This is a genomic window from Curvibacter sp. EU05-FHT14A10 (assembly GCF_058791075.1).
On the sequence record NZ_JBYTDE010000008.1, the window covers coordinates 225094 to 280199 of the forward strand.

General features: G+C 63.7%; 56 protein-coding genes and 1 tRNA gene (2 of these 57 only partly in view). 34 read left to right on the forward strand and 23 right to left on the reverse strand.

From position 1 onward, the window contains the following. Both hpaI and mgtA read right to left on the reverse strand, forming a co-directional pair. Positions 1–652, reverse strand: partial view of a 4-hydroxy-2-oxoheptanedioate aldolase gene (hpaI, locus tag AC3WUT_RS17315; RefSeq protein WP_492348317.1) — the 5' portion only. Its footprint begins 161 nt before the window's first position; only the first 652 of its 813 coding nucleotides appear in the window; it begins with the start codon at positions 650–652; its stop codon lies off the left edge, out of view. Positions 653–748: 96 nt separating this feature from the next. Beyond that, positions 749–3508, reverse strand: coding sequence for a magnesium-translocating P-type ATPase (mgtA, locus tag AC3WUT_RS17320; RefSeq protein ID WP_492348318.1), 2760 nt, complete (start codon positions 3506–3508; stop codon positions 749–751). Between the two features lie 114 nt (positions 3509–3622). On the opposite strand from mgtA, the gene AC3WUT_RS17325 reads away from it, so the two are divergent. Both AC3WUT_RS17325 and AC3WUT_RS17330 read left to right on the forward strand, forming a co-directional pair. After that, positions 3623–5158: a C13 family peptidase gene (locus AC3WUT_RS17325; protein ID WP_492348319.1), complete on the forward strand. Its 1536-nt coding sequence runs from the start codon at positions 3623–3625 to the stop codon at positions 5156–5158. A gap of 125 nt (positions 5159–5283) precedes the next feature. Next, positions 5284–7803, forward strand: a complete 2520-nt coding sequence (locus tag AC3WUT_RS17330; RefSeq protein ID WP_492348320.1) for an ABC transporter permease — start codon at positions 5284–5286, stop codon at positions 7801–7803. A 203-nt stretch (positions 7804–8006) separates the two neighbouring features. On the opposite strand, the gene AC3WUT_RS17335 is transcribed toward AC3WUT_RS17330, so the two are convergent. Genes AC3WUT_RS17335 through AC3WUT_RS17345 form a run of 3 tightly spaced genes read right to left on the reverse strand, consistent with a single transcriptional unit; the run spans position 8007 to position 9267 of the window. Beyond that, positions 8007–8579 (reverse strand): GNAT family N-acetyltransferase, encoded by a 573-nt coding sequence (locus tag AC3WUT_RS17335; RefSeq protein ID WP_492348321.1) that lies wholly within the window; start codon positions 8577–8579, stop codon positions 8007–8009. Further along, positions 8576–9034 (reverse strand): hypothetical protein, encoded by a 459-nt coding sequence (locus AC3WUT_RS17340; RefSeq protein WP_492348322.1) that lies wholly within the window; start codon positions 9032–9034, stop codon positions 8576–8578. Before AC3WUT_RS17340 ends, AC3WUT_RS17335 begins: the two co-directional genes overlap by 4 nt. Then, a complete protein-coding gene (locus tag AC3WUT_RS17345) occupies positions 9031–9267 on the reverse strand; it encodes a TA system antitoxin ParD family protein (RefSeq protein ID WP_492348323.1) in 237 nt (78 codons plus the stop codon). The genes AC3WUT_RS17340 and AC3WUT_RS17345 overlap by 4 nt, the downstream gene beginning before the upstream one ends. 116 nt (positions 9268–9383) lie before the next feature. On the opposite strand from AC3WUT_RS17345, the gene AC3WUT_RS17350 reads away from it, so the two are divergent. Further along, the gene (locus tag AC3WUT_RS17350) at positions 9384–9800 is read left to right on the forward strand and encodes a group II truncated hemoglobin (RefSeq protein ID WP_492348324.1); all 417 of its coding nucleotides are present in this window, start codon (positions 9384–9386) and stop codon (positions 9798–9800) included. Between the two features lie 34 nt (positions 9801–9834). Continuing rightward, positions 9835–10335 carry a GNAT family N-acetyltransferase gene (locus AC3WUT_RS17355; RefSeq protein WP_492348325.1) on the forward strand — a complete coding sequence of 167 codons (501 nt, stop codon included), beginning with the start codon at positions 9835–9837 and terminating at the stop codon, positions 10333–10335. 1 nt (position 10336) lies between these two features. Here the strand turns inward: AC3WUT_RS17355 and AC3WUT_RS17360 are convergent, their stop codons facing one another. From AC3WUT_RS17360 to radC, 4 genes are all read right to left on the reverse strand, one after another. After that, positions 10337–11707 (reverse strand): amidase family protein, encoded by a 1371-nt coding sequence (locus AC3WUT_RS17360; RefSeq protein WP_492348326.1) that lies wholly within the window; start codon positions 11705–11707, stop codon positions 10337–10339. A gap of 9 nt (positions 11708–11716) precedes the next feature. Further along, complete coding sequence (locus tag AC3WUT_RS17365) at positions 11717–12658, reverse strand: AraC family transcriptional regulator (protein WP_492348327.1); 942 nt, start codon at positions 12656–12658, stop codon at positions 11717–11719. 63 nt (positions 12659–12721) lie between these two features. Further along, on the reverse strand, positions 12722–13402 hold the full coding sequence (locus tag AC3WUT_RS17370) for a Smr/MutS family protein (RefSeq protein ID WP_492348328.1): 681 nt from the start codon (positions 13400–13402) through the stop codon (positions 12722–12724). Continuing rightward, positions 13399–14076, reverse strand: a complete 678-nt coding sequence (radC, locus tag AC3WUT_RS17375; RefSeq protein WP_492348329.1) for a RadC family protein — start codon at positions 14074–14076, stop codon at positions 13399–13401. The genes AC3WUT_RS17370 and radC overlap by 4 nt, the downstream gene beginning before the upstream one ends. A 162-nt stretch (positions 14077–14238) precedes the next feature. Here radC and AC3WUT_RS17380 point away from each other — a divergent pair, with 162 nt between their 5' ends. Both AC3WUT_RS17380 and ispH read left to right on the forward strand, forming a co-directional pair. After that, positions 14239–14700, forward strand: coding sequence for an FKBP-type peptidyl-prolyl cis-trans isomerase (locus tag AC3WUT_RS17380; protein WP_019573972.1), 462 nt, complete (start codon positions 14239–14241; stop codon positions 14698–14700). Between the two features lie 158 nt (positions 14701–14858). Beyond that, positions 14859–15815: a 4-hydroxy-3-methylbut-2-enyl diphosphate reductase gene (gene ispH, locus AC3WUT_RS17385; RefSeq protein WP_492348330.1), complete on the forward strand. Its 957-nt coding sequence runs from the start codon at positions 14859–14861 to the stop codon at positions 15813–15815. Between the two features lie 10 nt (positions 15816–15825). On the opposite strand, the gene AC3WUT_RS17390 is transcribed toward ispH, so the two are convergent. Beyond that, the gene (locus AC3WUT_RS17390) at positions 15826–16503 is read right to left on the reverse strand and encodes a CBS domain-containing protein (RefSeq protein ID WP_492348331.1); all 678 of its coding nucleotides are present in this window, start codon (positions 16501–16503) and stop codon (positions 15826–15828) included. Positions 16504–16604: 101 nt separating this feature from the next. Between AC3WUT_RS17390 and AC3WUT_RS17395 the strand changes: the two genes are divergently transcribed. The 4 genes from AC3WUT_RS17395 to AC3WUT_RS17410 are packed head-to-tail and all read left to right on the forward strand — an operon-like array spanning position 16605 to position 21018. After that, positions 16605–17549 (forward strand): threonine/serine dehydratase, encoded by a 945-nt coding sequence (locus AC3WUT_RS17395; protein WP_492348332.1) that lies wholly within the window; start codon positions 16605–16607, stop codon positions 17547–17549. Between the two features lie 46 nt (positions 17550–17595). Next, positions 17596–18906 carry a serine--tRNA ligase gene (serS, locus tag AC3WUT_RS17400; protein WP_492348333.1) on the forward strand — a complete coding sequence of 437 codons (1311 nt, stop codon included), beginning with the start codon at positions 17596–17598 and terminating at the stop codon, positions 18904–18906. A 34-nt stretch (positions 18907–18940) separates the two neighbouring features. Continuing rightward, entirely contained in the window at positions 18941–20395 is a 1455-nt protein-coding gene (locus AC3WUT_RS17405) for a cache domain-containing protein (RefSeq protein WP_492348334.1), read from the forward strand. After that, on the forward strand, positions 20392–21018 hold the full coding sequence (locus AC3WUT_RS17410) for a response regulator transcription factor (RefSeq protein ID WP_492348335.1): 627 nt from the start codon (positions 20392–20394) through the stop codon (positions 21016–21018). The genes AC3WUT_RS17405 and AC3WUT_RS17410 overlap by 4 nt, the downstream gene beginning before the upstream one ends. Positions 21019–21072: 54 nt before the next feature. On the opposite strand, the gene AC3WUT_RS17415 is transcribed toward AC3WUT_RS17410, so the two are convergent. After that, a complete protein-coding gene (locus tag AC3WUT_RS17415; protein WP_492348336.1) occupies positions 21073–22638 on the reverse strand; it encodes an IclR family transcriptional regulator in 1566 nt (521 codons plus the stop codon). A gap of 149 nt (positions 22639–22787) precedes the next feature. On the opposite strand from AC3WUT_RS17415, the gene AC3WUT_RS17420 reads away from it, so the two are divergent. The 18 genes from AC3WUT_RS17420 (at position 22788) to AC3WUT_RS17505 (ending at position 38420) form a co-directional block, all read left to right on the forward strand. Further along, positions 22788–23765, forward strand: a complete 978-nt coding sequence (locus tag AC3WUT_RS17420; RefSeq protein WP_492348337.1) for a Bug family tripartite tricarboxylate transporter substrate binding protein — start codon at positions 22788–22790, stop codon at positions 23763–23765. 16 nt (positions 23766–23781) lie between these two features. Further along, on the forward strand, positions 23782–24981 hold the full coding sequence (locus tag AC3WUT_RS17425) for a CaiB/BaiF CoA transferase family protein (RefSeq protein ID WP_492348435.1): 1200 nt from the start codon (positions 23782–23784) through the stop codon (positions 24979–24981). A 58-nt stretch (positions 24982–25039) separates the two neighbouring features. Next, complete coding sequence (locus tag AC3WUT_RS17430; protein ID WP_492348338.1) at positions 25040–26209, forward strand: acyl-CoA dehydrogenase family protein; 1170 nt, start codon at positions 25040–25042, stop codon at positions 26207–26209. 159 nt (positions 26210–26368) lie between these two features. Further along, a complete protein-coding gene (locus AC3WUT_RS17435; protein ID WP_492348339.1) occupies positions 26369–28435 on the forward strand; it encodes a carbon starvation CstA family protein in 2067 nt (688 codons plus the stop codon). Further along, positions 28432–28671: a YbdD/YjiX family protein gene (locus tag AC3WUT_RS17440; RefSeq protein ID WP_492348340.1), complete on the forward strand. Its 240-nt coding sequence runs from the start codon at positions 28432–28434 to the stop codon at positions 28669–28671. The genes AC3WUT_RS17435 and AC3WUT_RS17440 overlap by 4 nt, the downstream gene beginning before the upstream one ends. A 146-nt stretch (positions 28672–28817) precedes the next feature. Beyond that, a tRNA-Ser gene (locus AC3WUT_RS17445) sits at positions 28818–28908 on the forward strand. 179 nt (positions 28909–29087) lie between these two features. Next, the gene (locus tag AC3WUT_RS17450; RefSeq protein ID WP_492348341.1) at positions 29088–30311 is read left to right on the forward strand and encodes a tyrosine-type recombinase/integrase; all 1224 of its coding nucleotides are present in this window, start codon (positions 29088–29090) and stop codon (positions 30309–30311) included. 327 nt (positions 30312–30638) lie between these two features. Then, positions 30639–30884 carry a hypothetical protein gene (locus AC3WUT_RS17455; RefSeq protein ID WP_492348342.1) on the forward strand — a complete coding sequence of 82 codons (246 nt, stop codon included), beginning with the start codon at positions 30639–30641 and terminating at the stop codon, positions 30882–30884. 3 nt (positions 30885–30887) lie between these two features. Next, positions 30888–31118: a hypothetical protein gene (locus AC3WUT_RS17460; protein WP_492348343.1), complete on the forward strand. Its 231-nt coding sequence runs from the start codon at positions 30888–30890 to the stop codon at positions 31116–31118. Positions 31119–31121: 3 nt separating this feature from the next. Continuing rightward, positions 31122–31484, forward strand: a complete 363-nt coding sequence (locus AC3WUT_RS17465) for a hypothetical protein (protein WP_492348344.1) — start codon at positions 31122–31124, stop codon at positions 31482–31484. Between the two features lie 386 nt (positions 31485–31870). Further along, on the forward strand, positions 31871–32050 hold the full coding sequence (locus AC3WUT_RS17470) for a helix-turn-helix transcriptional regulator (RefSeq protein WP_492348436.1): 180 nt from the start codon (positions 31871–31873) through the stop codon (positions 32048–32050). Further along, positions 32047–32328: a hypothetical protein gene (locus tag AC3WUT_RS17475; RefSeq protein WP_492348345.1), complete on the forward strand. Its 282-nt coding sequence runs from the start codon at positions 32047–32049 to the stop codon at positions 32326–32328. Before AC3WUT_RS17470 ends, AC3WUT_RS17475 begins: the two co-directional genes overlap by 4 nt. 9 nt (positions 32329–32337) lie before the next feature. Then, positions 32338–33279 (forward strand): toprim domain-containing protein, encoded by a 942-nt coding sequence (locus tag AC3WUT_RS17480; protein ID WP_492348346.1) that lies wholly within the window; start codon positions 32338–32340, stop codon positions 33277–33279. Then, the gene (locus AC3WUT_RS17485) at positions 33272–34879 is read left to right on the forward strand and encodes a YfjI family protein (RefSeq protein WP_492348347.1); all 1608 of its coding nucleotides are present in this window, start codon (positions 33272–33274) and stop codon (positions 34877–34879) included. Before AC3WUT_RS17480 ends, AC3WUT_RS17485 begins: the two co-directional genes overlap by 8 nt. A 452-nt stretch (positions 34880–35331) precedes the next feature. Then, the gene (locus AC3WUT_RS17490; protein ID WP_492348348.1) at positions 35332–35874 is read left to right on the forward strand and encodes a hypothetical protein; all 543 of its coding nucleotides are present in this window, start codon (positions 35332–35334) and stop codon (positions 35872–35874) included. Then, complete coding sequence (locus tag AC3WUT_RS17495; protein ID WP_492348349.1) at positions 35871–36380, forward strand: hypothetical protein; 510 nt, start codon at positions 35871–35873, stop codon at positions 36378–36380. The genes AC3WUT_RS17490 and AC3WUT_RS17495 overlap by 4 nt, the downstream gene beginning before the upstream one ends. Positions 36381–36450: 70 nt before the next feature. Then, positions 36451–36714 carry a hypothetical protein gene (locus AC3WUT_RS17500; protein WP_492348350.1) on the forward strand — a complete coding sequence of 88 codons (264 nt, stop codon included), beginning with the start codon at positions 36451–36453 and terminating at the stop codon, positions 36712–36714. Beyond that, on the forward strand, positions 36711–38420 hold the full coding sequence (locus tag AC3WUT_RS17505) for a phage major capsid protein (protein ID WP_492348351.1): 1710 nt from the start codon (positions 36711–36713) through the stop codon (positions 38418–38420). The genes AC3WUT_RS17500 and AC3WUT_RS17505 overlap by 4 nt, the downstream gene beginning before the upstream one ends. A gap of 199 nt (positions 38421–38619) precedes the next feature. On the opposite strand, the gene AC3WUT_RS17510 is transcribed toward AC3WUT_RS17505, so the two are convergent. From AC3WUT_RS17510 to cydP, 9 genes are all read right to left on the reverse strand, one after another. Further along, the gene (locus AC3WUT_RS17510) at positions 38620–38853 is read right to left on the reverse strand and encodes a hypothetical protein (RefSeq protein WP_492348352.1); all 234 of its coding nucleotides are present in this window, start codon (positions 38851–38853) and stop codon (positions 38620–38622) included. Positions 38854–39115: 262 nt separating this feature from the next. Beyond that, positions 39116–39337, reverse strand: coding sequence for a hypothetical protein (locus AC3WUT_RS17515; protein ID WP_492348353.1), 222 nt, complete (start codon positions 39335–39337; stop codon positions 39116–39118). Between the two features lie 455 nt (positions 39338–39792). Then, positions 39793–41226, reverse strand: a complete 1434-nt coding sequence (gene ccoG, locus AC3WUT_RS17520; protein WP_492348354.1) for a cytochrome c oxidase accessory protein CcoG — start codon at positions 41224–41226, stop codon at positions 39793–39795. A 316-nt stretch (positions 41227–41542) separates the two neighbouring features. Continuing rightward, positions 41543–41935, reverse strand: coding sequence for a group II truncated hemoglobin (locus tag AC3WUT_RS17525; RefSeq protein WP_492348355.1), 393 nt, complete (start codon positions 41933–41935; stop codon positions 41543–41545). A 67-nt stretch (positions 41936–42002) separates the two neighbouring features. Further along, positions 42003–42293 (reverse strand): cyd operon YbgE family protein, encoded by a 291-nt coding sequence (locus tag AC3WUT_RS17530; RefSeq protein ID WP_492348356.1) that lies wholly within the window; start codon positions 42291–42293, stop codon positions 42003–42005. Continuing rightward, entirely contained in the window at positions 42290–42466 is a 177-nt protein-coding gene (cydX, locus tag AC3WUT_RS17535; RefSeq protein WP_492348357.1) for a cytochrome bd-I oxidase subunit CydX, read from the reverse strand. Before cydX ends, AC3WUT_RS17530 begins: the two co-directional genes overlap by 4 nt. Before the next feature lie 15 nt (positions 42467–42481). Next, entirely contained in the window at positions 42482–43624 is a 1143-nt protein-coding gene (gene cydB / locus AC3WUT_RS17540; protein WP_492348358.1) for a cytochrome d ubiquinol oxidase subunit II, read from the reverse strand. A gap of 12 nt (positions 43625–43636) precedes the next feature. Continuing rightward, entirely contained in the window at positions 43637–45205 is a 1569-nt protein-coding gene (locus tag AC3WUT_RS17545) for a cytochrome ubiquinol oxidase subunit I (RefSeq protein ID WP_492348359.1), read from the reverse strand. Then, positions 45202–45432 carry a cytochrome oxidase putative small subunit CydP gene (gene cydP, locus AC3WUT_RS17550; protein WP_492348360.1) on the reverse strand — a complete coding sequence of 77 codons (231 nt, stop codon included), beginning with the start codon at positions 45430–45432 and terminating at the stop codon, positions 45202–45204. Before cydP ends, AC3WUT_RS17545 begins: the two co-directional genes overlap by 4 nt. Positions 45433–45700: 268 nt before the next feature. Between cydP and AC3WUT_RS17555 the strand changes: the two genes are divergently transcribed. Continuing rightward, a complete protein-coding gene (locus AC3WUT_RS17555; RefSeq protein ID WP_492348361.1) occupies positions 45701–47074 on the forward strand; it encodes a sigma-54 interaction domain-containing protein in 1374 nt (457 codons plus the stop codon). Positions 47075–47128: 54 nt separating this feature from the next. On the opposite strand, the gene AC3WUT_RS17560 is transcribed toward AC3WUT_RS17555, so the two are convergent. Beyond that, positions 47129–48250: a YeiH family protein gene (locus AC3WUT_RS17560; protein WP_492348362.1), complete on the reverse strand. Its 1122-nt coding sequence runs from the start codon at positions 48248–48250 to the stop codon at positions 47129–47131. Positions 48251–48368: 118 nt separating this feature from the next. Here AC3WUT_RS17560 and AC3WUT_RS17565 point away from each other — a divergent pair, with 118 nt between their 5' ends. The 5 genes from AC3WUT_RS17565 (at position 48369) to AC3WUT_RS17585 (ending at position 54358) form a co-directional block, all read left to right on the forward strand. Beyond that, a complete protein-coding gene (locus AC3WUT_RS17565) occupies positions 48369–49304 on the forward strand; it encodes a LysR family transcriptional regulator (protein ID WP_492348363.1) in 936 nt (311 codons plus the stop codon). A gap of 836 nt (positions 49305–50140) precedes the next feature. After that, positions 50141–50572 carry a c-type cytochrome gene (locus tag AC3WUT_RS17570; RefSeq protein WP_492348364.1) on the forward strand — a complete coding sequence of 144 codons (432 nt, stop codon included), beginning with the start codon at positions 50141–50143 and terminating at the stop codon, positions 50570–50572. Positions 50573–50783: 211 nt separating this feature from the next. Further along, positions 50784–51905 (forward strand): hypothetical protein, encoded by a 1122-nt coding sequence (locus AC3WUT_RS17575; protein ID WP_492348365.1) that lies wholly within the window; start codon positions 50784–50786, stop codon positions 51903–51905. A 327-nt stretch (positions 51906–52232) separates the two neighbouring features. After that, positions 52233–53051, forward strand: a complete 819-nt coding sequence (locus AC3WUT_RS17580) for an EAL domain-containing protein (protein ID WP_492348437.1) — start codon at positions 52233–52235, stop codon at positions 53049–53051. 41 nt (positions 53052–53092) lie between these two features. Then, positions 53093–54358, forward strand: a complete 1266-nt coding sequence (locus AC3WUT_RS17585) for an FAD-binding domain-containing protein (RefSeq protein WP_492348366.1) — start codon at positions 53093–53095, stop codon at positions 54356–54358. A gap of 19 nt (positions 54359–54377) precedes the next feature. Here AC3WUT_RS17585 and AC3WUT_RS17590 read toward each other — a convergent pair whose 3' ends face one another. Beyond that, positions 54378–54812, reverse strand: coding sequence for a lysozyme inhibitor LprI family protein (locus AC3WUT_RS17590; protein WP_492348367.1), 435 nt, complete (start codon positions 54810–54812; stop codon positions 54378–54380). Positions 54813–54817: 5 nt separating this feature from the next. Beyond that, on the reverse strand, positions 54818–55106 hold the 3' end of the coding sequence (locus AC3WUT_RS17595) for a glutathione S-transferase family protein (RefSeq protein ID WP_492348368.1). 395 nt of this gene lie beyond the right edge of the window; 289 of the gene's 684 nt are visible here — the last part of the coding sequence; its start codon lies beyond the right edge, outside the window — the gene reads right to left on this strand; it ends in the stop codon at positions 54818–54820.

Genomic DNA, 55106 nt, shown 5'->3' on the forward strand with positions numbered 1-55106 from the left:
AGGTCAGGATGCCGGCCGCCTTGCCGGCGCCGACGATGGTCCGGATGGCGCCTTCGATGGCCGCCTGCACCTCGGGGTGGCCCGGCTTGCCGCGGTGGCCCATCGAGGCGGCCAGGTCGGCCGGGCCGATGAACACGCCGTCCACGCCCTCGACGGCGGCGATTGCGCTCAGGTTCGTCAGGGCGGTCACGCTCTCGGCCTGCACCAGCAGGCAGATCTCGTCGTCGGCCACATCGAGGTAGTCGGCGCGCAGGCTCCAGCGCGAGGCGCGGGCAATGGCGCTGCCCACCCCGCGGATGCCCTTGGGCGGGTATTGCACGGCACGCGCCATCAACTCGGCCTGCTCGGCCGTGTCAACCATGGGGATCAGCAGGTTCTGGGCACCGATGTCGAGCAACTGCTTGACCAGCGCCACCTGGCCTTCAACGGCGCGCACCACCGGTTGTGAGCGGTACGGTGCCACCACCTGCAACTGCTGCAAGGTGGTTTGCAAGGTGTTGGGGGCGTGCTCGCCGTCGATCAACAGCCAGTCGAAGCCGGCGGTGGCGCTGACCTCGCTGAGGTAGGGCGAGGCGGCCGACAGCCACAGGCCGATCTGGGCGCGCTTTTCGCGCAGGGCTTGCTTGAAGGGGTTGGCGGCCGGCTTGCTCATCGGGTGGGAACTCCTGAAAGTGGGGCCGGCGCATCGGCTCGGCCCGCGGTGAATGTCACAGATTGTTGATTCTGCGTCTTTTTGCTGTTGCAGTGCTCATTGCCAGCCAAAGCGCCCGGCATACCAGCGCTTGACCCCCGTGGTCAGCAGGCCATAGCCCAGCAGAATCAGCAGCAGCCAGCCAAAGTAGGCCGGGGGCAGGGCCTGCAGCCTGAAATACCCGGCCAGCGGGCCTTGCACCAGGAAGATGCCCAGCGCGGCCACCCCCGCGGTCATGCCCAGCAGCAGCGGGGCAGGGCGGCTTTGCACAAAGGGCAGCCTGGGGCTGCGCAGCAGGTGCACGATCAGCGTCTGCGTGAGCAGTCCCACCACGAACCAGCCCGACTGGAACAGGGTCTGCCGTGCCTCGCTGTTGGCGCCGAAGACCCACCACATGAGTGCAAAGGTGGCGATGTCGAAGACCGAACTCAGCGGCCCGAAATACACCATGAAGCGGCCGATGCCCTCGGGGTTCCAGCGCAGCGGCTGCTGCACCAGGGCCTCGTCGACCCGGTCAAAGGGGATGGCGGTCTGCGAGAAGTCGTACAGCAGGTTCTGCACCAGCAGTTGCAGCGGCAGCATGGGCAAAAAAGGCAAAAAGGCGCTGGCCACCAGCACCGAGAACACGTTGCCGAAGTTCGAGCTGGCTGTCATGCGCAGGTACTTGAGCAGGTTGCTGAAAGTGCGCCGCCCCTCCAGCACGCCCTCTTGCAGCACCATCAGGCTTTTTTCCAGCAGGATGATGTCGGCCGCCTCCTTGGCGATGTCGACCGCGCTGTCCACCGAGATGCCGATGTCGGCCGCGCGCAGCGCGGGGGCGTCGTTGATGCCATCGCCCATGAAGCCCACCACATGGCCGTTGCGGCGCAGCGCCCGCACGATGCGCTCCTTGTGCAGCGGCGTCAGCTTGGCAAACAGCTGGTGCTGCTCCACGCAGCGGGCCAGGGCCGCATCGTCCAGCGCGTCCAATGCCGGGCCCAGCACCACCGGCTGCACCGGCAGGCCCACCTGGGTGCAGACGCGGGCCGTCACCAGTTCGTTGTCGCCGGTCAGCACCTTGACGGCCACACCGCTGGCGGCCAGGGCCTGCAGGGCGGGGGCGGTGGACTCCTTGGGTGGGTCGAGAAAGGCCACGTAGCCGATCAGGGTGAGCCCGCTCTCGTCGGCCACGCCGAACACCGTCTGATCCAGTGGCAGCTCTTTCATGGCCACGGCCACCACGCGCAGGCCCTCGCGGTTGAGCTGGGCGGCCACCTCGCGTACCCGGGCCAGCAATTCGCCGTCCAGGGCTTGTTCGCAGGGGCCCTCGGGGCATTGGGCGTCCTGGGTGCGGACCCGGCTGCAGATCGCCAGCATCTCCTCCAGCGCGCCCTTGCAGATCAGCTCGTGGTGGTGGTCCTGCTCGGCCACCACCACCGACATGCGCCGGCGCACAAAGTCGAAGGGGATCTCGTCCACCTTGCGGTAGTCCTGTGCCAGGCGCAGTTCGGTGGCCATCTCCACATGCTCCAGCACGGCCCGATCCAGCAGGTTCTTCAGGCCGGTCTGGTAGTGGCTGTTGAGGTAGGCGAACTTCAGCACCTCGTCGCTGGCCTGGCCGAACACATCGGTGTGGCGCTCCAGCACGATGCGGTCCTGCGTCAGTGTGCCGGTCTTGTCGGTGCACAGCACGTTCATGGCCCCGAAGTTCTGGATCGCGTCCAGGCGTTTCACGATCACCTGCTGGCGCGACAGCATCACCGCGCCCTTGGCCAGGGTGGTGGTGACGATCATGGGCAGCATCTCGGGCGTCAGGCCCACCGCCACCGACATGGCAAACAGAAACGCCTCACCCCAATGCCCCTTGGTGAAGCCATTGACCAGCAGCACGATGGGCACCATCACCAGCGCAAAGCGGATCAGCAGCCAGCTCACGCTGTTGACTCCGCTCTGGAAGGCCGTCACCGTGCCATCGCCCGCGTTCATGTGGGCGGCCACGGTGCCGAAGTAGCTCTGGTTGCCGGTGGCCAGCACCACGGCCGTGGCCGAACCCGACACCACGTTGGTGCCCATGAACAGCAGGTTGTGCTGCTCCAGCGGGCCCTGGCCAGGGCCGGCCTCGGGGTGCTGCGGGTCGTGCGCACTGACAAACTTTTCGACCGGCATCGATTCACCGGTCATGGCGGCCTGGGCCACGAACAGGTCGCGGGCGCTCAGCACCCGGCAGTCGGCCGGGATCATGTCGCCCGCCGACAGCTGCAGGTGGTCGCCAGGCACCAGTTCGCGCAAGGGGCGCTCCTGAGCCTGCGGGGTCGCGCTGCCGGCCGGCACCCGCCACACCGTGGCGGTGTTGCTGACCAGGGCCTTGAGCGCCTCGGCGGCGCGGCTGGAGCGCGCCTCCTGCACGAAACGGACGACCGTGCTCAAGGCCACCATGCTGCCGATCACCACCGTGGCCTTGTTGTCATCGGTCAGCCACGACACGGCCGCCAACAGGGTCAGCAACAGGTTGAAGGGGTTGTTGTAGGCCCGCCACAGGCGCTGGGCGGCGGTGGGCGGCTTGTCGTGGGCCACCTCGTTGGGGCCGATGCGGCGAAATCGCTCGGCGGCCTCGGCCTCGGTCAAGCCGCCGGCGGGCGCCTGCAACTGCGCCAGCAGTTGCTCAGGGGTGGCCTGGGCGGCCCGCATCAGCATGGGCACCAGCGGGTCGGCGGCGCCGGGCCGGGCTTCGGGTGGATGGGCCAGGCTGTGGTCCAGCCAGGCGTGGCGGCCAAACAGGCGGTTGGTGTAGCGGCGGCGCAGCAGGGGCGCCAGCCAGCGGGGCAACAGGGCTCGCATGTCAGAGGGCTTTCGATGGGGCAGGGCGGTCTGGAACGACAAACCGGCTATGGCGGGATCATTGCGCGCCCATATGCCTAGTTTGACCGTTCAGCTTGCTGGCATCATGACGGGATGACGAACAGTTACGAATCCGAGGACTGGAACGACACGGTCGCTGTCGACGACGAAGACACCGCCCCCCTGGCCCTGGCCGATGCGGCCGGTCCGATCTGGGCCGTGGGTGAGGCGCGCCCCTATCCCCCCGAGCGGGTGTCCATCGGGCGCTGGATGCTGGGCGGCCTGAGGGCCGGCTTTTTCGTGTCGCCGGGCGTGGGTCATGCCCAGCCTTCGCCCTTTCAGGTGCTGTTGCTCACGGTGCTGGCCTCGGGGCTTTTGCTGGGGCTGGCTCGGCTGGAGGTGCCTGGCCCCGCCCTCTTTGACTGGCGGGCCTGGCTGGTGCCCTGGTGGATGACGCTGCTGTCGCTGTGGGGCGCCTGGTTTGCCCTGCCGCCCGAGCGCGTGGCCGAGATCGATGACGACCCCTGGCACCTGCGGGGGCTGGGCACCTGGTTTGCGCTCAGCTCGGGCGTGGCCTTGCCGGCACAGCTGGTGCTGCAGGCCCTGTCGATCGCCGTGGTACGCGAATGGCTGCCGGCCCAGACCATGGCCCTGCCATGGATCTACTGGGGCCTGTACCTGGGCCTGACGGTGTGGCTGTGGGCGGCGGTGGTGCGCTTGACGGCGCGTTTTGCCGGCCCGCGCTGGCGTCTGGGCCTGTTTGCGGCCTTGCTGGCCGGCCTGTTCGCCCTGGCCATCTGGCAGTTCCCGGACCGCCCCTGGGCGCCCGACGAGAGTGCCGAACTGGCCGACGCCGACACCCCCGAGCCCCCGCGCCTGCACCTGAGCCAAGGCGTGTTTGAGGCCCAGCAAGCCCTGTGGCCTGCCGCCGAACAGGGCCTGGCGGCGCAGCGCGATGGCGTGGTCGATGTCTATGGCCTGGTGTTTGCGCCCGACGGTAGCGAGGCGGTGTTCCGCCGCGAAAGCCAGCTGATGGCTGATGTGTTGCGCCAGCGCTTTGATGCCGAAGGTCGGGTGCTGCACCTGCTGAACAACCCCGAGACCGCCACCACCTTGCCCTGGGCCACGCCTGAGAACCTGGGCCGTGCCATCGGCCTGCTGGCCACCCACATGGACCGCGAACACGATCTGCTGGTGGTGTACCTGACCTCGCACGGGGCGCAGAACTTTCAACTGGCGGCCAGCAATGACCCGCTGGAGGTGGCCCCGGTCGACCCCGGCCTGCTGCGCCGGCTGCTGGACGAAGCCGGCATCCGCAACCGCGTGATCATGGTGTCGGCCTGCTTTGCCGGCGGCTGGATCGAGCCCTTGGCCACCGATACCAGCCTGGTCATCACCGCGTCGGACGCCGAGCACACCTCGTACGGCTGCGGCCGCCTGTCGGAGCTGACCTTTTTCGGCCGGGCGGTGGTCGACGAGCAACTGCGCCAGACCCATTCCTTCACCCAGGCCTTTGAGCGGGCCCGCCTGGTGATTGGCAAACGAGAGGTCGAGGCCGGCAAGCCCGACGGTCCGTCGAACCCGCAGATGCGCCTGGGCGCCGGCCTGGTGCCGGTGCTGGGGGCGTTGGAGGCGCGGCTGGGGCCTTGAGCAGTGGCCGAAGAGCCTGGCGCGACCTGTGGCCGGGGCGTGCTAGCGGGTCGATCTGAGCGCCACCTCCGGTCTTGGCCCTCCGCCCACCACGGCTGACACAGCTTTGCGCTATGGTGGCGCGCATGAAGCCTTCATTTTTCAGTCTGGGGTGGCGCACCCTGTGGCGTGACCTGCGCGCCGGCGAGTTGCGCCTGTTGATCGTGGCCGTGACCCTGGCGGTGGCGGCCCTCAGTGCGGTGGGTTTTTTTTCGGACCGGCTCAAGGGCGGGCTGCAGCGCGATGCCCGCCAACTGTTGGGCGGCGACGCGGTGCTGGCCAGCGACAACCCGGCCCCGGCCGCCTTTGCCGAGCGGGCGCAGGCCCTGGGCCTGCAGGTGGGGGCCACCCAGACCTTCCCGACCATGGGGCGGGCGGCCGACGAGCAGGGCGGCGCCAGCCGCCTGGTGGCGCTGAAGGCGGTCAGCCCCGGCTACCCCTTGCGTGGCCAGTTGCTGGTCTCGGCCACGGCCGACGGTGCCGGCGAGCCCACGCGCGAGGTGCCGGCACCCGGCGAGGCGTGGGTGGACGCGGCGGTGCTCGAATCGCTGGACCTGCACCTGGGCGACCCCCTGCTGCTGGGCGACAGCCGCCTGCGCATTGCGCGCGTGCTGGTGTTGGAGCCCGATCGTGGCGCCGGCTTCATGAACTTTGCCCCGCGGGTCATGGTGCGCGAATCCGACCTGGCGGCCACCCGCCTGGTGCAGCCGGCCAGCCGCATCAACCACCGGCTGGCCGTGGCGGGCGAGGGCCCGGCCGTCAAGGCCTTCACCGACTGGGCCGAGGCCGAGATGAAACGCAGCGGCCTGCGGGGTGCCCGCATCGAATCCCTGGACAGCGGCCGCCCCGAGATGCGCCAGACCCTGGACCGGGCCGAGAAATTCCTCAACCTGGTGGCCTTGCTGGCCGCCTTGCTGAGTGCCGTGGCGGTGGCGCTGGCCGCCCGCGGCTTTGCCGCCAGCCACCTGGACGATTGCGCCATGTTGCGCGTGCTGGGGCAGAGCCAGCGCACCATCGCGCTGGCCTACGCCTTTGAGTTTGTGCTGGCCGGTGTGGCCGCCAGCCTGCTGGGCGTGGCCCTGGGCTATGCGGTGCACTATGCCTTTGTGGCCCTGCTGGCAGGCCTGGTGGATGCGGCCCTGCCCGCGGCCACGGCCTGGCCCGCGCTGCTGGGCCTGGGCATGGGCCTGACCCTGTTGGTGGCCTTTGGCTTGCCGCCGGTGCTGCAACTGGCCCAGGTGCCGCCGCTGCGCGTGATCCGGCGCGACCTGGGCGGGCTCAAGCCGGCCTCGTTGCTGGTGCTGGGCTTGGGCGTGGCGGGCTTTGCCGCCTTGCTGATGGCCGTCAGCAGCGACCGCCTGCTGGGCCTGATCGCGGTGGGGGGCTTTGCAGGCGCCGTGCTGCTGTTTGCCGGCCTGAGCTGGCTGGCCGTGCAGGCCTTGCGCCGCAGCGTCAATGAAAGCACCGCGCCGCGCTGGCTGGTGCTGGCCACCCGCCAGGTCTCGGCCCGCCCGGCCTATGCGGTGGTGCAGGTCAGTGCCTTGGCCGTGGGCCTGCTGGCCCTGGTGCTGCTGGTGCTGTTGCGCACCGATCTGATCAGCAGCTGGCGCCAGGCCACGCCACCCGATGCCCCCAACCGCTTTGTGATCAATGTGCTGCCCGAGCAGGCGGGCGATTTTCAGGCCGCGCTGCGCCAGGGCGGCGTGCGCCAGTTCGACTGGTACCCCATGATCCGGGGCCGCCTGGTAGCCATCAACGGCCAGCCCGTCAAGCCCGAGGACTACCCCGGCGAGCGGGCCAAGCGCCTGGTCGACCGTGAGTTCAACCTGTCCAACAGCGCCGAGCGTCCCCCGCACAACCCGGTGGTGGCGGGCCGTTGGACCCCCGACGAGGCCGGCGCGGTGAGCGTCGAAGAAGGCATTGCCCAGACCCTGGGCCTGAAGCTGGGCGACCAGTTGCGCTTTGACATCGGCGGCGTGCAGACCGAATCGCGCATCACCTCGCTGCGCAAGGTGGACTGGGGCTCGCTGCACGCGAACTTCTTCGTCATCTACCCGGTGGCCAGCCTGCCCGATGTGCCGGTCACCTACCTGGCGGCCTTTCGGGCCCCGACGCAGCGCGGCTTTGACAATGCCCTGGTGCGGCAGTTTCCGAACATCACCAGTGTGGACATGAGCAGCACGCTCAATCAGATCCAGCGCGTGCTGGACCAGGTGGTGCAGGCGGTGGAGTTCCTGTTCGCCTTCACCCTGGCCGCCGGCCTGGTGGTGCTGTTTGCCGCCGTCACCGCCACCCGTGAAGAGCGCGCCCGCGAGTTCGCCATCATGCGCGCCGTGGGCGCCAGCAGCCGCCTGCTGCGCCAGGTGCAGGGCGCCGAACTGCTCGGCGTGGGCCTGCTGGCCGGCTTTCTGGCCAGCGCCGTGGCCGCCGGCGTGGGCTGGGGCCTGGCCCACTTTGTGTTCGAGTTCGCCTGGACCGCCTCGCCCTGGGTGCTGCTGGGCGGCGCCGCGGCCGGCGCCGTGCTGGCCCTGGCCGCCGGCTGGTGGGGCCTGCGCGAGGTGCTGCGCCGGCCGGTGGTGGAGACGCTGCGGCGGGCTGCGGGGTGAGGTTCGGCCTGGGGCGGTGTCGAGCCGAGAGTGCCGCCCGGCTGAGGTGGCAATGACAGCCCATGAGCACTGACGACACCCTGAAAGCGCCCAATCCATCCCCCGCCACCCAGTTCCGAATGGATCGGCGGTGAAGTGCATTTGTTGGCGCTGACCGAGCGCTTTTGCGATCTGATTTTCAGAAGTGAGTCGTGTAGCTACGCTTACTCAGATCGCGGGCTATGCGTTATCGAATGACCATCCGCGCCGCGGAGCAATGCCATGGTGTACGTGTCAAAAAACTGACCATCCATGAAAAATGCCATGCGGTTCACCCCTTCGACGATGAATCCGAATCTTTTGTAAAGTGCGGTCGCGTTAGTGTTGTCAGCTTTCACGGATAGCTCGATGCGGGAAATATCCGCAGTCCAAGCCCGTTCAATGCAGGCTGCCAGAAGCATCGAGCCGAGACCACGATGACGTGCGGATGGGATGAGCCCCATGCCCAGAGTTCCAACATGTGCACAGGCGTCTCCAAACTTGGGAAGAACATCGCACCAACCAACAACCGATCCACTCTCAACGGCGAGAACTTGGCAAAGATCGTTTTCAACGATATTTCTGAAAAATGCAAAGGCACTCTCAATGGGGGGAGCCTGGAAAAAGGCGAGATAACGCCTCTCCCGTGCCACTGAATCGAGTGCTTGGTACAGCCCCTCAAAATGCTCCGCAGATGTCGGGACGATCGTAGGCGGCGGCTTGGGACGTGTTTCGATGGGCTTTCGTTCTCTTTTCATCGAGCCCCCTGCGAAGGCGAAAAGGCAAAGTCAAGCTCCAGCAAGCCTTCACAGGCTGGGCAGTAGAGGTAGGTGTCCCCACTGGCGCGGCTCAACACCCCCCAGCCAGTGGCGTTGTCGATGGTCAGGGTTGCCCGTTGCCCACCAGCGAACTTGAGCCTCAGATCCGCATGACAGTCACCCAGCAGCAGATCGCGCCGGTATTGGGCTTCACTGCCCGCGCGGGCCTCATTCAGGAAATAACCAGCGCGCCGGGCATCGACCCTTGTGGATTGGCAGTAGGGTTGGCGGCCTGACTGTTCGGAGGGCTGTCGCAGAACAGTGATCCTACGAATGGCGGGTGGTGTGTAGATCCCGGGTTCGGGGGACGGATCAGTGGTGATGACGGTGGCCCATCCGCCCTGCGAACCCAGGAGCAGGGCGGTGAGCAGCGACAGGCCGCATGTGGGGTTCATGTCCATCTCGCTGATTGGTTGGGCTTGTCAAGGTTGACGGCGCCCGCATCGACTTCGGCCAAGGCGTGCAGCGTTTCCAGAATCAGGCCTATCGGCATGTCTGGGTTTTGCAGTGCAATCCTGCCGATGCGCGCCCAGTACTCGATTTGTTGGGCGGTCGTCCGGTGTTCTCTGATGGCGGCAGCTTGGGCCTGGCGCACCAAATTTCGGGATAGTTTCAGATGAGCAGGCATGGTGTCCTCGGGCTGATCGCAGATCGGGTCGCGCTGGCTGTGAGCGCTGGGGTCGTCGGGTGAATGGGCGTTTGAGAGTCCGCGATGGATGTGACCCAGGCGACAATCGCCATCCTATGAGCACCGACGACAACCTGGATACCCCTTCCACCCCCGCCACCCCTTTCGAATGGATCGGCGGCGAAGAGCGCGTGTTGGCGCTGACCGAGCGCTTTTACGATCTGATGGACCTGGAGCCTGGCTACCATGACCTGCGCGCTGCCCATGGCCCCGATCTGAGCAATGCGCGCCAGCGCCTGTTCTGGTTTCTGTGCGGCTGGCTGGGCGGCCCCTCGCACTACACCGACCGTTTTGGGCACCCGATGCTGCGGGCGCGGCATCTGCCGTTTCCGATCGGCATCAAGGAGCGCGACCAGTGGGTGGCCTGCATGGACCAGGCCATGGGCGAGACGGGCGTGCCCGAGGACCTGCGGGCCCGCCTCAAGGAAAGCTTTTTCGGCACGGCCGACTGGATGCGCAACAAAGGCATCTGAACGGCGCCGGCCCGGGTGCGTAACATAGGCGCCCATGACCGAAGCCATTTCTTCTTCCGTGCACCTGCGTGCGGCCACGCCGGCCGATGTCGACACCATCCTGGGCCTGATCCGCGGCCTGGCCGAGTACGAGAACCTGCTGGACCGCGTGGTGGCCACGCCTGAAAAGCTGGCCGACACCTTGTTCGGTGCTCACCCGGCCGCCGAGGTGCTGCTGGCCGAGGTCGATGGCCAGGTGCAGGGCTTTGCGCTGTTCTTCCATAACTACTCGACTTTTCTGGCCCAGCGCGGCCTGTACCTCGAAGACCTGTTCGTGCGCCCCGAGGCGCGCGGACACGGCGTGGGCAAGGCCTTGCTCAAGGCCCTGGCCGAGCTGGCCGTGCAGCGCGGCTGCGGGCGCTTTGAGTGGTCGGTGCTGGATTGGAACCAGAGCGCGATCGACTTCTATGAGGCCATGGGCGCCACGGTGATGCCTGATTGGCGCATCTGCCGTGTCACCGGCGAGGCCCTGGCCCGCTTGGGCGGGGCGGCCTGATTCAGCGCAGGGCCTCCAGCCGGCGCACCAGGGCCAGCGGTGTGAGGTCTTCGAACATCGGCCCGATTACCTGCAGGCCGATGGGCAGGCCGTCGCGGTCGCGGCCCACGGGCGCGCTGGTGGCGGGCAGGCCGGCCACCGTGGCGATGCCGGGCCAGAAGATCTGCGGCCCCAGCAGGTGGGATTGGCCATCCACCTCGACGGTGGCGCTGGCCCAGTCCATTGGGTCGATGTGCGGGTAGGCGGTGCAGCCCAGCACCGGCGTCAGCACCACATCCACCTCCTCGAACAAGGCCTGCCACTGCAGCTGCAGGCCCGCGCGGCGGTCCAGCAAGGTCAGCCACTCGTGTGCGCTGATGGATGTGGCGCCGGGCTGCCCCCGGGTCATGAAGGTGTTGAGCAGGCCCGTGTAGATCTTGTGCGCCATCTCCAGATTGGGCAGGCGCTCGCTGCTGCGCAGCACGCTGCAGCCGCCAGCCTGCAGGGTGTTGGCCACCTCTTGCAAGGCCGCCTGGGTGTCTTGTGACACCGGCAGGTCGGGGTGTTGGTCCAGCAGCAGGCAGCGCGCCTGCCGCATGTCGCGGGCCGGCGGCAGTTGCAGGGTGTAGGCCTTTGACTGCGGCGCTTCGGGGCCGGCCAGCACGCTGAGGGCCAGTTCCAGGTCGTCCACGCTGCGTGCCAGCGGGCCGATCACCGCCAGTTCGTTCGGGGCGCCGCTGCCCAGGCCCGGAAAATCATGGCCGCGCGCTGGCAGCAGACCCAGGCTGGGCTTGTGACCATACACGCCGCAGAAGTGCGCCGGCACCCGGATCGAGCCGCCGATGTCCGAGCCCAGCTCCAGGGCCACAAAGCGCGCCGCCAGCGCCGCGGCGCCACCGCCCGACGAGCCGCCCGGTGTGCGGCTCAGGTCCAGGGGGTTGCGGGTGCGGCCGTAGTTCGGGTTGGCCGATTGCCAGTCGCCCAGGCCCACCGGCACATTGGTCTTGCCCAGGATCACGGCGCCAGCCGCCTTGAGCCGCTTCACCGCCAGGGCATCCTGCTCGGCCCGATGTTGACGGGCGAACTCGAAGCCCCAGGTGGTGGGCAGGCCGGCCAGGTTGAAGGATTCTTTCACCGTCATCGGCAGGCCCAGCAGGGGCCGGCGTTCGCCGCGGGCCAGGGCCTCGTCTGCCGCGCGGGCCTGGGCACGGGCATGGTCGAAATCCCGCACCACCACCGCGTTGATGGGGCCGTCATGGGCCTCGATGCGGGCGATGGCCGCCTCGCACAGGGCCAGGGCGCTGCAGTCGCCCCGCGCCAGGGCAGCCACCTGGGCGCGGGCATCGAGGTCGAGCAGTTCTGTGGGGTTCAAAGCAGGCGAGGGCTGGTTCACGGTCGGGTCTCACTCCAAGGGGATGTAGATGTCGGTGCGAAGGTCGGCTTCGGCGGTCCAGCGCGGGTCATTCAGAAAGTATTCGAAGGGCGGGGCATCGCGCAGCAGGTAGCCGGTGTGGGGCAGCCAGTCCCGGTAGATCGCGCCCCAGCTCTTGTGCAACTGGCGGTGCGAACCTTGGTGGGAGAAAACGGCATGGCGCCCTGCGGGCAATGTCTGCCAGTGAAGACTCCCAGTGAGTGGCACCTCGGGGCGGGTGATCAGGCCCTCACGGCGATGCAAGTGGAAGTCGAAAATGGCGCCGACCTGCATCCTGGCCTGTTGGTCTTCGGGCCCCTGGGGTTCGTCGGCCATCAAGGCCACACAGGTCTTCATGCGGGGCATCAGGCCGGCCAGGGTGAGTGTGGGAATCAGCTCGCCCAGGGCCTGCCGTGCAGCGCGGTGCATGCTGCCCTGGTCCATTCCACGCCCGATGGCGGTGAGCACATGCAGTTCGGGGGTGTGGGTCATCCGGGGCTTCAGGCCATGGTCGTCCTTGGCCTCGGCACCACAGGCACGCCGTTCGAAAAGTTGTTGCCATCGGGGGCTCAAACCCTTCCTCACGGCCGTAGGGGTGGTGTCCAGTTCGCGCCGCATCGCCTTGGCCAGGGCTTGTGCGCTGGTGTACCCCACCTCAAGCGCCACCTCCAGGACCGCTGCGTCTGTCCTCGTCAGCAGCTCACAGGCCTTTTGCAGGCGGCGCCAGGTCAGGTAGCCGCTGACCGTGGTGCCGAAATAGGCTTGGAACAGGCGATGGAAGTGAAAGGGGGACAGCGCCGCGTGGGTGGCGAGATTTCGGGTGTCCAGAGGGGTGGCCAGGTGTCCGTCCAGGTAGGTCACTGCACGCGCCAGCCGTGCCAGATGGCGTTGGTGTCTGGAGGGGGGCTCGCGGCGGGGTTCAAGAGCAGGCATGGCGCCCATTGTTCCGCAATCAGGCGATCTTGGCGTGTCCGTTCCTGCGCATTTGCGGGGCGATCAGGCACCGCCCGGTGACGGTCGCAACAGCACGACCAGCGCACCGGCCCCGCCTTCGGCGGGCCGGGCCTGCACAAAGGCCAGTACTTCGTTCTTCTGCACCAGCCAGCTTTGCACCCGGCCCTTGAGCACCGGGCTTTTGCCGGGCGAGCCCAGGCCCTTGCCGTGCACCACGCGCACGCAGCGCACGCCGATCTTGTGGGTTTCGCGGATGAACTGGCCCAGCGCCTCTCGCGCCTCGTCGGTGCGCAGGCCATGCAGGTCCAGCTGGCGCTGGATGCTCCAGACGCCCCGGCGCAGCTTGCGCGTGACCTCGACGCTGATGCCGGGACGGCGAAAGCTCAGGGCGTCATCGGTGTCGAGCAGGGAGCTGACGTCGAAGTCGTCGCTGATGGATTCGAGCAGCACGCGTTGTTCGTCAAGCTGGTGCTGGTAGGGGATGGGCGCCGGTGGGTCGTTTTGCAGCAGCACCCGGCCGTGCTGGCGCAGCGGGATCACCGGGCCCACGGCCAATTCGAACAGGCGATGCCGGGCCTGTTCGCGGGCGGCGGCCTCGCGGCGGGCGCGCTCCAGGGCCTCGGCCTCGGCGCGTTGCTGGGCCAGGCGCTTTTGCAGCTGTTTCAGGTCTTGCAGCGAGTGCAGCACCAGGGGGCTGCCGCTGCGTTCGGGCAGGGCGCTCACAGCAGCCCTTTCTCGGCCATCGACAGGGCCTGGCCGGGTGCCACGATCAGGTGGTCGAGCACGCGCACATCGATCAGGCCCAGGGCCGCCTTCAGGTGCTGGGTCAAGGCCTGGTCGGCCGCCGAAGGCTGCACCTGGCCACTGGGGTGGTTGTGTGCCAGCACCACGGCGCCGGCCTGGTGGTGCAGCGCGCGCAGCACCACCTCACGGGGGTAGACCGAGGTCTGGTTGAGCGTGCCGCGAAACAGCTCTTCGAAGGCCAGCATGCGGTTCTGGCTGTCGAGAAACAGCACGGCAAACACCTCATGGCCCTTGTGCGCCAAATGAAGTTGCAGGTAGCGGCGCACGGCGTCGGGTGAGTCGAATACGGCGCGCTCGCTCAGCTGCTGGGCCAGGGCTCGGCGGGCCAGCTCCAGCACCGCACTGAGTTCGGCCCGCTTGGCGGTGCCGCCCAGGCCCTTGATGCGTTTCAGGTCTTCCAGTTTGGCCTGCAGCAGGCCCGCCATGCCGCCAAAGGCGTCGAGCAGCTCCTGCGCCAGCATCAGCACGCTTTTGCCGGCCAGGCCGGTGCGCAGCAACAGGGCCAGCAGCTCGGCGTCGCTGAGCGCACCGGCGCCACGCGCGATCAACTTTTCGCGCGGGCGGGCTTCGGGGGGCAGGTTCAGCGGGCTCATGGGGATCATGGGGCTCAGGGCAGGGGGCTCAGGGGGCGGGGCTGAGGTGCAGGAATGGTGAGAAAAGTGCGGAAAGCGGGGGGGAGGCGAGGGAATAGAGCCCCGGTGCTGAAGGGGCTCTGGCTGGTTTTTTACAATGGCGGTCAGTTTATCGGGACTTCCATGTCAACAACGCCCTCTCAAGCATCTGTCGTTCAGCCTTCTTCGTTCCTGACCTTGCACTACCGCCTGGCCGGGCCGGCGGGGGACATCATCAATACTTTCGACGACAAACCCGCTACTTTGTCGCTGGGCTCGGGCGAGTTGTCGCCTGCGGTGGAGCAGCGGTTGATCGGCCTGGCCGAGGGCACACGCACCCAGTTCGAGATCCCGGCCGGCGAGGCCTTTGGCGAGCGCAACCCCGACATGCTGCAATGGGTGGCGCGCAAGCTGCTGGCCCAGTTCGGCGACCCGGACGAGCAGTACGACGTGGGCGATGTGGTGCAGTTCCCCACGCCCGATGGCACCGGCAGCTATGCCGGCGCGGTGCAGCAGCTCAGCGATGACGCGGTGCTGTTCGATTTCAACCACCCGCTGGCCGGCCAGCCGGTCACCTTTGAAGTGCAACTGATCGGAGTGTTGTGAGATGGTCCCCCCTGAGTCGCCTTCGGCGCCTTCCCCCAGGGGACGACACCAGCGGCCTGGCAAAGCCAGCTCCGCGGTGTCTGCTGGCATGGCCTGCTCCGCGGCCTTTTGATCGATGAGTACGTGGCGATTTGCTGAGCTGCGGATGGAGGATTGCAATGAAAAATGACCAGCAGAGGACCCTGTCCGAAATCACCCTGGCCGAGCCGCGTGGCTTCTGTGCCGGCGTGGACCGGGCCATCGAGATCGTGGAGCGTGCGCTGCAGAAGTTCGGTGCGCCGATCTATGTGCGCCATGAGATCGTGCACAACACCTATGTGGTGAACGACCTCAAGAACAAGGGCGCGATCTTCATTGAAGAGCTCGATGACGTGCCCCCGGGCGCCACCCTGGTGTTCAGCGCCCACGGCGTGAGCCGGGCGGTGCAGGAAGAGGCCCGGGCACGCGGCTTTTCGATCTTCGACGCCACCTGCCCGCTGGTGACCAAGGTGCACGTCGAGGTGGCCAAGCTGGCGCGCGAGGGCTATGAGTTCATCATGATCGGCCACAAGGGGCATCCCGAGGTGGAGGGCACCATGGGCCAACTGGATCACGGCATCCACCTGGTCGAAGACGTGGCCGATGTGGCCCGTGTGCAGCCCGGGCAGACCGACAAGCTGGCCGTGGTGACCCAGACCACGCTGAGCGTGGACGACGCCGTCGAGATCGCCGAGGCCGTGCGCCTGCGCTTTCCCAAGGTGCGCGAGCCCAAGCAGCAGGACATCTGCTATGCCACGCAAAACCGCCAGGACGCGGTGAAGATCCTCAGCCCCCAGGTCGACATCGTGATCGTGGTGGGCAGCCCGACCAGCTCGAACAGCAACCGCCTGCGCGAGCTGGCCGAAAAGCTGGGCACCCCCGCCTACATGGTGGACAGCGCGGCCGAACTGCAGCCCGCCTGGTTCGAAGGCAAGGCCCGGGTCGGCCTGACCGCGGGCGCCTCGGCCCCTGAGCTGCTGGTGAACCAGGTGATCGAGCGCCTGCGCGCCTTCGGGGCCGTGGCGGTGCGCAAGATGGACGGGATTGAGGAAACGTTGAAGTTCCCCTTGCCCAAGGGCCTGAAACTGGACGCTTGAGGAGGCGGGTTCAGGTCCACAGGTCCAGCGGCGGGTCGGCGACCACGGCGCGCAGGATGTCGGCGCGCGACAGGAAGCCGATCACGTGGCCGTCGTCCTGCGTCACGGGCAGGCCGGGCAGGCCCATGTCCAGCAGCACCCGGGCCGCGCGGCGCAGCGAGGTGTCGCCGGCCACGGCGGGCACGGGGGTGAGCATGATGTCGCGCACGCTCTGCTGGGCCAGCTTCCAGGCAGAGATGCCGGTGGCGCTGGGGGCGGGCATCAGCACCGGCGGCATCATGTCGGCGCGCAGCAGCAAACCGATCAACAGGCCCTGGGCATCCAGCACCGGGGCCTGGCCCACGCCACGTGCGGCCAGGGCCTCCCAGGCCTCGGCCACGGTGATTTCGGGTGGCACGCTGAACACCTCGCGGCTCATCACGTCCTGCACCCGGTCCAGGGGTTGGCGGGCCGGCGGTTTGGCCTGCTGGGCATCGGCATAGGCCGCCATGGCGTCGTTGCGCCGGGTGTGCAAGGCGTTGGACGGCGGGCGTGGGGTGGCGGCGGGCAACTCGAAGGCGTCGCGGTGCAGGGCGTCGCTGCGGTGCACACCTCGTGTGGCCGACAGGGCGCGCACCGGGCTCAGCTCGGACAGGTTTTCCATCGTGCCCCGGTAGATGGGGCCACCCAGACCAAAAACGTAGAACATGCGCTTCTCCGGAGCCGCCCGTGGGGGCCAGCGGTGGGCTGCCCCGACGATCAGGGCTAGATACACTGCGAGCTTCGTATTTTGCGACGATTGCCCGCCCCATGATCTTGCGTTCCGATATCGAGGCCGCTTCGGCCCGCCTGCAACAGCAGGGCCCCCAAGGTTTTTTGCGTGCCACACCGTTGTGGCGGCTGCCCGGTGCCACCCTGGGGGTGGCGGCCGCCGAGGTCTGGCTCAAGCTGGAGCACCTGCAGGTCAGCGGCAGTTTCAAGGCCCGTGGCATGCTGAACCGCCTGCTGGCCCAGCCGATTCCGGCCAGTGGCGTGATCGTGGCCTCGGGGGGCAACGCCGGCATTGCCACCGCGGCGGCGGCCCGCGCCCTGGGCGTGCCTTGCGAGGTGTTCGTGCCCGAGGTTTCGCCTGCGGCCAAACGCCAGAAGTTGCGCGAATTGGGGGCCCGTGTCGAAGTGGTGGGGGCCACCTATGCCGAGGCTTTCGAGGCCTGCATGGCCCGCCAGCAAGTCAGCGGGGCCCTGATCACCCATGCCTATGACCAGCCCGAGGTGGTGGCCGGTGCCGGCACCCTGGCGCGCGAGATCGAGGCCGAGGCCGGCCTGCCCGACAGCGTGCTGGTGAGCGTGGGCGGTGGTGGCCTGATCGGCGGCATTGCTGCCTGGTTCGAGCAGCGCGCCCGCGTGGTGGCCCTGGAGCCCGAAGGGGCGCCCACCCTGTTCCGAGCCCGTGAGGCCGGCCAGCCCGTGGACGTGGCGGTGTCGGGCATCGCGGCCGACTCGCTGGGGGCTCGCCGCATCGGCGCCATCGGCTGGCAGGTGACGCAGGCCCACGTGGGCCAGGCCTTGCTGCTGGGCGACGAGGCCATCGCCAAGGCCCGCAAAACGCTGTGGAGCGAGTTCAAGCTGGCGGTCGAGCCCGCCGCCGCCCTGGGCTTGGCGGCCCTGCAGTCGGGCGCCTATGTGCCGGCCCCCGGTGAGCGGGTCTGCCTGGTGCTGTGTGGCGCCAATTTCGACCCCGCCACCCTGGCCTGAAGCGCACCGCCGGAATTGCCCTGAGACCCCTCGTTAAAATCGCCCCATGCTAGACATCAATTCCCTGCGCAAAGACCTCGATTCGGTCGTCGCCCGCCTTGAAACCCGCAAAAAGCCCCAGGCCTACCTGAATGTGGAGGCCTTCCGCACCCTGGAGGCCGAGCGCAAGACCCTGCAGACCCGCACTGAAGAGCTGCAGGCCCAGCGCAACACGCTGTCCAAGCAGATCGGCCAGCGCAAGTCCAAGGGCGAGAGCGTGGACGACATCATGGCCGCCGTGGCCGCCATCAAGACCGAGCTCGACACCTCGGCAGCCCGCCTGGAGGCCCTGCAGCCCGAGCTCAACCACCTGCTGATGGCCGTGCCCAACCTGCCGCACGAGTCGGTGCCGCTGGGTTCGGACGAGTCGGGCAACGTCGAAGTGCGCCGCTGGGGCACGCCGGGCCAGTACGACTTCGAGGTGAAAGACCACGTGGACCTGGGCGAGCCCCTGGGCCTGGACTTTGACATGGGCGTCAAGCTGTCGGGCTCGCGCTTCACCGTGATGAAGGGGCAGATTGCCCGCCTGCACCGCGCACTGTCGCAGTTCATGCTCGATGTGCAGACGCAAGAGCACGGCTACACCGAATGCTATGTGCCCTACGCCGTGAACGCCGATTCGCTCAAGGGCACCGGCCAGTTGCCCAAGTTCGAAGGCGACCTGTTTGCCGCCAAAAAGGGCGGTCAGGACGGCGAGCCCGTGCCCGACCACGCGGCGCTCTACCTGATCCCCACCAGCGAGGTGCCGCTGACCAACTTTGTACGCGACGTGGTGCTGGCCGAGGCCGAACTGCCGATCAAGCTCACGGCCCACACCCCCTGCTTCCGCTCCGAAGCCGGCAGCTACGGGCGCGACACCCGCGGCATGATTCGCCAGCACCAGTTCGACAAGGTCGAGATGGTGCAGATCGTGCACCCCGAGCGCAGCTACGAAGCCCTGGAGGCCATGACCGGCCACGCCGAGGCGATCCTGCAGCGGCTGGGCCTGCCTTACCGCGTGATGGCGCTGTGCACCGGCGACATGGGTTTTGGCTCGGCCAAGACCTATGACCTGGAGGTGTGGCTGCCGGCGCAGAACACCTACCGCGAGATCAGCTCGGTGTCGAACTGCGAAGCCTTCCAGGCGCGTCGCCTGCAGGCCCGCTTCAAGAATGCCCAGGGCAAGAACGAGCTGGTGCACACCCTGAACGGCTCGGGCCTGGCCGTGGGCCGCACCCTGGTGGCCGTGCTCGAGAACAACCAGCAGGCCGATGGCAGCATCACCGTGCCCGAAGTGCTGCGCCCCTACATGGGCGGCCTGACGGTGCTCAAGGCCTGAGCCTGATCCACCCCGGCACGGCCAGGCTGAGCGCATGATGTTTCGCCTGGGCGGCTGGTCACCCGCGCGCCGTCTGCGCGCCAAGTTTGTGCTGTTGGCCCTGCTGCCCTTGCTGGGGGCACTGGGCCTGATGGCCCTGGCCGTCTCGCACCAGGACCATGAGCTGGCCGAGCGCGAACGCGTGCTGGTGCTTCAGACCTACATGAATGCGCGCCGCGTCGAGCTGCGCCACTACGTGGACCTGGCCGTCAGCACGGTGCGCCCCTTGTATGACAGCGGGTTGACCGATGCGGCCACGCGTCAGCAGGCGATCCAGCGCCTGGCCTCGCTCGACTATGGCAGCGACGGCTACTTCTTTGTCTACGACCTGGACGGCGAGGTGTTGATGCACTCGCGCCAGCCCGAGCTGCTGGGCCGCAACCTGTGGAACCTGCGCGACCCCCGGGGCCAGCCCACCATCCAGCACCTGATCGCCCAGGCCCGCAATGGCGGCGGGTACGTGGAGTACCTGTGGCAAAAGCCCTCCAGCGGCAAGATGGTGCCCAAGCTGGGCTACGTGGTCGCGCTGCCGCGCTGGCACCTGATGCTGGGCACCGGCCTGTACCTGGACGACATGGACGACACCCTCACCCAGCTCGATCAGCAGGTGCGCGGCAACATCAGCGCCACCCTGTGGTGGATGCTGGGCATTGCCGGCCTGGCCCTGCTGTGCCTGAGCGTGAGCGGCCTGTGGCTGAACCTCAGTGAGCAGCGCATTGCCGACCAGAAGCTGCGCCTGCTGGCCCAGCGCCTGGTGCGCTCGCAGGAAGACGAGCGCGCCCGGCTGGCCCGCGAGCTGCACGATGGCAGCAGCCAGACCCTGGTGTCGACCAAGCTGCTGCTCGAATCGGCCCTGCACGCGGTGCAGCACGGCGGGCCGCCGCCTGAGCACAGCCTGCATCAGGCCCTGGCCCGCCTGGGCGACAGCCTGACCGAGATCCGGCGCCTGTCGCACCGCCTGCGCCCCGCCATGCTGGACCGCCTGGGCCTGCCGGCCGCGCTGGAGCAACTGGTGGCCGAATGGAGCGAGGCCAGCGGCGTGGCCGCTCAGGTCTTTGTGGGGCCCCAGGTGCCCGAGCTCAGTGAAGAAATCAAGACCGCCCTGTTCCGGGTGGCGCAGGAGGCCCTGGCCAATGTGGCCAAGCACGCGGCCGCCCAGCAGGTGCAGCTGAGCCTGCTGGCCGACGCTGCGAGCCCGGGTGCCGGCCCCACGCTGCACCTGCAGATCAGCGACGACGGGCGGGGCTTCGAGGCCGAGCGCCTGCACCACGATCCGCAGCAGGGCATCGGCCTGCGCAACATCCGCGAACGCATGGCGGCGGTGGGTGGCTCGGTGGAGTTTTTGAGTGCGCCAGGGCAGGGCACCCAGCTCGATGCCCAGGTGCCGCTGAGTCCGGCGGCCCCCGGCCCCGGTGCCGGCCCCCGTTTCAATCAGGAGTCAGAAGGATGAGCGAATCGGAAGTGCGCTTGCTGCTGGTGGACGACCACCCCATGGTGCGCGAGGGCCTGCGCGCCCGCCTGAGCCATGTGGCGCAGTTCACGGTGGTGGACGAGGCCGGTTCGGCCGCCGAGGCCCTGCAAAGCCTGGCGCGGCACGACATCCACCTGGTGCTGATGGACATCGGCATGAAGCCCGTCAACGGCATCGAGCTGACGGCCCAGGTGCTGGCGCGCTGGCCGCGCCTCAAGGTGCTGATGTTCAGCATGTATGACAACCCCGAATTCGTGCAGCGTGCCCTGCAGGCCGGCGCCAGCGGCTACCTGCTGAAAGACGCACCGGCCGACGAGATCGTGGCCGCGATCGGCGTGGTGATGAGCGGCGCCACCTTTCTGAGCCCGGGGGTGGCGGGCCGCTTGTTCCGCAACGACCAGCCCAAACCCCTGCTGTCACCCCGCGAGGCCGAGGTGCTGAGTGCCCTGGGGCGCGGCGAATCCAGCAAGCAGATGGCGGCCCGCCTGGGCCTGAGCTTTCGCACGGTCGAGGCGCACCGCCAGAGCATCAAGCGCAAGCTGGGCATCGAGGGCCAGGCCGAGCTGATCAAGTACGCGGTGGAGCATGCGGGCGATCATTGATCGCTGCGTGATCGCTGCGTGATGGCTGCTTCATGTCTGGGTGATGGCCGCGTGTCAGTGCTGCAGGGTCTCCTCGATGGATCGGGCGGTGTCGCAAAGGGCCTCGGCAAGCGCCCTCAGCCTGGGCTCTGTCAGCGGGCGTGAGCGCAGAAGCCCGGCGTTGAGCACATAGGTGCGCCCTTCGTGCGGCGCTTTCACCGCGGTGGCCAGTGCGGTGATGTCGGCCTGGAAATCACTGGACCCACACCAGCCGTTGGCCCGATAGAAATCGACCGCCTGTTGCGCTGCGTCTTGGTACAGGCTGAATTCCTCAGGCTGATGCAGGCGCAGTCGATTCAGGGCCTGTACCCGTTGCGTGGGTGAGGCCTGGCCCAGCCAGGCCCGGCCCATGGCGGTGCGCAACAAAGGCATGGGGGCGCCGATGTCGGGGGGGCGCAAACGTTCGTCAGCTTGCCACACCGTCTCGACATAAATCATGCTGGATCGGTACTCCAGCCCCAGCGACACGGCGGCCCCCAAACGTCTGGAAAGGTTCAGCAACATCACCCGCGCGTCGCGCCTCAGGCGCAGGTCATTCAACAAGGCCTGGGTTGGCGTCAGGGCTGCCCAGCCCAACTGGTAGCGGACAGGCTGTTCACTGCGTTGCAGGAAGCCCCGCTCGCACAGGGTGTGGGTCAGGCGCACGACCGTCTGGGGCGAGACGCCCAGCCGGTCGGCGATTTCCCTGTTGCCCAGTTCCCATTGGCCGGGCTCAAAAAGGCTGAGCAGGTCCAGGCCGGCGCTCAGCGTCTGGGCCGAGGGATGCCGAAGGCGGGGCCTGGGTTTGGGCGCCGCACGGCGGGCGGCATGGAGGGGGGCTGGCCTGGGCGCCCCCTGCTCGTTCCAGCAGCGCTCGATGTGTTGCGCGAGCCGGCCTAGATTCGCCCCCGGTGTTGCCGGAAATGATGGGGCGTCGCACCTGGACCTGGGCAGCCCCAGGTTGAGGATCAGGCGCTGACCCAGGACCTCGATGTTCAGCGGGGTGGCCAGGGCGTGGACATCACTCAACCACTCGCCTGCCGAGATGCAGAAGCCTTGGCCTTGAAGCTGGCGCACGGCCTCGTGTCTGCGCGCTTCGAACTGGGCGGGGTCGAAGGGCTGCTGGCGGCTCAATTGAAGCCGCAGGTCTTGCAGCTCGTCAGTGCGGGCGCTGGCCAGCCAGGCCCTGCCCATGGCGGTGGCCAGCATGGGCAGCTGGGCACCCACTTCGGGATTGAACTGGGCGGGGTCACTGCCTCGAACGGTTTCGACATAGATCATCCGATGGCGATCGCGCAGCCCCAGGGACACGGAGGCGCCCCAGGCCTGGGCAAGCTGCAGCATGGCCGGGCGGGCCAGTTGTCGCAGACCCCATCGGGCCAGCAGCGGATAACCCAGGCTCAGCGCGCCCAGGCCCAGCCGGAAGCCCCGCTGGGGGGCGCTGTCGTCAAGCAGCCCCCGGCTGAGCAGGGCCAGGGTCAGGCGCGAAATGGTGGCCTTGGAGAGCCCGGTTCGCCGGCTCAGTTCGGTATTGCTCAGCGCCGTGCCGGCCTCGCAGAGGGCTTCCAGCACATCCAGGCCATGGCCCAGGGAGGACGCCATGCGCGGGTCGGCCACGCGTCTTGTCGTGCTGAGAGGGGGTTCTGCCGGCATGCGTTCAATATAGCGAAACAAAGCTGGAGCGTCGTCGGTCTCAGCCCTAGTCTCCCGGCAACGGCCTCCTTTCGGCGGGCTGTCGGAACGGAGACACCATGTTCAAGCGGATCGCAGCGATGGCCCTCGCTGCCGGCACATTGCTGGCACCTCACCAGGCCATGAGCCAGGCGCCCCCCTGGCCCAGCAAGCCCATCAAGATCGTCGTCCCCTTTGCCTCTGGCGGATCGGCTGACCTGCTGGCCCGCCTCGTGGCCGAGGACATGCGCCAAAGCCTGAAACAGCCCGTGGTCGTGGACAACCGACCCGGCGCAGGCGGGAATGTCGCGGGGGAGATGGTCGCCAAGGCAGCCGCTGATGGTTACACCCTGTTGCTGGCAGCCACCGGCCCGGTGGCCATCAATCCGAGCCTTTATCCCCGAATGGGGTTTCGCCCCGATGTCGATCTGGTTCCCGTCACTCAGATCGTTCGTGAGCACAACTTGATGGCTGTTTCAGCCCGCTTGCCGGTCAGCGATCTCAAGTCGTTTCTGGACTACGCCAAGGCGCGATCTGACCGCCTTTCCTTTGGTTCTCCGGGCAACGGAACGCCTGCCCATCTGGGGGGTGAACTGCTGAATCAGAGGGCCGGCCTGTCGTTGATCCATGTGGCCTACAAGGGGACCGGCCCTGCCCTGAATGACCTGATGGGTGGGCAGATCACGCTCATGATCGACAACATGCCCGCGTTGCTGCCCCAGGTGCGCACCGGCCGATTGCGTGCCTTGGGCGTGGCCAGTGACCACCGCGCCTCAGGGGCGCCGGACATTCCCACGGTCGACGAAGCGGGCTTGCCCGGATTCCGATCGACAGCCTGGAAGGGCTTGATGGCCCCCGCCGGGACGCCCCCCGAGGTGGTGCGACGTGTGCAGGAGGCTGTGGCCCAGGCCTTGTTGCGCCCCGAATTGCGCAAACGCCTGATCGAACTCGGGGCCGAGCCGGTCGGCAGCAGCCCTGAGGCCTTTGCCAAGGTGATCGCCGAGGACACCCGGACCTGGGGTGCCTTGGTCAAATCGACGGGAGCGCGCATTGACTGATGCCCTCGAACCTGGCGTGCGCGGTGAAGGCCCCTTGAGCGGTCTGCGCATTCTTGACATGGCGACCGTGGTGGCCGCACCTTTTGCCTCCAGCCTGTGCGCCGATCTGGGGGCCGAGGTGGTCAAGCTTGAGCTGCCCGATGGCAGCGATCCCCTGCGGTCACTGGCCCCGGTCGAACCCGGGCATGCCCTGTACTGGAAGGTGCTCAATCGCGGCAAGCGGGGCATCACGCTGGATGTGCGCAAGGAGCAGGGACGCGAGTTGTTTCTGCGATTGCTGCCCCAGTTCGATGTGCTGGTCGAGAACTTTCGCCCCGGCACGCTGGACCGCTGGGGTTTGAGCTTGCCTGTCCTGCATGCCCGGCAACCTCGGCTGACGGTGCTGCGGCTGACCGGCTTTGGCCAGACCGGGCCTGACGCGAATCGGCCGGGCTTTGCCCGCATCTTCGAGGCCATGAGTGGTCTGGCCCACCTCGCGGGTGAAGCCGACGGCAGTCCCCAGCACTTGAACTTTCCTTTGGGCGACTCCATGGCCGGGCTTTTCGCCGCGTTCAGCCTCGCGGCCGAGGCCGCCTATCGGCAGCGCCACCCTCAGGCGCCGGGCCGTGAAATCGATCTGTCGGCCACTGAGGCGCTGCTTCGGGTTCTGGAACCGTTGGCCGTCGAGCGTGAACGCCTGGGGCTGGCGCGGGGGCGCATGGGCGCAAGAGCCGGCTACACAGCGCCCTCGAACGTGTACCGCACGCGGGAGGGGGCCTGGGTCACCTTGGTGGGCACATCGGACCCCATTTTCCGCAGGCTGTGCTCCGCCATGGGCCGGCCTGAGCTGGGGGCCGACCCTCGTTTCGCGACCAACCCGGCCCGGGTTGAGAACCTGCAGGTGCTGGATGCCTGGGTCGCTGAGTGGTGCGCTTCGCAAACCTTTCAGCAACTGGCCGAGCGGCTGCGTGAGCAGGATGTCCCGTTCAGCAAAGTCAACTCGATCGACGATGCGCTGCAGGACCCTCACTTTTTGGCCCGAGGTGCTTTTGTGCGTTTGCCAGATCCGGAGTTGGGCTCGGTCCCCGCGCCGGCCACGGTGCCCCGTATCACTGGCTTTCAGCCGCCGCTGCCACGCACCGGCCCCTCGGTCGGTGAGCACAACCAGGTCCTGTATCGGGGCCTGGGGCTCAGTGACGAGGACCTGACGCGCCTGCGTGACGAGCGCGTCATCTGAGTGTTCTCCTCCTGTTTTTTTCTGCGTCCATTCCACCCATCAACCCAGTGAGTCCACCATGATCCGAGATCCCCAAGCGTTTTCCCAAGCCCTGCAATCCATCGAGCGCTTTGTGCGTGAGCGCCTCATTCCGAGTGAGGCCGAGGTGGAGGCCCAGGATGAAGTGCCGCCGCATCTGGTGGCCGAGATGGCGAGCCTGGGCTACTTCGGCTGGTCCATTCCGGAAGAGTGGGGTGGCCAGGGCATGACGACCGAAGAGCTGGTGCTGGCCGCCATGGCGTTGTCCCAGGCCTCGGTGGCTTTCCGGGCCCGGGTGGGGACCAACACCGGCATTGGTTCGGAGGCCCTGGTGGCCGATGGCAGCCCAGAGCAGAAGGCCCGCTACCTGCCCCGTCTGGCCAGTGGTGACATCACGGGCGCATTCGCCTTGACGGAGCCCGAGGCCGGCTCGGATGCCACCGCGCTCAAGACCCAGGCATTGCGCTCCGGCAGCGATTACATCCTGAACGGCAGCAAGTGCTTCATCACCAACGCGCCCCTGGCGGGCCTGTTCACCGTGCTGGCCCGCACCGACCCCGAGCAGGCCGGTGCGCATGGCATCTCGGCCTTTCTGGTCGAACGCGACACGCCGGGCCTTCGTACCGGGCTGCCCTACAAAAAAATGGGACAGGCGGGCTCCCCGGTGTCCGAGGTGCACTTTGACCATTGCCGTGTTCCGGCCGCGAACCTGATCGGTGGGCGTGAAGGGCAGGGCTTCAAAACGGCCATGAAGGTGCTCAACAAGCAGCGCATCCACTTGGCCGCCCTGTGTACCGGCCCAGCCATCCGCATGCTGGAGGAGGCCATCCGCTGGACCACGCAGCGGCGTCAGTTTGGTCAGCCCGTGGCGCAGTTTCAGCTGGTGCAGGCCCTGATCGCGGATTGCCAGACCGACATCCAGGCCGCCCGGGCCCTGATCCTGCAAACCGCACGCGAACGCGATGCGGGCGAGGACGTGAGCCTGCAGGCCTCGATCTGCAAATACTTTGCCTCGGAGATGTGCGGCCGGGTGGCCGACCGCTGTGTGCAGATGCTGGGCGGCAGCGGTTACATCCATGGCCACCCGATCGAGCGCTTCTACCGCGACGTGCGTCTGTTCCGCCTCTACGAAGGCACCAGCCAGATCCACCAATTGAACATCGCCAAACGCACACTGGCGTCTTTCGAGGCCCGGCAGGGGCGTCTGTGATCAGGACTCGGTGATCAGGGTTATCCATTAGGTGTTGCCGCGTGCGCACCCACGTGGTGCGACGGATGCGGCGGCCCGACCTGCTCTGGACAATTTCCGCACCGCGGCGCCGTGCCCCCACAGGGGCGGCGCCGGCCTTCTCATACAACGGAGACCTGCATGGAATTCTTGAAACGCCACCTGCCGTGGCTGGCCGTGGCCTTGCTCGGCACCTGGGGCCTGGCCACCCTGGCCCTGAGCCGCGGCGAAGCCGTCAGTGCCACCTGGCTGGTGATGGCTGCGATCTGCGTCTACCTGATCGCCTACCGCTACTACAGCCTGTTCATCGCCGACAAGGTGCTGGGCCTGGACGCCACGCGCAACACCCCGGCCTGGCGCCACAACGACGGGCTGGACTTTGTGCCCACCCACAAGCACGTGCTGTTCGGCCACCACTTTGCCGCCATTGCCGGCGCTGGCCCCCTGGTGGGCCCGGTGCTGGCCGCCCAGATGGGCTACCTGCCTGGCCTGCTGTGGATTCTGGCGGGCGTGGTGCTGGCCGGCGCGGTGCAGGACTTCATCGTGCTGTTCATCTCGACCCGACGCGACGGCCGTTCGCTGGGCGAGATGGTCAAGCAGGAGATGGGCAACGTGCCCGGCGTGATCGCGCTGTTCGGCGCCTTCATGATCATGATCATCATCCTGGCGGTGCTGGCCCTGATCGTGGTGAAGGCGCTGGCGCACTCGCCCTGGGGCACGTTCACGGTGATGGCCACCGTGCCGGTCGCGCTGTTCATGGGCTTTTACGTGCGCTACCTGCGCCCGGGCCACATCGGCGAGGTGTCGGTGATCGGCTTTGTGCTGCTGATGGCGGCCATCGTGGGTGGCCAGGCGGTGTTTGAGAGCCCGGTGTGGGGCCCGTATTTCGACTTCAGCCCCGAGGCGCTGACCTGGATCCTGATCGGCTACGGCTTTGTGGCCTCGGTGCTGCCGGTGTGGATGCTGCTGGCCCCGCGTGACTACCTGTCGACCTTCCTGAAGATCGGCACCATCCTGGCGCTGGCCGTGGGCATCGTGGTGGTCAACCCCACGCTGGCCATGCCCTCGATCACCCAGTTTGCCCAGGGCAATGGCCCGGTGTGGGCGGGTGACCTGTTTCCCTTCCTGTTCATCACCATCGCTTGCGGTGCGGTGTCGGGCTTTCATGCCCTGATCTCGTCGGGCACGACGCCCAAGATGCTGGAGAACGAAACCCAGGCCCGCTTCATCGGTTACGGCGGCATGCTGGCCGAATCCTTTGTGGCCGTGATGGCCCTGGCCGCAGCCTCGGTGATCGACCCCGGCATCTACTTCGCCATGAACAGCCCGGCCGCCCTGGTGGGCAACACGCCCGAGGCGGTGGCCCAGACCATCTCCACCTGGGGCTTTGTGATCACGCCCGACGTGCTGATCCAGACCGCCAAGGACGTGGGTGAGAACACCATCCTGGCACGCGCCGGCGGCGCCCCCACCCTGGCCGTCGGCATGGCCCACATCCTGCACCAGGCCGTGGGGGGCCAGGCCATGATGGCCTTCTGGTACCACTTTGCCATCTTGTTTGAAGCCCTGTTCATCCTGACCGCGGTGGACGCCGGCACCCGCGCCGGCCGCTTCATGCTGCAAGACCTGCTGGGCACCTTCGTGCCCGCCCTCAAGCGCACCGAATCGCTGGGCGCCAACCTGCTGGCCACCGGCCTCACCGTGGCGGCCTGGGGCTACTTCGTCTACCAGGGCGTGCAAGACCCGCTGGGTGGCATCAACACCCTGTGGCCGCTGTTCGGCATCTCCAACCAGATGCTGGCGGCCGTGGCCCTGATGCTGGGCACCGTGGTGCTGTTCAACATGAAGCGCGAGCGCTACGCCTGGGTGACGGCGCTGCCGGCGGCCTGGCTGCTGGCCTGCACCCTGTCGGCGGGCTGGCTGAAGATCTTCTCCAGCGATGTGAAGGTGGGCTTTCTGGCCCATGCCAACCGTTATGCCGACGCCCTGGCCCAGGGCCAGGTGCTGGCCCCCGCCAAGACGGCAGCAGCCATGGCCCGGGTGATCTTCAACGACCGCCTGGACGCCGGCCTGTGCGTGCTGTTCATGGCCGTGGTGCTGAGCACCCTGGTCTACAGCGTGCGCGCCTGCCTGCGCGCCCGCGGCCAGGCCAGGGACCAGACCCGAGAAGTGCCCTACCAGCCCCTGCCGGCCGAGGCCCGGGCATGAGCGCAGCGCCCACCACCGCAGCGGCGCCCGCCGCCGCCAGCCCGCTGCTGGAGGCCGGGCGCTACATTGCCCAGTCGTTTCGCCTGATGGTGGGCCAGCCCAGCTACGACACCTACGTGGCCCACCGCCAGCGCACCCACCCCGGCGAGCCGGTGATGAGCTACGAGGCCTTCTTCCGTGAGCGCCAGGAGGCCCGCTACGGGGGCGGCAAAGGGCGAATGGGGCGTTGTTGCTGAGATTCTTCAAAAGGCCCAAAAAACCCTGCTAGAATTCGAGGCTCGACAAACGGCGCTAAGCCGAATGTCAAAAAATTCAGCTCTGCGGTCTCGCGCAGAGCGGCTTTCAAAGCTGGCCAAACTGGCATTGAAAGTTTCGGGACCACGGAGAGATGGCAGAGTGGTCGAATGCGTCGGACTCGAAATCCGATATACAGTTATGCTGTATCGAGGGTTCGAATCCCTCTCTCTCCTCCAGTGATACTTCCGGATACGTCCGGATGAGTCCTAAAAACCCCGTCTTCCCAGAGGAGACGGGGTTTTTTTTCGTCCATTTGCGTCCGGATGAGGACGTTTGAATCCACGACTTTTGAGGGGCAGAATTGGGGGCAATTGGGGATCAACCCCCTGATCCCCAAAATTTTGCCCCCTCATCCATGCCCATCACCGAGCTGCAATGTCGAAAAGCCACCTGTCCACCTGAGCGCCCCCGGGTGCGGTTCACCGATGAGAAGGGCCTGTATCTGGAGGTTTCCAAGGCTGGCGGTAAGCACTGGTACATGAAGTACCGGGTTGATGGTGTAGAGAAGCGCCTAGCCGTTGGGTCCTATCCAGAGGTATCGCTTGCAGAGGCGCGTGAGGCCCGTGACGGGGCTAGAAAGCTGCTTGCTGGGGGTGATGACCCTATGGAGGTCAAGAAGGCTGCCAAGGCCAAGCGAGCGATTGGCCTTGAGAACACTTTCCAAGCTGTCGCAAAGAAATGGTTCGACCATTGGAGCGACGGAAAAAGCGCCCGCCACGCCGACTATGTTTGGCGCAGGCTGGAGACGGATCTATTTCCTGAAATCGGAAAGCGACCCGCCGAAGAGATATCAGCCCGTGACCTGACCCAGTTGGTGAAGAAGGTGCAAGACCGTGGGGCAATTGATCTTGCCCACCGGCTGCTGCAGACCTCTGGCCAGATCCTGCGGTATGCCGTTGCTCATGACCTGGTGGAGCGAAACCCTGCTGCCGACATCAAGCCCTCAGACGTTTTGAAGGCCAAGCGTAAGCAGAACTATGCACGGGTGCCTGAAAAGGATCTGGGCGAGCTGCTGCGCCGGATTGAGGCCTACCAGGGCGGCCCATACACCCGGATGGCGCTGAAGTTGATGTGCCTGACCTTTGTTCGAACCAGTGAGCTGATCAAGGCCCGATGGATCGACTTCGATCTGGGGGCAGAAGAGTGGCGAATCCCCGGCCGCGTCAATGATGAGTCTGGTGAGAAGGTCTATGGGATGAAGATGGGAACGGTTCATATTGTTCCGCTTTCTGCGCAAGCCATTGAAGTTCTCAGGTCTTTGAAAACATTATCTGGTGAGCGTGAATTGCTTTTTCCTGGTGAACGGGATCATTCAAAGCCCATGAGTAATAACACCATATTGAAGGCACTTGAGCGGATGGGATACAAGGGCCAGATGACAGGCCATGGATTCCGTGGTGTGGCTAGCACGATCCTTCATGAACAGGGGTTTCCTCATGAACATATCGAATTGCAACTGGCGCACCAGGAGCGTAACGCCGTATCTGCTGCGTATAACCATGCCTTGTATTTGAAGGATCGTCGCACCATGATGCAGGCTTGGGCAAACCATCTTGATGCATTGCGCCGGCAGTCTTAACGGAAAACCCTTCTTTCGATAGTTGTTTCGGTGGGGCTGAAAAGTGCTTGACTTTCGTGTGGCGTCTGTGGCACATTTCTCATGCCCACTAGGTGGGTGGTGCGTAAGAACACCTTTCGATTAGCGGTTAAACCTCCCCGATAGCGAGGTTTTGTCACGTCTATGCTTTGGCGGGCTCTGTTTCGGGCCTGCTATGTGGTTTTCGGACGGGATGGCCAAAGCGGTAACGCCTGGCGCACGTCTAATCGCGTGTTCTTAACATCCCGTCCACCAGCTTTGCGTAAGAACATGGCTGGTGGGTTTCAGTCTCGATTAGGAGCTTGACCCATGACCACGGTTTCCACCGAGGCCAGCCGCTGCGCTGCGCCGTCTTCCTGCCCATCTTCGGGCACTCTCGATCTCAACCAACTTCATGCCCGTGCAGTGAACTCGCTGCGGATGGCGCTTTGGTATCTCAACCAAGTTGAAACCAATGCGCCAGGGGCCAGCCGCAAGGCCGTGCAGGCCCTGGCTGCTATCAATGCCATGCGCTCGCTCAGCCTGGGTGCTGCTGCCAACGATGGGAGGGCCTGAGCCATGGCGAAGACCATCATTCATTTCGAGATCGATAGCAGTGATCTGGAGCACTGGGATGATCAGTATCTAGCCCAACTCTGGCACATCGCGCAGGCCAATCCGGCACCCCATGGTGATGCAGATGCTTGCGAGTTTGCTGAGCGCGTTGGCCGGGAGATCATCCGTCGATTCGTTAGCAACACCCGTCCAGAACTGTGGCATCACCAGGCGCGTCACGTGGGGAGGGGCTGAGGTATGGCTGGAAAAAGTATTCTGGAGATGGGTGAGCACATCCGCTCAATGGATTGCCGCTCGCAGCTCGGCTTTGACCGGATTCAAGCGTTGGCTGCACTCTCCCAACTCGCGATGCAGGCGCCCGAGGCGCATAGGGGTCTTGAAGTCTTCGCGCAGGTCTTTTCCGTGATTGAAGACCTGGCCTATGAGGCAATGAACGACATCAACAGCGAGGCAGAGCAAGCCGGGCGTTTTCATTTCGATGATGCTGTCAAACGAGCAAGGCACCAGGCCCGCTCTGTATTCCTGCAGTCAAAAATCAAGCATCACCCCGGAAAGAGACGAGAAGCCAAGCAAGAAAGTGGCTGTCCGCAGCCTGCTTAACTGGCTTTTGGATGGGTTTCTTTGAATAACCTCTCGGACATCTAAGGTAACCATCTGTGGTAGGTGATGCGGTTATTCGATTGAAATGGGTGCAATGGCTATTTCACCCATTTGTTGGATCTTGGTTGATTTCCTGATGTTTGTGTTTATTTGCTCGGACTAATGCCTGGGCTCCTATATCACACGTTTGGGATGCTTCCGGGTGGATGCACTACGTTCCGAATGCAAAAAAATATTGTTCCACTTTTTATGGAAATGGAACAACTGTCTCTTCATGATTTCTGGTGTGCGCAAGGCAAAGGCTTCGTCTCCAGACGCTGACCTTTGGCCCCCCGCCAATCTTTGAAGGAGTGAATGTGTCTGAAGTGAATTATTCGAACGTGAAGATGTTGGACCTCGCGCAAGTGGAAACGCGCACGGGCCGCAAGAAGAGTTGGATTTATGCCGCCCAGCGAGACGGCCGGTTTCCTTCGGCTATTCGGTTTTCTTCTCGCTGCACACGCTGGAGAAGCTCGGATATTGACAAATGGTTGCAAGAGCAATGCGAACAGGCGGGGGCTAAATGAAAAGCGTCCACGAAGAGGCCCTGGCGGCCTCACAACGACAAGCGGCCAAGACGCTCAAGCGGGCTTCGGCATTCGCTGCGCTGCACGCGACGGCCAAGCCCTTGTTTCAGCGCGTCATGAAGCGGCCAGGCGGCTCCCCGGTCCTGGTTCGCGTGATTTGGCCAGGGGTGGTGCAGGTGTGTGACCCGCAAACCGGCGACGTCCTGGCCGTCTCTGAGCCCGGGAGGCCTGACCAGCTCTCTGACGGCTATGTGCCTGACCTCGATGAGGGCAGATAAAGGATCAAGATGGACACAGACAAAAAGAAAGCCGCCGGGGTGGTGGAAACACCCGGGGCGGCTAACCAAACTACTAACGAGCGGATTATCAGCCGCAGCGCAGATCAGCGCAAGCCGGTTGCCAGGGCTTCCATGCTGCAGGCCATGGCCCAGGCCGGCCAGGCGCCCTTCAAGGACTTGGACCTGGTGGCTGATGGCCTCTTGCATCGGTATCGGATTCAGGGGGACCGCTCCGGCAGTCTGAACGGCTGGTACGTGCTGCACTCCGAGCCGGTCCCTGCGGGGGCCTTCGGTAGCTGGAAACTGGGGGTGACCCACACCTGGCGCGGCGACGGCGAGCGGCAGCTCTCTGCTGCTGACCATGCAGAAATGCGGCGGCGCCTGGTTGCCATGCGCCAGGCCAGGGAGGCCGAGCGCCTGGCGGTGCAGGCCGAGGTCCGGTCACGGGCTGAAGCTCTTTGGCGAAGGGCCAGGCCGGCGACTGACGAACACCCCTACCTGCGCCGAAAGGGCGTCTCCGCCATCGGCATTCGCTTGCTCAGAGACAAGCTGGTGATTCCCCTGCGGGACTCGGACGGCCTGCTGCATTCGCTCCAGTTCATCCCCCCTGATGGCCTTGCAAAGCGCTTCCTCTCGGGTGGCCGGATTGCGGGCTGCTATTTCGCCATCGGGCGACCGGCGGGGCGGCTGCTGGTGTGTGAGGGGTACGCCACCGGGGCCACTCTCTGGAAGGCCACACGCCAGGCGGTGGCCGTGGCCTTCAACGCCGGCAACCTGCTGCCCGTGGCCGCTGCGCTGCACCGCAAATTCCCCGATCTGACCATCGTGGTCTGCGCGGACGACGACGCCAAAACGCCAGGCAACCCAGGCCTCACGCAAGCCATGGCCGCGGCCCGGGCGGTGGGTGGCTTGGTGGCCGCGCCCAACTTCGCAAGGGGAATCCATGGCTGATGAATCAATCCAGACCATTGAGCCGGGAACCGACTTCAACGACCTGCAAGCCTTTGCCGGGCTGGACGCGGTGCGGGCCCAGGTCGAGGCGGCCCAGCCGGTCGGGGATGCCTTCGCGTCTTTGCCTGAGCCCCTCAACGTGGCGGCGGAGGAATGGCCTCAACCCATGGTGCCGGGCGTGCTGCGCACCCCAGATATACCCACGGGTATTCTTCCTGGCGTGTGGGGGCGCTTCGCGCAAGCCGTCTCAGAGGGCACCCAGACACCCCCTGGCATGGCGGTGATCTGTGCGCTGGGCGTGCTGGGCACCCTGCTGCAAAAGCGCTTCGAAGTGGACACCGGAACGCACCGCGAAGTGCTCGCGCTGTGGGGCGTTTCGGTGAGCCCTTCGGGCACCCGCAAAACGGCGGTCATGAATGCCTTTCAAGAGCCGCTGCTGCATTGGGAAAAGCTCCTGCGCGACCGCATGCGGCGAGAGATTGCCCGCAATGAGGCGGTGAGGTCCACCACGCTCAAGCGCATCGAGTCGCTCAAGCTCCAAGCGGGCAAGGCCGACGACGAGCAGCTCAAGAAGCTGCGCGATGAGATCGAGCGCGAAGAGATGGAGATGCCCGACGAGATCAAGGCCCCCTTGTTGTTCACCGAAGACGTGACCCCGGAGACCCTGCAGCGGCTGCTGTCGGAGAACCGGGGGCGCATGGCGGTGATGAGCGATGAGCCGGGGATCTTCCGCATCCTGGGGGGCCTGTACAACGGCGGAAACGCCAGCCTTGAGGTCTTTCTCAAGGGCCACACCGGCAGCGCCTTGAAGGTGGCCCGGGCCTCTCGGACCGTGTTCGTGGACCGGCCTTGCGTCTCCATGAATCTGATGATTCAGCCCGATCTGGTGGCCGACTTGGCAGGGTCCAGCCAGTTCCGCAGCAGTGGCCTGCTGGCCCGCTTCTTCTACGTGGTGCCCGTATCCAACGTGGGCCAGCGCGATGTGCGCAAGCGCAGCCGCATCACCGAAGAGCTGAAGGCCGAATACAGCGCAGCGGTGATGACCATGCTGGAGGGCTACCCGCCACCAGTTGGCGAGAGCGACAAGCCTGCAGTTCTCCAGCTCGATGAACTGGCCGAAGACCTTTGGCTTGACTTCGCCCAGGAGATTGAAGACCAGCAAGGGGAGGGCGGCTCGTTCGATGCAATCCGCGATTGGACCAGCAAGCTGCCCGGCGCGGTGGCCCGGGTGGCCGCGCTGCTGCAGCTCGCAGAGGGCGGGCTCAGCGCTCGCACGGTGGGCCTGGAGGCCATGGCCAATGCGGTGCGGCTGGCCCGGCTGCTGATCGAGCACACCCAGGCGGCGTTCGGCCTGCTGGGCGCCGATCCGGTGGAGGCCGATGCACTGGCCGTCCTCAAGTGGATCAGGGGCAACGGCCTGGAGGAATTCACACCAAGGCAGGCGCAGCGGGCCATGGATAGCCGCTTTAAGACGGTGACCAAGCTGACAAAGGCACTTGAGAAGCTCGCCCAGCTCGATTGCGTTCGCTCACGCCAAAGGAAGAACCCTGGCGCCCGCTCATCCACCGTGATTCAGGTGAACCCGGCCTGTCTGTCCTGATTGCCCGGTTTGTCTATAGAGATGAAATTAGAACTATTTATTTATATATCAATGACTTACGCCACATATCACTACCCCGGCAGACACACCGACAAACCCGACAAACCGGGGGTGAGCGGTGACCCTGAACAAGACCGAGACGGGCGAGAGATCGCCAGCACTGAAACCGAGAACGTGGGTTCGTCCGGTTTGTCAGTGTGTCAGCGGGGTAGTAGGGGCTGGGGACGTGCAAGCACTCATGCCCTGGGTTTTGGTTCGTCCTGTTTGTCAGTGTGTCGTCGGGGTAGTAGTGGGTGGAGAAATGCCGGACCTGAAACCGTGGGGCATCGACCTGGAGGACTGGGGGCCGGTGGGCCTGGGTCCTCCGGAGAGAGTGCCTATGCGGGTAATTCGCACCGCCCTCTCGGGCTGTTGCGCATGAGTGCATAGGGGGTTGTATGGTGTCCCACCCATTGAACATACAAGTGACCCAGGCCGAGTTCGGCCAACTGGTCGGCGTGTCTCAGCAGGCCGTCAGCGAGATGCTGAAAGCCGGCGTCCTGCCTCCTGGCGGCACCGCCCTTGAATGGCTCCGCGCCTACTGCGAGCGCCTGGAGGAATCGGCCCGGGTGCGGCTGTCGCCAGACGGTCCCCTTGACCTGGTGCAAGAGCGTGCCGCGCTGGCCCAAGAGCAGCGCATTGCCTGGCAGATCCGCAACGCCAAAGAACGCGCCCAGTACGCCCCCAGGTCCATCCTGAACCACGTTCTTGAAGTCGCGGGCGCTGCGGTGGCCGCCGACATTGACCGGCTTGAGGGCCAAGTGCCGCAGGCGGTCCCTGACCTGCCCCCTGCGGCCCTGGAGGTCATCCGTGCGGTGATCAGCTCCGCCCGCAGTGAGTGGCAGCGAGCCATCGCGCGGGGGATTGCGGAAAGCCACACCGGCACCGACGAGCAGACAGACACAGACCAAGACCCAGAAATCGAAGTCGATTCAACCGAGGAGATTGAGCCATGAGCGGACAGAACTTGAACCCGGCCTGGTGGCACCAGCAAGCCCCATCGATCGCGCCCCTGGAGGCCGTGCGTGTGGGCGCCGAATGCCTGGAACGTGGTTGCGTGGTGCCGCCCGGCGCGGCAACCCTCATTGCCAAAGCGCTGCGCCTGTACCTTGAGGGGCAAACCGACATCACCGGCAACCTGGGCCTCAGACCCCGGCGCGGGGGCCGTCACGAAGCCCCGCTGGCGGTCGAGCGCAAGAGCCGAAGGGATGCGGGCATCCGGCAGATTTACGAGCTGCAAAGCGGTGGCAAGACCGAGCGAGCCCACAAGGTGGCCGCCCTCCTGCAGAGCCCGCCAGAGCACCCCCTGTCTGCCGATGGCCGGGTGTGTGAAGAGGATGTGTTTCGCCACCTCATGGAGCTGCACCGCGAGTTCGGGGGCGACCTCCCAACGTCAATGCGCCAGGTGCTGCGGGTTGTCAACAGCGGCCCCTCTGAGCCCTCGGAGCCCTCGGAGGGCTGACGGTAAATCGGCGTTATTTGTCATTGAGGGGGGTGGATCGAACATCGGTCCACCAAACGGAGATCCCTCAATGACCCATCCCTTCATCTCAATCAGCGACACCGGCGTCGCACTGTTGGACGAGGCCCCGGCGCGGCCCCGTCCAGCTTCGCCAAAGCCCCCGAAGCCACCCAAGCCGGTCACCGTCGCAGTCCATCACAACCTCACCCTTGAGCTGCACGGCGAGGGCTTCAGCACCAGCACCAAGCTCACGCCTGGTGAGGCCCTGGGCCTGATCTCCATGCTCAGCTACCTGCTGCGCGACCAGCTCGAAGTCGAGAAGGGCATTCGATGAGCACCCTTCTGCAGCGAACGCTTCGCTTCGAAGGCATCGACCCCAATCTGGCGGCAGACGCCCTCATTCCCGCGACCATCGCCACCACCACCGCCGTGCAGCGCTTTGGCGTGATGGAGGTGCTCGATTGCTCACCCCATGGCGTAGACCTGGCCCGTGCCCCGCTGCCCCTGGTGATCGCTCACGACACATCGCGCCTTGCCGTGGGCGTCGTTGAGCAGCTCATCGCCCAGGGTGATCGCGTGGTTGGCCTGGTCCGCTTTGGCACCAGCGCAGAGGCTCAGCAGATCCGCGCCGACGTGATCGCGGGCATTCATCGCAGCCTGTCCGTTGGCTATGCCTTGCTTGATCAAGGCACCCCCATTGAAGGGGGCATGGCCTACCGCTGGCAGCCCCACGAAGTTTCCATTGTTCCCGTGCCGGCTGATCCCGCAGCCGGCTTCTTCCGTTCCCATTCAAACCAAGGACCACGCACCATGCCCCAAGCCCAAACCACCGATCAAGAGACCTCCCGCGCCATCACGGACCTGTGCAAGCGCTTCAACGTCGAACACCTGACCACCACCCTGATTCAGCCAGGCGCCACGATGGATGCGGCCCGCGCCGCTGTCATCGAAGAACTGGCCCAGCGCGACCTGCGCGAAGGTGGGCACCTGAACGTGAGCCGTGACTATGCAGGCGGGCAGGGTGAGCGTGACCTCATCGTGAACACCTTTGTTGCCCGCCTGGGCGGCAAGCCGACTGGCGAAACCCTGCGCTCTGCAGACTGCACCCAGCTCGCCATGCGGGCGCTGCAGCTCGCGGGCCGCCCCGTCTCGCACCACGATGGCCGGGATCAGATCATCGAGCGGGCCTTCCACCACACCACCAGCGACTTTCCGCACCTGCTGGGCTCAGCCGTTGGCCGGGTGCTGCATCAGGCCTACCAAGAGGCGCCGGCCGCGCTCAAGCAAATCACGCGGCAGAACAACCTGAGCGACTTTCGTGCGCGAAGCGTGGTCCGCATGGGTGGTGCGCCTTCTCTGGAAAAGGTGAACGAGTCCGGCGAGTTCCACTATGGGACCATTGATGAAGCCGCCAACACTTGGCGCCTGGCCACGTTTGGCCGGATCATGGCCCTGAGCCGCCAGGCCCTGGTGAATGATGATCTGGGCGGCTTCGCTGACCTGATCACCAAATACGGCCTGGCCGCAGCCAGGCGCGAGGCTGACGAGCTGGTGGCCGCCTTGACCGCAGCCCCGACTGTTGATGGTGCGGCCCTGTTCAGTGCTGGCCGATCAACCCAGATCCCCGATGCACTCGGAGCCAACGGCGTTGCGGCTGGCGTTCTGGCGATGCGTTCGCAAAAGGATGGTGAGGCCTTGATCAACCAAGATCCGGGCTATCTCATCGTGCCTGCTTCGCTGGAATACACCGCCCGCCAGGTGGTGGCCGCCATCACTCCGATGAAGACCAGCGACGTGCAGCCCTATTCGTTGAAGGTGATCGTGGAGCCCCGCCTCGATGCCGTGAGCAAGGTGCAGTGGTATCTGGCCGCGAACAACCAGACGGCGTTTGAGCATGGCTACTTGGACGGCGCCGAAGGGGTGCAGGTCACGACCCGCGAAGGGTTCACGACCGACGGCCTGGAGGTGAAGGCGCGGCTTGACTTCGGGTGCGGCTGGGTGGCGCCGTATGGCTGGGTGAAGGGCCTGGGAACAACGTGAGGTTGAAATTGCGACGTCTTTGACGCCAAAGTGGACGCAGTTGTAGAACACCACTCGGCGGACAAAGACAGCAATATGGCTGTGAAAGGCCAGAGTTGCACCCGCCCCTGTGAATGGGGCGGGCTTTGGCTTTTTCGCCGACGTTGCCTCAATCGGCTAGAAACGGACCCCGATTGACGTAATCTCAGACGCTTGGAGATTATTCCCAGATTCGTTGAACATGGAACTGGGCTAGGTGTTCATCGGTCGTCTGAAAATCCTCCCGACCATCCCACTCGTACTTGACGACGGCCTCTTTGCTGGACTCTTCGATGATCGCCGCACTGAGGACACCTGGAATGCTACTGACGGCATTCAATGCATCGGTTCCCAGGCTGCTGGACGAGAAATTGCCTGTGCGGTTACGCTCGATTCGCACGGTGTGTGTCGACATGTTGAACTCCCTTTGTGATTGGCTTCAGTCCCCTGAGGATGAAGGAAACAATGCAATTTTGGGAGTCTACCGAAGATCGCTCCTTGGGGCGCTTGGCTCGGTTGAATGCTTGGAGGGGCAAAATTGGGGGCAATTATTGGTTTTGGAATCTATTTTTTGAGGCTGGTAAAGGCCTGTAAGGCATTTTGGGAATGTCTCTCTCTCCTCCAAGACAACGGTCTGTTGCTACTGAAAAGTAGCACAGGCCGTTTTTCTTTGTCTGTCAGAAAGCAGCTTTGCAAGCTGGGTGCGTCATCAGCGCCAGCAAATGCTGCTGAATAAACGCGCTACAACGTGTTTTTCCACGTGTCAGCACCCAACCCCTTGCCCCGACACTGTTGCGCTGTTGTGCGCTGGATTTGTCCTCATGCTGCACAGGCACGTGGATCCTGCGCTGGTGCGCATCGCTGAATTTGCGCGATAGGGCAGCGGTGTCGTCGTACACGACACTAGCGCTTCCACAATTGCTTGATCTTTCAGCACGATGCTGGCCCGGGGTTGTTGGCGTCCTCCTCACTCGATTTCCGACCTTTCTTTAAGAAGGTGACGTGCTGGCGCTGATCGTTAGGCAACCTAAATTCTTAACACTGCATAGTGGGCGACAAAATAGACCACGACAGCCCAGCCCGATCATGTGCAGGGCTGTTTCTTAAAGAAAGCAATGCCAGGTCCGGCCTCACTACGCCGAACAGCGGTCGGGCGCCGCAGGCCTTGAACAACGACGTGGCTCAAGACTCCCCGGCTTCACCGTCTGCGATGAGTCGCCTTGTGTGTGCTTGCGAACATGAAAGCGACGAAATCGCGCATGTGATGCTGAGCAACGCGAAGGCGGCGTAGCCCCCGGCCCCCACAGGCTGCGGCGCCAAGCGTCGTTCTTGGCGCCTGCCTTGACATTTCGACTTAACGCGGCACCAGGAAGGCCGACTTCTCCGACACATGGGCCTCGCCCCCCTCGGCACCGATCGAGAAATAAACGGTGTGCGAACCTGCCGGGGCCGAGCCATAGGGCACCTGCAGGCGCACGGGCACCCAGCGCGATTCGGCCGGCCCCACCTCGACCAACACCTCCGAGGCCACCTTCAGGCCCTCCAGGCCCGTGGCGCCCAACCGGTAGGTCTGTGGCTTTTCGGTGGCGTTCATGATCTGCAGTCGGTACACGTTCTCCAGCATGCCGCCCGGGGCAATCCGCGACAGCGCCGCGCGGTCGCGCACCACATCCACGCGCAAGGGCGTGCGCAGCACCAGGTGGGAGAACAGCGCCACGGTCAGCGCCAGCAGCACGGTGGCATACACCAGCACCCGGGGGCGCATCACATGGCGCAGGATCTGTGCGCGCGTCCAGCCGTTGCGCACCGCGTTCTGGGTGGAGTAGCGCACCAGGCCGCGCGGGTAGTTGAGCTTGTCCATCACCGTGTCGCACACATCGGCACAGGCGCCGCAGCCGATGCACTCGTATTGCAGCCCCTTGCGGATGTCGATGCCGGTGGGGCAGACCTGCACGCACAACTCGCAATCCACGCAAGCCCCCAGCTTCAGCGCCGCCGGGTCGGCCTTGCGCGAGCGCTTGCCGCGCGGCTCGCCGCGCGCTTCGTCGTAGGTGACGATCAAGGTGTCCTTGTCGAACATGGCGCTCTGGAAGCGGGCATAGGGACACATGTATTTGCACACCTGCTCGCGCATGAAGCCGGCATTGCCATAGGTGGCAAAGCCGTAGAACAGCACCCAGAAGGTCTCCCAGGGGCCCAGGGAGTTGGTCCAGACCTCCAGGCCCAGCGTGCGCACGGGCGTGAAATAGCCGACAAAGGTGAAGCCCGTCCACACGGCCACGGCCAGCCAGACCCCGTGCTTGCCGCCGCGCCGCCAAAGCTTGTTGAGCGACATGGGGGCCTCGTCCAGGCGGATGCGGGCCATGCGGTCTCCCTCGAAGCGCCGCTCGATCCACAGGAAGATCTCGGTGTACACCGTCTGGGGGCAGGCATAGCCGCACCACAGGCGACCGGCGACGGCCGTGAACAGAAACAGCGACAGGGCCGAGATCACCAGCAAGCCGGTCAGGTAGATGAAATCCTGCGGGTAAAGGACGATGCCGAACAGGTAGAAGCGCCGCGCTCCCAGGTCAAACAGCACCGCCTGACGCTGGCCCCACTCCAGCCAGGGCAAGCCATAAAAGACGATCTGCGTGAGGAACACCAGGCCCCAGCGCCAGCGAGCAAACAGGCCACTGACCGAGCGCGGATGGATCTTTTTGGTGGCGGCGTACAGGAACACCTCGGCATCTTCCGGCGGTGCCGCAACGATGGGAATGACTTTGGTTTGATTTGACGAGGTTTCCACGCTGGCTCCAGACAGAAAACAATGCGAGCACCCCAGATACTTGTCTATCGCCGTCGCTCCGAACCGACCCTCCGCCTGAATGCAGGGAGGGCACATCCGGGTAGAACATCCTACTTAGGGCATTTGGTGAGGATGTATCTGGATACGCTTGTATTGTCTTGTTTGCTCAAGCGTGCAAATTGACGTGAATCAAGTCGTGGTCAGCATTCGCAACTTTCTTGATCCTCACTTTTCTTGTGCTGTCATCACGATGGGCGTGCTGACCTTGCTTGAGCGGGGGGCAGCCCATTTCGTCAGGCATTCCGCGGAAGAAATTTCAGGCAGGTGTAGCGCTGTTGATCATGTGGTCTGCCATGGAGGAGAACGCTCCCAAGATCGCGTTCTTGAGCATCGGATCATCGATTTGCTCATCCAGTGCCTGAGTCATGCACGTCATCCATTCATCGCGCTCAAGCTTGCCGATGCGATAGGGTAGATGGCGCATCCTCAATCTTGGATGCCCCCTTTGCTCAGCGTACAGAGGCGGGCCACCAAACCAGCCGCTGAGAAACAAGCGAAGGCTTTCTGCGCTTCCTTGCAAATCTTGAGGGTGGAGTTGTCTCACGGCGTAGGCTTCGGGTTGCTCATCCATCAAACCGTAAAATCGCTCCACAAGCTTGTGAACACCCTCAGAGCCGCCAAGGCGTTCGAAAATAGATGGTGAACTCATGGTGAATCCGGAGCCTCAAGCAAAAGCGTGCAACACGCCCAGAAAATTCTGTGTTTCGGGTCGCTTTTCATGACCCCAGCCGCAGGACGGCTGCCCCAGTCAATGCCAGCAAGCATGCCCATCCGGAGAATGTCCAGCGCCACAGTAGATGACTTGGGATGAAGCCCAGGCCACGAACAAACCCTGCGCTCATGGCATACAAGAGGAGACCGGCCAGGCGATGGTCTGGATGTCCTAGCCGATCCGTCATGATGGCCGGATACAGTGTCCCGACCAACATGATGATCAACGCCGTGGCAAGGCAGGGGAGGTGCAGCGGCGAACTCACGGGAGCCTTGGCTGGAGGGTCTTTCTTCATGACTTCTCTTGGTCAGCCTTCCTGGCCGCGAGGCGAGCTTCTTCGTTTTCGCCCCACATCGCATTCATCACTGCAAGCAAGACCGCAAACCCAACACCCAGAATCCAAGCGAAGTACCACATGGTTTGATTCCATTTCAATTCGTGAGGGGAGTCCAAAAAGTGGACACCCATATTTCTGAGATGCGCCTAGTAAGCCGTGTGATCATTGGCCCGGATGTGAGCCACCGTGACCTTGCCTCGCATCACTCGATAGGCCCAACTGGTGTAAAAAACAATCAACGGCATGAAGATCATCGTTGCCCAGAACATCAAACCAAGCGTCAGGTGGCTGGAGACGCTGTCCCAGACAGTCAAGCTGGCTTGTGGCTGAGTAGATGAGGGCATCAGGAACGGGAACATGGCTGCGCCAGCAGTGCCAATCACACCGGTAATGGCCATGGACGATGCGATGAAGGCTGAGAGTGTGAAACGCAATGCTGTCAACATGAATGCCAACAGCGCTGCCACGATGCCCATCGTTGGAAGCAGCCATAGCATTGGATAGGTGCTGTAGTTGCGCCACCAGCCATCTGCACTGCGTACGACGGTTTTGGCAAGGGGGTCAGGCAATGCAGAGGGGTCTATCGCCGAGGTGATGACGTAGCCTTGTATTCCGCCGTGCCGAAGCCACAACCCAGCCAAAACAAAGGTCACCACCATCAAGAGCGAGGCGCCCATGGCCGCGTGTATCGACCGGCTTTGAATGGCGCCTTCAGTTCGGTGGGCCAGGTAGGTTGCCCCGTGCAGCGTGATCATGCTGCTGCTGACGATCCCTGCCAGCAGCGCGAAGGGATTCAGCAGTTGCCAGAAGTTGCCCGTGTAGTGGGAGACCAGAAAGTTATCGAACTCGAAGGGGACGCCTTGCAGCAGATTGCCGAAAGCCACGCCAAAGATCAGTGGCGGCACGGCACCTCCCACAAACAGGCCCCAATCCCAGGTGCTGCGCCATAGAGAATTGTGAATTTTGCTGCGGTAGTCAAACCCTACCGGTCGAAAGAAGAGAGCCCAGAGAACCGCCAGCATGGCCCAGTAGAAGCCACTGAATGCGGTGGCATAAACCAAAGGCCAGGCGGCAAAAATGGCGCCGCCTCCTGTGATGAACCAAACTTGGTTGCCATCCCAATGAGGGCCGACCGTGTTGATCACGACGCGGCGCTCGTCATCGCCTTTTCCCACGAAGGGCAGTAGGGTGCCGACCCCCATGTCATGGCCGTCCATCACTGCAAAACCCACCAGCAGAACGCCGACGAGCAGCCACCAGATCAACTTGAGTGTTGAGTAATCCAACATGTCGTTCTCCTCTCACGCGGCAGCGTGGCCGTGATGGGGTTCTTGTTCATATCGGCCGGTGCCGAGGCTGCCCGGTCCCTGTCGAGCAAACTTGACCATCAGGAACATCTCGACGAACAACAGGATCGTGTAGAACCCGATAAAGCCTGCCAAGGAGCCGTACAGGCTCTCGACGGTGAGCGTGGAAACGCTGAGGTGAGTGGGCAGCACGCCATAAATGGTCCAGGGTTGGCGGCCGTATTCCGCAACCACCCAACCCAGCTCACACGCGATCCAAGGAGCCGGAAGCATCAGCACCGCCCAGCGCAGCAACCAACGGTGTTTGTGGCAAGCACCTTTGAGGGTGCTCCAGAAGGCCAGGCCAAACAAGGCGAGCATGGCAAAACCCAGGCCCACCATCAGGCGGAAGCTCCAGAACATGGGGGTGACCTTCGGCACTGTGTCGTGCATGGCCTGATCAATCATTGCAGGCGTGGCCTGGGTCACGTCGGTGGTGTACTTTTTAAGCAGGAGCCCAAAGCCCAGATCACCCTTGGTGGCCTCCAAAACCTGCTTGGCGGTGTCGTCACCTCGGTTCTTTCTAAGGGCTTCCAGGGCCGCCACGGCCCGGATGCCATTCACGATGCGTTCACGATTGCGGGCCTTGATTTCGTGGATGCCTGGGATTTGCTTGGTGACCGATCGCGTACCGATCAATCCCATCAGCCAGGGGATCTCCAACTCCCAGTCGTTCTTGGATTGAGCTTCGTTGATACCAGCAATCAGCTTGAGACCGGCTGGAGCCGGCTCTGTGTTCCACATGGCTTCGATCGCAGCCATCTTGGTCTGCTGCGCTTCTCCAACCGTGTAACCTGATTCGTCGCCCAACACGATCACGCTCAACACACTCGCCAGTCCGAACGCAGACGCCACACGAAAGCTCCGTTTGGCGAATTCAATGTCACGCCCTTTGAGCAGATACCAGCTTGAAATGGACAAAACAAACATGGCACCGGTCACATAACCTGCCGATACCGTGTGTACAAATTTGGCTTGCGCATCCGGGTTGAACACGATGGCCCAAAAGTCAACCATCTCCATGCGCATGGTCTGCCAGTTGAACTCAGCACCTACTGGGTTCTGCATCCAGCCATTGGCGATCAGAATCCAAAGGGCCGACAAGTTGGTGCCGATGGCCATCAGGCCCGTCACCATCAAATGTTGGGTCTTTGGTAAGCGATCCCACCCAAAAAAGAACAGGCCGATGAAGGTGCTTTCCAAAAAGAACGCCATCAGGCCTTCGATGGCCAGGGGGGCTCCAAAGATGTCACCAACGTAGTGGGAGTAATAGGCCCAGTTGGTTCCAAACTGGAATTCAAGGGTGATGCCCGTGGTCACCCCCAAGGCGAAGTTGATGCCAAACAGCTTGCCCCAGAACCGGGTCATGTCCTTCCAGACCACCTGACCAGTCATCACGTAGACCGTTTCCATGATGACGAGCATCCATACCATGCCCAGCGTCAACGGCACGAACAGAAAGTGGTAAAGCGCAGTTGCAGCGAACTGTAGCCTTGACAGGTCGACGAGTTGTTCTGAGATCACGGGGTGGCTCCTTTCAGAGACGCAGGCATTTGAGATTTCTTGGAGGCGTTTGTCGTGGCGGCCATGTGTGCCGCGGCGCTCTCCGCGCTGACTGGAGGCGAGGCGTCCCGGATGAGGAAAAACCAAATCGCAACAAGGGCCGCGACTTTGATGGCAACAATCCAGGCCAGGTGGCGAGCGAGATGGCCTTGCGCATTCAACATACACCTGGGGGTATCAAATTTCATGCCTGCTTCGCAAAACCCTGCATAAGGCTTTACTGACAACAAGTTACATCGAATGCTCAGCAGCTTCGTCGCTTGCCGTACTTCGATTGAGTGCCAATTTTGGCATTCAGTGCCATATATGGCATAAACTGAATGCTGAGCAACAAGGCCCCGTGCGCTGATTGGTGGTGGACCCATCGCGTTCCGCCGAGAACGATGGTGGCGGACTTGACGGCTGTTCGATTGACAACCTTTTGGGGCCTTCACTGACACAAAGGCAACTTCGGCAATGAGCACTCGTACGAATCCCGAGGAGATAGAGGTCCCTCCAGAGTTGGCATCCTTTCTCGAGGGAATGCCTGAGCCCCATATCCTTTTTGATCAGAACTATCGAATACTGGCAGCAAACAACGCCTACAGGCGCCTGTTCAGCCCAAATGAGTCAGTTCTCGGGCGGACGTGCTATGCCGTCTCCCACCATTTCGATGTGCCCTGTGATCAAGCTGGCGAGAGTTGCCCGCTGGCCAAGTCCCGAAAGACTGGTCAGCGAGAACGAGAGCTCCATCTCCACCACACTCCGCAGGGAGAACAATATGTCAGCATCGAACTGGTCCCAGTGTCAGGGGTTTCCGGGAACCCGTGCTACTACGTCGAAAAAATGGAGCCCTTGCGTCAAACGGGGCAGCCCTCGGTCCTCTCCGGTCTGATTGGTCAGTCAAACGCCTTCCGTTCAATGCTCGAGTTGGTCAGCCGCGTCGCACCCTCGGACGCGTCGGTAATGCTACTTGGCGAGTCCGGCACTGGCAAAGAACTGCTTGCGCGAGCAGTTCACGAGGGAAGCAAGAGATCGGCACAGCCTTTTGTCGTGGTGGACTGTGCAAGCGTCACTGAAAGCCTTTTTGAGAGTGAGCTCTTCGGCCACGAAAAGGGCGCCTACACGGGGGCTCATGCGGCTCGTCCGGGATTGGTTGAAGCTGCGTCCGGGGGGACTTTGTTTCTGGACGAATTGGGAGATATTCCCTTGGGGATGCAGGTCAAGCTTCTTCGGTTGTTGGAAAGCGGAACGTATCGGCGAGTCGGGTCTACGGCCCTGCGTCATGCAAACGTCAGAGTGGTTTCTGCCACTCACCGGGACATGGAGCGCATGGTGGCAGATGGACGCTTCAGGCAAGATTTGTATTTTCGACTGAACACCTTTCCCATCGCGTTACCGCCGTTGCGGGCGCGGGCTGCAGACATTCCGATGTTGGTCGCAACCCTGCTGAATCGGGTTTCACCCCAGCGTGCATTTGTACTCAGCCCTGCGGCCATGAACTTGCTGGCTACCTGGCCGTTTCCTGGCAACATTCGAGAATTGCGCAACGTACTAGAGCGTGCAACTTTGCTATGTGACGGGCCTGAGATCGGATACGAAGTTGTGGAGCGATCGTTACACCTTGGGGTAGCCGCATCTCATGAATCTGTGCCTGCGCGAACGGTTCGGACCGCAACTTGGAGTCAAGGCGCCACAACTCTGAAAGATGCCGAACTTGAAGCCTTCAGATCTTTGCTGGCATCGCACAAGGGAAGTCGCCAAGCTTTGGCTGAGCAATTGGGCATCAGCATGCGTTCGCTCTATCGAAAGATAAAGGCCGCAGAAATGAGTACAGATCGTCCGGTGTGAGGTGGCGTCCGCCATGTCAGCAAATGCTCGCAGGGAGGAAATTTCAGGTCTTTTTTAGTTCAGGATTGCCGTGATGCCCTCGTTGATCGCGAAGCCGCCGCATACCAACCACACGAACAGCACCGCCGCCAGCGCCAGTGGCTTGATTCCAGCCTTGCGGATGGCCGAGCCGTGTGTTGTCAGACCCAGGCCGGCCATGGCCATCGCAAGCAGCACGGAGTCGACGTCAATCAGTTGGGTCACGATCACATGTGGCAGCAATGCCAGCGAATGGAGTGCGGTCACCAGCACGAATCCGAGGGCAAACCACGGAATGACGATGCCGCCGCGCTTGGCATGGCCTTGACCTTCTCCGTCGTCGTCATCGTCGGTGGCCGGGTCTGTGGCGCCTGAGCGGGAGAGGTAGGCTGACAGGATCATGAGAAAGGGTGCGAGCATCATCACTCTGACCATCTTGGTGATCACCGCCGTGTTGGCGGCTTGCGCGCTGATGGCGTGGCCTGCTGCCACGACCTGTGCGACCTCATGAATCGTTGAGCCAGCGAACATGCCATATGCGCTTGGCGAGAGATTGAACTGCCGATGTTGAGTCGCCAGGTGATACAGCATCGGATACACGAAGATCGCCAGCGTGCCGAACACCACCACTGTGGCCACCGCGACAATCACATGCTCGGCGCGTCCACGCACCACCGGTGCCGTGGCCATGACCGCTGCGGCACCACATATCGAACTACCTGCGCCGATCAGCAGTGCCGTCTCCCGGTTGAGGCCCAACACTCGGGTCCCGAAGACGTAGGCGAGCCCGAATGTGCTGCACAAGATCGTCGCGTCGATGGCTATACCCGTCCAGCCCACGCTGCCGATGTCCTGAAAGGTCAGGCGCAGACCATACAGAATGATTCCAATGCGCAGCAGGTTGGCCTTGGAGAAGCTCACGCCCGCCGTTGCAACGTTATTCAGGCTTGGGTAAAGGGTGTTGCCGACCCCTATGCCCAGCACGATGGCAAGAGTCAGCGCGCTGATGCCGTTGGCTTGCAGCCACCCATTCTGACTCAACTGAATCGACGCGAACGCTAGAAGGCCTGTCAGCGCGAGGCCGGGCATCAACTGGCGAAGACGGGGCATGCCAGCAAGTGGCGATTTGTGTGGGGTGCCGAAAGGGGCGCTGTGCATCGTTTTCTCCGTCACGTCGCATTTGGAAACATGGACGGACTTTGAAGGGATGCAACGTATCTGACAAACAGATAATTTAGATATAACCTATTCGATAAACAGGTCATTGAGGCACTGAATGAATCTGACATTGCGTCAACTCCTGATCTTCGCGGCCGTGGCCGATACCGGCAGTACCACGGCTGCGGGCGAGCGAGTTGCGCTTTCGCAGTCGGCCACCAGCGGCGCACTGAACGAACTGGAGAGGTTGCTCGGCGCACAGCTCTTCGATCGCATCGGCAAGCGCTTGCTGTTGAATGACAATGGCCGAGCACTGCTGCCTCAGGCCCGGGCCTTGCTTGAGGGGGCTCAGGAGATCGAAAGCCAGTTCGGGCTTGGCAGGTCGCCATCGGCCACGGCGCGATTGGTCACGAGGCTTCGCATCGGCGCCAGCACGACGATTGGCAACTATGTGTTGCCAGCGTTGGTTGCCAGCTACAAAAAGGCTTGGCCCGGTGCCGCGGTGGACGTCGTCATCGGCAACACGCATGATGTCGCCGTTGCGGTGAGCAGGCTCGAAGTCGATATGGGCTTGATCGAAGGACCTTGTCACGAGACGGATCTTGGCGTCTCCCCATGGCTGCAGGACGAACTGGTCATTGTGGCCGCGCCTACGCATACATTGGCGCAGGCCCATGTTTCAGTGCCTGTCTCTTTGCAGGCTTTGCAGCAGGCCAACTGGTTGCTTCGCGAAACAGGTTCTGGCACGCGAGAGGCGGTGGAACAGGTGTTGCTGCCCCACCTGCACCATTTGGCCGGCGACGTGCAACCAGGCAGTACCGAGGCGATCAAGAGTGCGGCGGCTGAGGGTGTCGGCCTGGCATGTCTGCCGTTGTGCGCGGTGCAAGACCTGGTGACACTCGGCAGATTGGTCATATTGCAAACCCCCCTGCCTCTGCTGACGCGCCGCTTTTACCGGATACAGCACCGGCAAAAGCGTCTGTCGGGCAATCTGCAACGCTTTGTTGCGCACTGTGAGTGCTTTGAACGACCAATTCGCTCGTTGAAAAAGTAGCGATTCCCCATGGCGGACCGAGCGCCGTGTGGAGGGTGCAAGCGGTTGCCGCAGCGTCTGGTTTCTGGGGGCCTGGGGCTGTCGGCCGGCTTTCGAGGCGGCCTTGAAAGCATCTGCGCTGATCAGTCCCTGCGATGCACGCCGTGAGCATCAGACCCATGAACGGTGCACTCTCGGGCCTGAAGCGGGCGGCCTGTTTTCGGGAACGCTCTGGATGTGAAGGGTTGGCATTTTCATTTCGCCCAGTGACCCTCTGACCTCCTGGCTTGTCGTGCTGGGCTTGTTGTGATCCGCTTGAGCGATCTTTAGGTCACAGATTGGGTGTCATTTGCTCAATCGTTGATCAGTCTCAACGAACCTCTACTGACTTGTAAAAGGTTCATGGCTGTCAAATAGAACCGATATTTATATAAAAATAAAATAAGCATATGCGATAAACATCTAATCAACAAAGGTCAAGCAGATGGCGAACACATGTACAAGCAACCAGCCTCATGGCCTTGATCGCTGGGTTATCGATTGACGATGGTTGGCATGGCATTCGGCTTGTTTACTTCTCTGTCCAGTGGGTTGGTCGCAGTCGCCGAATTGAACGCTTCTGCCTTATCAGAACGCCCTGTTGTGGATCTGCGCACGTAGCCCGTTCCTGAAATTGATCCGTCCAATCTGGCCGACAGCGAGCCAAACCGTCTTATCAAGACCGGGGAGGCTTTGTTTTCCCACACGTCGGAATACCTGGGCCCAGAAGTGCTTGACCATTCCCAACGGTATGCCGGCACCAACATGGCCTGTGCCAGTTGTCATAGGGCTGCCGCTACGGTTCCATTTGCGGCCCCTTGATCGACGCTTATAGCGTGCATCCTCAGTTTCAGGCACGTTTTGGCAAGATGGCCTCGTTGGAGAATCGAATCAACCTGTGCTTCACACACAGCTTGGCCGGGCGCGAAGTACTCGTTGATTCCAAAAAAATGACAGCCATCGTCGCGTACATCGAATTCCTCTCACGGGGGGGACCTCGAGGTGCCAAGATCATTGGTGAAAAAGAAATGGTGGTGGAAGAGTCTAAAAGAGAGGCCAACTTGGTACGCGGTGAGGTGGTCTATCAACAGCAATGCGTAGCCTGCCATGGCGACCATGGCCAGCGGGTGGGCGCCGCCGGCAAGCACACTGTCGCAGTGACTGCAGGATGGTTTGGACGTTTGGGCTGGCTTCTGCAGTTGTTTGGCGGGCGGCCATTGCCCTGGCTGCAGGCTGTGCCCTGGCGATGAGGCCGCAGGATGGCTGCGGCGCATCTCCTTGCTTGGCCCGGCCCCCAGGCGGTTCTGTCTCCCCCCTCCCTGACATTCGGATCAAGGCGTCATGCGAAGCAATGTCCAGCCAGGTTTTACACAGCGCTGTGCTGCATGGGGCCAGTGCGTCTTGAGCCCCTTTTTTGCTGGAACTGATATTCTTCAGACTGCTTTGAAACAGGGGGTATGAATGAAAAGACGAGATGTTATTTTCTCTTCTATGGGGGGCGCTTTCATTGGAGCGCTTGCAGGTTGCGGTGGAGGTGGTGGTCAGACCGCTTCCGTTTCTTCAAGCCCTTTCAAATACTTGAGTCAATCTGACTTTGCAAAAAGTATGAAGAGCTTGCTTTATACGGGGGATGACAACCTGGGAGCGCCCAGCATCGATGGCTTTGATCCCTATTGGCTTGATCCTGTCTTGAATCAATCTGCGACCGGGGTGAAATACAGGCTAGGCAATGCTGGATACGATGAGTCAAAAAATCTTGTTGGGTATCGGCTTTTGAAGCCTGGAGTGCCTTTGATCGATCTTGCGAGTGTGACAGGGTTGATCAGCCCTGATTCAGAAGACTACCGGGCCTGTACCACGGGCGTTGCGCGTGCCACGGGTGTGCAATTGGATGCGCAAGGGCGTGTCGGCATGTTCATTAACGGGTTTGACACGCCCTCGCTGGACGACGGTGCTGGCAATTTTCAGGGCTATGGGCCTGATATTCACATTTCTCGGTCCTATCCTTCATCAGCGATCTACCTTGGGCCAACTTCGTCGCAATGCCTGCGCATGAGGTGCAAACTCTCGCTGGGTGAGTCCTACTTCGCGCCTGCTGCTGGTAGCGCGTCTGGGGTGGGCGGGCAGATCGGCTGGAGAGTGAGCTTTCGGCGCTCTGACGGAAAATCCTTTGCCTCGAATATTGTCGATATCGTTGTCTTGGTTGGGTTTTGGGAGAGTCGAAATATAGGTGATCCCGGCTTTGATGGGAACGACGTATTGGTTAATTCGACGGATGGTGAGTATTGGATTGGCGCAACCCTGGCTCAAGGAAAGACATCGAAATTTGTTGAAAACAAAGGCGATAATTTGATGGTGGGCCCTTCTGGTTGGCGAAGTGCGAATTTCTCCTGCAACATCACTCGAGATAATATGCTCAACATCTTGGCGGCTTTTGGTGCTGAATCAACAACACCAGAGATGGTTCAGTTGTCTGGCACCACATTCAGTGGGGAGATTTACGACAATCGAACCCCTGCGGCTCAATTTAAGCCGGGGCAGTTTGGGTTTGTGTTTGAAGGTCAGACGGTTGAAGTGAGTTAAAAGCAGAACCCCTGCTGCCCACAGTTCATCATGTTCTGTCGCGATGGTTTCTTGGACAGTTGGGGGCATTGGTTTGGCGCGTCGCATGCGCTGGAGCCGCCTGCACTCCAGTCCACTGTTCAGTTTGTCCGCGGCTTTTTCCTTCAGGAATTCCCCTTCGCACATCCTGGACGCGCCTGTTCGGCCTCAGACCGCGGCGCAGTTTTTTAGTTGGTACCCCATGAATTTCCGGCTGTCCGTCGATTTGGAACGTGGTAGAACCGTCAGTGACGGGTGTGCTGGAGGCACTTCAATTTCTGAGACCACGGCTTGCCCTCCACGATCATCATGCGCATTGAGCCCTTGCATTCCGACAGCCGGAACAAAGCCTTCCCGGACACGTTCATCCCCTTGAGCGGCAGTGCTCAAGATTGCATCGATTGCGGTCGTGGCGAGCGTGTGGGGTTTGCCTTCGATTACGCGTATCAGCCCATCGTGGATCTGGCGCGCAAGGCGGTGTTCGCGCATGAAGCCTTGGTGCGCGGGCCGAATGGTGAGGGGGCGGCAAGCGTTCTGGCGCAGGTCAATGATGTGAATCGCTACAGCTTTGACCAGGCCTGCCGCGTGAAGGCCATCAAGGGGGCGAAGGCGCTTGGGATTCAAGAGCCGATTTCCATCAACTTTCTGCCCAACGCCATCTACCAACCCGAAGTCTGCATCCGCACCACGCTGGAAGCGGCCCGGGTGCATGGTTTTCCGTTGGACCACATCATCTTTGAGGTGACCGAGGGCGAACGGATCGAGGATGGGCCGTGGTTTGCCAGCATTCTTCGTGAATACAAGCGTTGTGGCTTCAAGACAGCCATTGATGACTTCGGGGCAGGCTACGCCGGGCTCAAGCTGCTGTCAGACTTTCAGCCTGATCTGGTCAAGATCGACATGGATTTGATTCGCGGTGTCGATCTGAACCCGGCGCGGCAGGCGATTGTCCGAAGCCTGGTGAGCCTGAGCCGCGAGATGGCCATTACCCTCATCGCCGAGGGGGTGGAGACTGCCTCCGAGCGAGATTTTCTGTTGGATCAGGGCATTGAATTGATGCAGGGCTATCTGTTTGCGCGCCCGGCTTTCCGTGCCATGGCCACGCTCCACCCTGACGCCTATCGTTGAACCTGCCCGTGGCTTGGCCACGCCCTCTCCCAAGACACTTCATGAGTCGATGGCATCAGACTGAAGGCCCGGACGATGGGCCGCAGGCCAGGCCTCTCGCCCCGGGTTGGCTTGTCAGCAAAACCCAAGCCCCGCCCACGCAGGCTGAGGCCCAGGCCCGCCTGGCCGCGCTGGACCCTGTCGTCTATGCGCGCACCCGCAATTCGCTGGAGGGGGCCGTCAGCGGGCTGTCACCCTACATCACCCATGGTTTGCTGAGTCTGCCGCAGGTGTTGGCTGGCGTGCACGAGCGCCACCCGATCGAGGTGCAGCACAAGTGGGTCTACGAACTGGGCTGGCGCGAATTTGGTCGCCATGTCTGGGGGCGGCTGGGGGACGGTATTTTTCAGTCTTTGCATCCTGGCCCCTTGCCGGACGAGGCGTATGCGCCGCAGCTGCCGCCTGACGTCCGGCTGGGCTGCACGGGTGTGCCGGCGGTCGATCAGGCCGTGCGGGCCTTGTACGCCACGGGCTACCTGCACAACCACGCCCGCATGTGGCTGGCGAGCTATGTGGTGCATGTGCGCAAGGTGCATTGGCGTGCGGGGGCTGATTGGCTGTATGGCCACTTGCTGGACGGCGATCTGGCGAGCAACCACCTGAGTTGGCAATGGGTGGCGGGCACGGGCAGCAGCAAGCCCTATGTGTTCAATGCCGAGAATGTGGCGCGCTTTGCGCCCGCGTCCTGGCACAGCGAGGGCAGCGTGATCGACACCCGCTACGAAGCGCTGGACATGATGGCGCGCAGCCCTGGCGCCGCGTCACCAGGGGCTGCGCTGGCGCCTGCGCTGAATGAGCCCGCATTGCACAGCCAGCCCCCCGAGGGGCTGCGGACCCACTCGCCCCAGGCTGCGGATGTGGCGGGCCGGGAGGTCTGGCTGGTGCACCCCTGGCAGCTGGGGGCCTTGCCTGCGGATCTGCCGGCTGACACGGTGGTGATCGGCCTGTGGCTGGCGGATTTTCACCAAGCCTGGCCCTGGAGCGAGGCGCGCTGGCGCTTTGTCGGAACACGGCTGGCCGAGCTGACCAGTCTGTCATGGTGGGGCGATGCCGAGGCGGTGGGCTGCGCCCTTGCCGCCGCGCGCAAGGTGCGCTGCGTGGCCGAGCCGCACTTGCAGTCTTGGCTGAGCCGATGGGCAACTTGCCTGCCGGCGCCCAGGCTGTTCCCGCTGGTGGAGCGGCCCTGTACCTCGTTTTCGCAGTGGTGGACTCGGGCCTCCAAAGGGTTCATCAGCGCTGGCGATCTACTGGGCCAAAGCCGCGGCTGAAAGGCAGCGACTGGGTGCCTCAGTTGCCTGGGCAACCGTCCTGGGTGCAGTTGAATTGTTGTCGCAGGATGCGCAGCCGCGCCTCGGTGTGCTCGCTCAGACAGGTGTTTTGCAGCAGAGGCCAGATCGTGCCCGATTCTTCACGCGGCCCGTTGCGGTACAGGCAATCGGCCTCGGCGTACTTCAGCCAGGCGCGCTGGGCCTCGCGGTAGCGCTGCGCATCCACCTTGGACGACATGCGGGCCAGGTGCGCCTGGTACAGCCGGTTCAACTCGGCATCCCCCTTTTTGTAGCGGTGAAAAGAGCACAGGTTCAAGCTCATCTGGTTGGCCTCGCAGTTTTTCAGGGCCTCGGCCTCCAACGCGGCCTGGCTGCCGGGCGGGGCGTTGGTCTGGGCATCGGCCAGGCAGCACCCCAGTACCAGGGCCAGGCCGGCCAGCGATGCGGGCTTCATGGCCATCACATCACCACCGGCCCGCCTTGGGCGATGGCGCGCTGGTAGGCTGGGCGCGCGTTCATGCGCTGGCAGAAGGCCGCCAAGTGCGGATAGCGGTCGGCCTTGCCGGCGCGGGACAGGGCGGCCTCCACCGCAAAGCTCATCTGAAAGTCGGCCAGTGTCAGTACCGGCCCGGCAAACCAGGTGTGGGTGGCCAGGTGGCTGTCCATGAAGGCCATGGCCGTGTCCACATTGGGGTTGATCAGTGCGGCCTGCACCTTGGCGCAGAGCTGGCGGGCGATGGGGCGCACG

Coding starts and splice junctions, on each gene's coding strand:
- mgtA (WP_492348318.1), bottom strand. CDS start 3,508: ATGCGAGCCCTGTTGCCCCGCTGGCTGGCGCCCCTGCTGCGCCGCCGC.
- AC3WUT_RS17325 (WP_492348319.1), top strand. CDS start 3,623: ATGACGAACAGTTACGAATCCGAGGACTGGAACGACACGGTCGCTGTC.
- AC3WUT_RS17330 (WP_492348320.1), top strand. CDS start 5,284: ATGAAGCCTTCATTTTTCAGTCTGGGGTGGCGCACCCTGTGGCGTGAC.
- AC3WUT_RS17335 (WP_492348321.1), bottom strand. CDS start 8,579: ATGAAAAGAGAACGAAAGCCCATCGAAACACGTCCCAAGCCGCCGCCT.
- AC3WUT_RS17340 (WP_492348322.1), bottom strand. CDS start 9,034: ATGAACCCCACATGCGGCCTGTCGCTGCTCACCGCCCTGCTCCTGGGT.
- AC3WUT_RS17345 (WP_492348323.1), bottom strand. CDS start 9,267: ATGCCTGCTCATCTGAAACTATCCCGAAATTTGGTGCGCCAGGCCCAA.
- AC3WUT_RS17350 (WP_492348324.1), top strand. CDS start 9,384: ATGAGCACCGACGACAACCTGGATACCCCTTCCACCCCCGCCACCCCT.
- AC3WUT_RS17355 (WP_492348325.1), top strand. CDS start 9,835: ATGACCGAAGCCATTTCTTCTTCCGTGCACCTGCGTGCGGCCACGCCG.
- AC3WUT_RS17365 (WP_492348327.1), bottom strand. CDS start 12,658: ATGCCTGCTCTTGAACCCCGCCGCGAGCCCCCCTCCAGACACCAACGC.
- radC (WP_492348329.1), bottom strand. CDS start 14,076: ATGAGCCCGCTGAACCTGCCCCCCGAAGCCCGCCCGCGCGAAAAGTTG.
- AC3WUT_RS17380 (WP_019573972.1), top strand. CDS start 14,239: ATGTCAACAACGCCCTCTCAAGCATCTGTCGTTCAGCCTTCTTCGTTC.
- ispH (WP_492348330.1), top strand. CDS start 14,859: ATGAAAAATGACCAGCAGAGGACCCTGTCCGAAATCACCCTGGCCGAG.
- AC3WUT_RS17390 (WP_492348331.1), bottom strand. CDS start 16,503: ATGTTCTACGTTTTTGGTCTGGGTGGCCCCATCTACCGGGGCACGATG.
- AC3WUT_RS17395 (WP_492348332.1), top strand. CDS start 16,605: ATGATCTTGCGTTCCGATATCGAGGCCGCTTCGGCCCGCCTGCAACAG.
- serS (WP_492348333.1), top strand. CDS start 17,596: ATGCTAGACATCAATTCCCTGCGCAAAGACCTCGATTCGGTCGTCGCC.
- AC3WUT_RS17405 (WP_492348334.1), top strand. CDS start 18,941: ATGATGTTTCGCCTGGGCGGCTGGTCACCCGCGCGCCGTCTGCGCGCC.
- AC3WUT_RS17410 (WP_492348335.1), top strand. CDS start 20,392: ATGAGCGAATCGGAAGTGCGCTTGCTGCTGGTGGACGACCACCCCATG.
- AC3WUT_RS17415 (WP_492348336.1), bottom strand. CDS start 22,638: ATGGCGTCCTCCCTGGGCCATGGCCTGGATGTGCTGGAAGCCCTCTGC.
- AC3WUT_RS17420 (WP_492348337.1), top strand. CDS start 22,788: ATGTTCAAGCGGATCGCAGCGATGGCCCTCGCTGCCGGCACATTGCTG.
- AC3WUT_RS17430 (WP_492348338.1), top strand. CDS start 25,040: ATGATCCGAGATCCCCAAGCGTTTTCCCAAGCCCTGCAATCCATCGAG.
- AC3WUT_RS17435 (WP_492348339.1), top strand. CDS start 26,369: ATGGAATTCTTGAAACGCCACCTGCCGTGGCTGGCCGTGGCCTTGCTC.
- AC3WUT_RS17440 (WP_492348340.1), top strand. CDS start 28,432: ATGAGCGCAGCGCCCACCACCGCAGCGGCGCCCGCCGCCGCCAGCCCG.
- AC3WUT_RS17450 (WP_492348341.1), top strand. CDS start 29,088: ATGCCCATCACCGAGCTGCAATGTCGAAAAGCCACCTGTCCACCTGAG.
- AC3WUT_RS17455 (WP_492348342.1), top strand. CDS start 30,639: ATGACCACGGTTTCCACCGAGGCCAGCCGCTGCGCTGCGCCGTCTTCC.
- AC3WUT_RS17460 (WP_492348343.1), top strand. CDS start 30,888: ATGGCGAAGACCATCATTCATTTCGAGATCGATAGCAGTGATCTGGAG.
- AC3WUT_RS17465 (WP_492348344.1), top strand. CDS start 31,122: ATGGCTGGAAAAAGTATTCTGGAGATGGGTGAGCACATCCGCTCAATG.
- AC3WUT_RS17470 (WP_492348436.1), top strand. CDS start 31,871: ATGTTGGACCTCGCGCAAGTGGAAACGCGCACGGGCCGCAAGAAGAGT.
- AC3WUT_RS17475 (WP_492348345.1), top strand. CDS start 32,047: ATGAAAAGCGTCCACGAAGAGGCCCTGGCGGCCTCACAACGACAAGCG.
- AC3WUT_RS17480 (WP_492348346.1), top strand. CDS start 32,338: ATGGACACAGACAAAAAGAAAGCCGCCGGGGTGGTGGAAACACCCGGG.
- AC3WUT_RS17485 (WP_492348347.1), top strand. CDS start 33,272: ATGGCTGATGAATCAATCCAGACCATTGAGCCGGGAACCGACTTCAAC.
- AC3WUT_RS17495 (WP_492348349.1), top strand. CDS start 35,871: ATGAGCGGACAGAACTTGAACCCGGCCTGGTGGCACCAGCAAGCCCCA.
- AC3WUT_RS17500 (WP_492348350.1), top strand. CDS start 36,451: ATGACCCATCCCTTCATCTCAATCAGCGACACCGGCGTCGCACTGTTG.
- AC3WUT_RS17505 (WP_492348351.1), top strand. CDS start 36,711: ATGAGCACCCTTCTGCAGCGAACGCTTCGCTTCGAAGGCATCGACCCC.
- AC3WUT_RS17510 (WP_492348352.1), bottom strand. CDS start 38,853: ATGTCGACACACACCGTGCGAATCGAGCGTAACCGCACAGGCAATTTC.
- AC3WUT_RS17525 (WP_492348355.1), bottom strand. CDS start 41,935: ATGAGTTCACCATCTATTTTCGAACGCCTTGGCGGCTCTGAGGGTGTT.
- AC3WUT_RS17530 (WP_492348356.1), bottom strand. CDS start 42,293: ATGAAGAAAGACCCTCCAGCCAAGGCTCCCGTGAGTTCGCCGCTGCAC.
- cydX (WP_492348357.1), bottom strand. CDS start 42,466: ATGGGTGTCCACTTTTTGGACTCCCCTCACGAATTGAAATGGAATCAA.
- cydB (WP_492348358.1), bottom strand. CDS start 43,624: ATGTTGGATTACTCAACACTCAAGTTGATCTGGTGGCTGCTCGTCGGC.
- cydP (WP_492348360.1), bottom strand. CDS start 45,432: ATGAAATTTGATACCCCCAGGTGTATGTTGAATGCGCAAGGCCATCTC.
- AC3WUT_RS17555 (WP_492348361.1), top strand. CDS start 45,701: ATGAGCACTCGTACGAATCCCGAGGAGATAGAGGTCCCTCCAGAGTTG.
- AC3WUT_RS17560 (WP_492348362.1), bottom strand. CDS start 48,250: ATGCACAGCGCCCCTTTCGGCACCCCACACAAATCGCCACTTGCTGGC.
- AC3WUT_RS17565 (WP_492348363.1), top strand. CDS start 48,369: ATGAATCTGACATTGCGTCAACTCCTGATCTTCGCGGCCGTGGCCGAT.
- AC3WUT_RS17575 (WP_492348365.1), top strand. CDS start 50,784: ATGAAAAGACGAGATGTTATTTTCTCTTCTATGGGGGGCGCTTTCATT.
- AC3WUT_RS17580 (WP_492348437.1), top strand. CDS start 52,233: ATGCGCATTGAGCCCTTGCATTCCGACAGCCGGAACAAAGCCTTCCCG.
- AC3WUT_RS17585 (WP_492348366.1), top strand. CDS start 53,093: ATGAGTCGATGGCATCAGACTGAAGGCCCGGACGATGGGCCGCAGGCC.
- AC3WUT_RS17590 (WP_492348367.1), bottom strand. CDS start 54,812: ATGAAGCCCGCATCGCTGGCCGGCCTGGCCCTGGTACTGGGGTGCTGC.